Below are 57,671 nucleotides of genomic sequence, written 5' to 3' on the forward strand. Positions count from 1 at the left end.
ATAGGGTTTCATCATGAGACTCCTCAAAAGATTGGGGTAGTGCTATTATCCTCTATCCTTTACATAAAAGCACTACCATCGCCCAATTGTACGAATTTTGATATTTAGTTGCAGTTGACCGTACTCTTCTGCAAGATTTTGAGTGCATTCCCATTCGTTTTTCAAACGATTGCAAGCACATTCATGCTGTTCTTGAGCGCTTTTGCCCATTTTCTTTGCATCGTTCATGTCGGAAACACCTGCAATACCAGCTCCAATGCCAAGAGCGGAAGCAGCTATAGCAGCAGCACCCAAAATAATCGGGATTATAAAAATCATAAAATTTTCCTCAAAACTAATGATTCAGCAATGCTCAATGAGTCTAGTTATTAGCTACTTCAAGCTAGCTCTCTCGTCATTTTGACTCATTGCACGTAGATCGGGATATTCTACTTATAATAATCTAACTAACCATAGCTTTTATCTTACACTCATCAGTAATTGTGTTAGACTTATATCAGGAATTTTCACCCCACTCCGCTATGCCGCCAGCCGACGAGCAATTTATCGAAGCCGCAAACCACTGGGACTTAGAAAACCTCTACGCAGACCTGGCCTCAGCCAAGGGAAAACGCCTCACCCCAATGGAAAAGCTTCACCTGCGGGGGCTTCTGTGGTGTCATAGTCCCGGAGAAATAGCGGAAAAACGCCAAAAGAACCCCAAGGGAGTTGAAACTGACCTATGCGCTACCTTATATAAGTACGTCAAAAGTCTGGTGGGTAAAGGCGTTGAAAAAATAGAAAACTGGAGAAACATTGCTGAATGGCTTGAGGATGCTGGATATAAAACTAAGCCACCTGCTAAATTCCCTATTCAAGACGGTGTATCTGAAAATAGTAAAGTTAATGTAACTAATATAAGTTTTGAGAACAATCAAATACAAATTGGTGTATACCTACAAATAACTGTACCGCTACCTTCAGAATTATCAATACAAAATCTAGACATCAACGATAACAACGGTAACTAAAATTTTGCCACAAATCAACAGATTGGTAGCGTGAAGCGACTAAAATCAGGAAGCGCGATCGCCCTTACAGACTAAAGCAACAACCCCAGCGATAACATTAATATTATTTTGCCGAATCTTTATATTATTGGTGAACCCAACGGTTCAACAAGTAAAACTACAGTTTTTAGGAAATTATTACCCAATTTTTGAGAATGTTTTGAATATGTCAATGCAGATGCGATCGCGGCCGGAATGTCCTAATTCACTCCACAGTCAGTTGCATATTCTCGCAGGACGCTTAATGATACAAAAACTGCGAACTTTATCAGACTCTGGCACCGATTTCGCCTTCGAGACAACTTTAGCCGATCGTAACTTTGCTCAATTATTGAGAAACTGTAAAACTAAAGGCTAGACAATCAACCTGATTTAGTTCTGGCTGGAATCTCCAGAAATTCCAATTGAACGAGTGCCACGCAGGGTTGAAAGTGGCAGACATTCTTTTCCCGAAATCGACATAATTTCTCTCATATTGCTTTTCAGATAAATCGACCCGGGTTTTTTCAAATAAGCCCGTGAAGCGCACCTATCGCCTAGGGCATCGCCCAACCTCAAAGCGAAGTCATCAAGTAACCAATAACCACTAACAAATAACATAACTAATGTCAAGAGTGTTTTTTCGGAAATATTAAAGCTTCAATAAAAATTGCTACCAACATTTGCGAATTATAGCACTTTCTTCCAAGTATTTGACAATGCTAAGTTAATTAAAGATTTTATAAAAGTGACGCATAAGTCTTTACATTGGCGATCGCTATTTTGTTATTGTATTAGTAAGTTTCATTCGAGCGACTGAATTTTTGTATACCAGTCCTACCCCTAAACAGAACGGCAGTTTCCACAATGAGAATTTTAGTCACAGGCGGTGCGGGTTTCCTCGGTTCTCACCTAATCGATCGCTTAATGGCCCAAGGACATGAGGTAGTCTGCCTGGATAATTTTTACACCGGGACTAAACGCAATATCCTTAAATGGCTGGACAACCCCTATTTTGAGTTGATCCGCCACGACATCACGGAACCGATTCGGTTAGAGGTAGATCAGATTTACCATCTGGCCTGTCCTGCTTCCCCAATACACTATCAGTACAACCCTGTCAAGACTATTAAAACAAATGTCATCGGCACGATGAATATGTTGGGATTGGCAAAACGGGTAAAAGCAAGATTCTTCCTCGCTTCCACTTCCGAAGTGTACGGAGATCCTGATGTTCATCCGCAAACAGAAGATTATCGCGGCAACGTTAATTGTATAGGAATTCGCAGTTGTTATGACGAAGGCAAACGAGTAGCTGAAACCTTATCTTTTGATTACCACCGTCAAAATGGGGTAGACATTCGAGTTGTGCGAATCTTCAATACCTACGGTCCCCGGATGTTGGAAAATGACGGCAGAGTAGTGAGCAATTTTATTGCTCAAGCTTTGCGAAACCAACCGCTGACTGTATACGGCGACGGTTCCCAAACACGTAGTTTTTGCTACGTTTCTGATTTGGTGGAAGGATTTATTCGTTTGATGAATAGCGACCAAATAGGGCCGATGAATTTGGGAAATCCCGGCGAATACACTATTTTGGAACTGGCAGAAAAAATTCAAAATATGATTAATCCAGGGGCAGAGATTATCTTTAAACCGCTGCCGGAAGACGATCCAAAACAGCGACAACCGGATATTACTCGTGCTAAAAGTTGGTTGGGGTGGGAGCCAACTGTGCCGCTGGATAAAGGTTTAGAGTTGACTGTAAAGGATTTCCGCGATCGCATCGAGGGAAACCAAAAGTAGAGACTGAGAGAAGGGGAGAGTGGGGCAGGGAAAAAATCTTCCTTATTCCCAATTGCCAATTCCCAATTCTCGATTGCCATCAGATTTTTTTACTAACTTTGAGGACATTTGTATGCATGTTTGCGTCATCGGTACAGGATATGTTGGCTTAGTCACCGGCACTTGCTTGGCCCACATCGGCCACCACGTGATTTGCGTAGACAACAACGAAGAAAAAGTTAAATTAATGAAGTCAGGACAGTCGCCTATTTTTGAACCCGGACTGTCTGAATTAATGTCCTCTGCATCTGCGTCGGGCAATCTAGAATTTACTTCGGACTTAGCAGCAGGAGTGGCTCACGGAGACATTTTGTTTATTGCCGTGGGGACGCCTCCTTTGCCTACTGGGGAAAGCGATACTCGCTACGTGGAAGCGGTTGCTCGCGGCATTGGAGCTCACCTCGACGGCGATTATAAAGTAATTGTCAATAAATCTACGGTTCCCATCGGTTCCGGGGACTGGGTGCGGAGGATTGTCCTCGACGGTTTGGCGGAACGTCAAAAAGCTCAAACCAATGATGTGGCTACGGGTGAGGAAGTAGCGGCAAAAAAAGGTGTGGTATTTGATGTGGTTAGCAACCCGGAGTTTTTGCGGGAGGGCTGTGCTGTTTTCGATACTTTTAATCCCGATCGCATTGTTCTCGGCAGTAACTCTCGGCGGGCTATGGATATGATGCTACAGTTATATCGGCCGATTGTCGATCGCAAGTTTGCAGAAAATCCGTCTTTGCCCGAGGTTCCGGTGGTGATGACTGATATCAGTTCAGCGGAGATGATTAAGTACGCAGCTAATGCTTTTTTGGCTACGAAGATTAGCTTTATTAATGAAGTTGCTAATATTTGCGATCGCGTCGGTGCAGATGTTAGTCAAGTTGCCCGAGGTATCGGCTTAGATTCGCGGATTGGCAACAAGTTTCTGCAAGCGGGCATTGGTTGGGGCGGTTCTTGTTTCCCCAAAGATGTCTCGGCTTTAGTTCACACTGCTGACGATTACGGCTACGAGGCGCATTTGCTGAAAGCGGCGGTGGAAGTTAACGAACGCCAGCGGTTGATTGCTATTGAAAAGTTGCAACAAGTTTTGAAGATTCTCAAAGGTAAAACAGTCGGACTTTTGGGTTTAACTTTCAAGCCGGATACTGACGATTTGCGAGATGCTCCAGCGCTAAATTTAATCGAGAATTTGAATCGGTTGGGAGCGAAAGTTAAAGCTTACGATCCGATTGTTTCTCAAACTGGGATGCGTCACGGTTTGTCGGGAGTTTTGGTAGAAACCGATCCGGAAAGACTGGCCGACGGTTGCGATGCTTTGGTGTTGGTGACTGACTGGGAACAGTTTCGCAATTTAGATTACGATAAAATGGCGAAGTTGATGAATCATCCGGTGATGATTGATGGCCGCAATTTCCTAGACAAGAAGGCTTTAGAAACGGCTGGTTTCCAATATGTGGGGATTGGAAGGTAAAGAAGAGTTTTGAGTAGAATCTCTATTTCGTAGGGTGCGCCGAAGCGCACCTTACATTGATCTTGCTGGTGGCCAACAATCGCGGGTTTACTCGCCCCTACTGCTTTAAAAATTCTCCATCAATGTTTTTTCTTGAGCGTAAACATCTCGTAGCTGTTGCAGCGCTGAGGCAGAAATTACCGATTTAACTGTAGCAACTAATTTACCCCATTCAAGCAAGCTGTCAACTGAAACAGCCGTTTTGAAGTTGTACGTATAGAATTTAGTCCAAAAATCTGGTGCTTGTGTCCGTTTCCAGCGTTTGTACCAGGCGACAAAATCTTGAGCACAGGGCGGTTTTACTTCTAAGATTGGGGGGAAATCAGCGTAGCTGACAAATCGACTGAGGCCTTTAGCATGAACGTACACCACGTTGTGGCAGCAATCGATCCGGTATATCTGTTCGGGTGAGATGTTGAACAGGAGTGCCACTGTTTCTTCGGTGACAAATCTCGATCGCGGATTGACGATCGACGATTTGTGAATAATTTTTGATGCGCCGATCGCTGACGATCTTAGCTGATTTTCTGATATCATTGTAGTTGCATCTGGTGGTAGTAGGTAAATCTATCTCTGCTAAGTGCGATCGACAGAAATTATCTGTCGGGATTAATTTTAACTGGCGATCGTCTTTAGTTTGCAGACCGGGGGCGATCGCTTTTTGATATATTATACTAAATCCAAAATTTTGTAAATAGTAAATATGAGCAAAGGCTTAGTCAGATTGCGGGTTCGAGAGTTGGCTGCCGAGAAGGGATGGACGCTCAAAGAGGTTGCGGAGCGATCGGGCGTGGGCTACAGTACGATTAGCAATTATGCCCGTTCTCAGGGGATGGCAATGGTTGACTTTGCAGCAGTCCACAAGCTGGCTCGAACTTTTGATGTGATGATTGAGGATTTCGTGGTAATCCTCGAAAAATAGTTGAACTTTTTGTCTAAATTCAATGTTTTAGCGATCGAATTTTGATGTGACGATCGAAGTTTTGATGTGATGATTTCAGCATAGGTCGATCGCTCGCAACCAAAGTCGATCGCCTATCATTGAAATAACCCACTTGCAGCCTGAATTTAGGAGAACCGTCAAATGCTAGAAGCTGCGATATTGGGAAGTCTTCTGAAAGTCGCTTTCGATGGGATAGTGGGCACTCAAGCCAATGATGCACTCAAGCACCTCTGTTTGACGGGAATAAAAAAAAATCACGAAACGGAAAACTTGTCAATCACGATTTAGAAAAAGCGCTGAAAACTTCTTTCCTGAAAGCTCAGCAACAAATCGCATCAGAATGCAAACAGGAAATCGATCCAAAAAATGCGGCTAACCGAGAGAGTTTTTCCTATGCGCTGCAAGACAGGCGGTGGGATTTTGAGTGGTTGAAACGAAAGCTCGAAAAGCTCAAATTAGAGTTAGAACAGGTTGATAAAGAAACAGTCTCCTCTGGGATTCCCATTGCAGGTTTAGATGAGATAGAATGGCTGCTGACTGCCGCAGATGAGTTAAAACAGAATCAGGTTGAAGAAGTCAAGCCAAAATTGCTGGAAGTCGCCCTAGAAAATTGCGATGTCGCACCCTACAAGACTAAGTTAGAGCAAGAATTGTTTACCTTGGTATCTGTATACTTTGCTCGGGAAATCAAGGACAATGACAAAGCTTTTCAGATTTTTACGGGGCAGAGTTTAACCCGGATTGATGGCAGAACCCAAGAGATGTATGCTTGGCTTGAGGAGATAGTTGAAAAAAGCCGGATTGTTTACGTGCCGATTGATTGGCAAGCTATTTGCCAGCAGATATTAGAGGATAAAGAACAGCAGCGGCTTAGTAGCAATCAGCTAACTTTTGGCAACCATGAAATAGATGATGTTTATGTGCCGCTGGGATTGGTGGAACGGCAGAAAGTGACTCAGCGACGCGAGGAGGTTGCGGCTGAGGAAGGTTCGGATTTGTACCGGGAAAAAGAAGTTACCCAAAAATTTGAACACAGCGAGTTTCTTGAGCAAGTTATCCAGCAAGGAAGTAGCCCTAAAAGCAATGGGAAGCGGTTAGGAATTATTGGGGAACCGGGCGCGGGGAAAACAATGCTGTTGCGGCAGATTGCGAATTGGGTAGCGGCGGGCATTTCCGAGGCAATTGTAATTTGGGTATCCTTGGCGGATTTGCAGGGGAAGGAATTAGAGCCGTATTTATTTGATAATTGGCTGTTGGCGGCTATTAAGAGAATTGGGAAGGCTGACGCGACTGCAGAAATTAAGGATGATTTTTTAGGACAGTTTAATGCTGAGCGCCTGTGGTTGGTTTTGGATGGGGCGGATGAGATGGCTGTCGGAGATGGCAATCCTTTGGCGGAAATTCTGCAGCAAATTAGAACTGGCGGCTGTATTCAAAAGGCGCGAATTGTGCTAAGTTGTCGGCAGAATGTTTGGGATGCGATCGGCTCTGCGTTGGATACTTTTGATACTTATCGTACTCTGGAGTTTTCCTATCCCGAACAGGTGGAAATGTTTATCGATAAATGGTTTGGAACCCCCCCTAACCCCCCCTTGGTAAGGGGGGGGACAAGAGATGATGGGGAGCAGACAAGAGAAGATGAAACTCTTGCTCCCCCCTTAGCAAGGGGGGCTGGGGGGGTGCTTTCTCAACAGCTACGGGAAGCATTAGCAGCAACAGGAAAAGAGCGAATCCGAGATTTAGTGAAAAATCCCCTGAGATGTTCGTTATTGTGCGGCACTTGGCAGTCGTTGGATGGGGAGTTGCCGGATACTAAGGCTAAGCTTTATCGGCTATTTGTGACTACTTTGTATCAGTGCAAAAAACCGCGCCTGAATTTGATTCAGCAGCAGGAATTGAATGCGGCTTTGGGGAAATTGGCACTTTCAGGGATGTTAAATGAAACGGACCGGTTTCAGTTGCCCGAAAGTGTGGCATATCGGGTGATGGGTGAATTCCATTTTGAGTTAGCTTGTCGTTTGGGTTGGCTGAATTTAGTGGCGAGGGATGCGGAGACGGCGGAGGGGATTTATGCTTTTTACCATCCGACATTTCAGGAATATTTTGCGGCGTTGGCGGTTGAGGATTGGCACTTTTTCTTGAATCATATTCCTAAGAATCCGCAACATCCTGATGCTAGGTATCGCATTTTTGAGAAGCAGTGGCAAGAGGTGATTTTGCTGTGGTTGGGGCGGGAGGAAGTAGGGAAAGAGGAGAAGGAAGCGTTTATTAAGGCGTTGGTTAAGTTTAAGGTTAGGTGGGATAAATTTTATGGATATCGGGCGTATTTTCTAGCGGCTGCGGGGATTGCTGAGTTTAAAGATTGTAGTCTTGCTGATGAGATTGTGTCGCAGATTGTTATTTGGGGATTTGGTTATTTTAATAAGCAAAAACAGGATTGGCGGACATTTCTAGATCCAATTGTCGATAGAGCAAGGGAAGTTCTGAAAGAGACGGATCGGGAAAAGGCGGGTTCCGCTTTAGTCGAGTTAATCCGCAATTCAGGTGATGAATATACCCGGAGGCGAGCGACAAAAAGCTTAGGGGAAATAGGCAAATATCACCCAGAAACTATCTCCGCTTTAGTCGAGTTAATCGGTACTTCTCAAGATGAACATACCCGGTGTGTAGCGGCAGAGAGCTTAGGGAAAATAGAAAAAAATCACCCAGTTGCGATCGCCACTTTAGTCGAGTTACTCCGCAAGTCAGTTGAGAACAAGACCTGGAAGCGAGTGGCATATAGCTTGGGAAAAATAGGCAAAGATAGCCCAGAAGCGATTGCAGCTTTAGTAGAACTAATCCGCAATTCAGTTGATAACCATTTCTACCCGCATTTCTCTCGGCATAACGTACCTACCTGTATAATATTGGCATATAGCTTAGTGAAAATAGGGAAAAATAATCCAGTTGCGATCGCCGCTTTAGTCGAGTAAATCCGCACTTCAGATAATAAAGTTACTCAAGGGCGAGCAGCAGAAATTTTAGGTAGGATAGACAAAAATAACCCGGTAGCGATCGAAACTTTATTGGATTCAATCCGCAACTACCGTCCTAAAGATAATCGTTATCAAGCGGCAGCAAGATTAGCAAGAATCGGCAAAAATAACCCAGTTGCGATCGCTGCTTTAGTCGATTTAATCCGCACTTCCCGCAATCAAGTTACCCGGTGGCGAGCCGCAGAATGTTTGGGGAAAATAGATAAAGATAACCCAGTTGCAATCAGCGCTTTAGTCGAGTTAAGCCGCAATTCCAATGAAAGAACCCGGTGGTCAGCGGCAGATAGCTTAGGTAAAATAGGCAAAAATAACCCAGTTGCGATCGCCGCTTTAGTCGAGTTAATCCGCAATTCCGGTGCTGAAAGTACCCGGTGTCAAGCGATAAAAAGCTTAGGGGCAATAGGCAAAAATAACCCAGAGGCCATCTCCGCTTTAGTGGAGTTGCTCGGTACTTCTCAAAGTGAATATACCCGGCTTCAAGCGGCAGAAAGCTTAGGAAAAATAGACAACAATAACCCAGTTACACTCTCCGCTTTAGTCGAGTTGCTTGGCACTTCTCAGAATGCCTATCATCTGTGGGAATTGGGAAATAAATTAGAGAAAATCGGCAAAGATAACCCAGTGGCGATCGCCGCTTTCATCGAGTTAATCCGCACTTCAGGTGATGAACAGACCCGGCTTCAAGCGGCAGAATATTTGGGAGAAATAGACAAAAATCACCCAGTTGCGATCGCCACTTTAGTCGATTTAATCGGCAACTCAGCTAACCCAGATACCCGGTGTCGATCGGCATTTAGCTTAGGGAAAATAGAGAAATATTATCCAGTTGCGATCGCGACTTTAATAGAGTTGATTCCTAATTATCACCCTGAATATTCTATTTTTGATCCGGCAGATAGCTTACTGCAAATTATGAAAGGTAAACACTTCGCCACCGCAGTCTCAGGTTTGAAAAATCGCCTAACTTCGGAAATCTACAAAAATGATTTTGGTCGGAATGAAAGATGTCACGAAGTCATCTGGGAGTGTGCCGAAAATATGACTTACCCAGAATTTTATCAAGCATGGCACGCTTAACCCACCGCTGGAATTGCCGTTAACAGGTTTTCCGCCAAATCAAGAGGACTTGCCGAATGCGGTACAGAATTGGATGGGAGGGATGGGTTCGCAATCCAGGGGTCGGACAGGGCAATGCCGTTTCCCTACAGGTATTACAAGAACGCACGATCGACCAAAAGCAGATGCGAACAAATCCTTTAACCTACAATACTATTTCTAGAGATGCCATCACCGAGCCTCCCAAAGAGTCCCTCAAACCATGCCCAAGCCAAAAAAGACCCCCGCCAAAACCTACACTGAAATCAACCTCAGCGATCCTCAATATTACTTCAACCGAGAACAAAGCTGGCTAGAATTCAACAACCGGGTGCTCCACGAAGCCCTCGACCCCCGCACGCCCCTCCTAGAAAGACTTAAATTTCTCGCTATTTTTAGCTCCAACCTAGACGAATATTTTATGGTGCGCGTGGGCGCCCTCAAACAACAAGTACACGCAAAAGTCAGCAAATTGACCTCCGACGGCAGCACGCCCCAACAACAGCTAGATGCCATTAACAAGCGGCTTTTGCCAATGGTTACTCAGCAGCACTCCTATTTTGAGCAGACCCTGCGGCCGAAACTAGCAGCAAGCGAAATCTACATTCTCGACTACATTGACCTCAATCAAGAACAGCGCAATTACTTGCACCGCTACTTCAAAGAACAAGTATTTCCCGTACTCACTCCCCTAGCAGTTGACCCCAGCCACCCATTCCCCTACCTTTCCAATCTCAGCCTCAATCTAGCAGTAGTAGTCAGAGACCCCGACACGCGGGAAGAATTATTTGCCCGCGTCAAAGTACCGCAGGTTTTGCCGAGGTTTTTGCCACTACCGGGGGATTTGCAGTGGCAGCAGAGGGGTAAATCTCCTGTTTGGACTGGCGTGCCCCTCGAACAGGTGATTGCCCACAATTTAGAAGCTTTGTTTCCGGGGATGGACGTTGAGGAATATCACCCGTTTCGCATTACTCGCAATTCCGATTTGACGGTGGAGGAAGATGAGGCAGAGGATTTGCTGCTGGCAATAGAACAGGAGCTCCGCAAGCGCCGGTTTGGAGGTTCTGCGGTGCGGATGGAAATTCAAGCGATTATGCCGCCTGCGCTGCGAGATATGCTGATGGAGGAGCTGGATCTCGGTGAGCAAGATGTTTACGTCGTAGAGGGGCTGCTAGGCCTCAAGGATTTGATGTCTTTTGTGGGGTTGCCGGTGCCGGAACTGAAAGACCCGCCTTGGACTCCGGTTGTGCCGCCGCGCTTGCGGAACTCGGAATCGGCAAGGATTTTAGACAAATCGAGGTTGGATGCTGAAGAGGGCGAGGATATTTTCACCACCATCCGGCAGGGGGATTTGATGCTGCACCATCCCTATCACTCGTTTGCTGCGACGGTACAGCGGTTTATTACTGAGGCGGCGCACGATCGCTCCGTTTTAGCAATTAAGATGACTTTATATCGCACTTCTGGAGATTCGCCGATCGTCAGCGCCTTAATTCAAGCAGCGGAAAACGGCAAGCAGGTAGCCGTTTTAGTAGAGCTCAAAGCTAGGTTTGACGAAGAAAATAATATTAATTGGGCTCGCAAGTTAGAACAAGCTGGAGTCCACGTAGTTTACGGTTTGGTGGGACTCAAAACCCACACCAAAATTGTGATGGTAGTGCGTCGCGAGGACGGGTACATCCGCCGCTACGTCCACATCGGCACCGGCAATTACAATCCCAAAACAGCCGGACTGTATACCGATGTGGGTTTGTTGAGTTGTCGCGAGGATTTGGGCTCGGATTTGGCGGATTTGTTTAATTATTTGACTGGTTATTCCCGGCAGGTATCTTATCGCAAATTATTGGTGGCGCCTGTCAATATGCGCGATCGATTTTTAGCTTTAATCCGCCGCGAGGCAGAATTTTGCCGCTTGCAGACTGAAGGCGGCAGCGGTAGCTGTGGCCGCATTGTCGCTAAAATGAACGCTTTAGTTGACCCTCAAATCATTGTTGCTTTGTACGAAGCTTCGCAAGCGGGAGTTAAAATTGATTTGATTATTCGGGGGATTTGCTGTTTGCGTCCCGGCGTTGAAGGTGTTAGCGAAAATATCCGAGTTATCAGTATTATCGGCCGCTTTTTAGAGCATTCTCGGATGTTTTATTTTTTTAACGGTGGCGACGAAGAGGTGTATATTGGTTCTGCTGACTGGATGCAGCGCAATCTCACAAGACGGGTTGAAGCGATCGTTCAGGTGGAAGACCCGACAATTGCTAAGGAATTGCAAGAAATTTTGGGTGTAATGCTGGCTGACAACCGCCAAGCTTGGGATTTGCAGCCGGGAGGACACTACTCTCAGCGGCGGCCGCCTGCTAATTGCCCGGAAGTGAGTTCTCAGCAAATTTTGATGGATATGGTGATGAATTAGTTATTAGTCATTAGTCATTAGTTAGTAGTCAGTAGTTGTCAGTTGTCAAATTTGCAGTTAGCAGGGTTCGGTTTTTGTTAGCTATTAAGCTGTACTGCATTTAATTTTGACTTTTTGGGCGGTCAAGATGCCCACCCCACACGATTTTCACTAACATAACTATTCAAATTAAATGCGCGACAACTAATGACTAATGACTACTGACTACTGACGACTTAACTGTTAAAAGTACGCTTGAATTCTTCTAAGAGATCGTCAATTTCTTCGATCGCCTGACTCACATCTATTCTCAGGGCTCCCAAGTCCGATCGATCTAACAGCCGCACGAGAGATTCCCGCTTGCTCTCGATCTCTGCTACGCGCTCTTTGATTGTTTGTGCATCCATGGTTTTTTGCCTTTGCTACTATTAACAAAAATATTTGACACTCCCCCCTGCGAACAGACGGAGATTCTTAATTCACCGACATACCTTTTTGGGCAAATCCTTCACTGTTTTTATCTGGGAAGTGATGAACCTGCTCAGGGTTTTTTGGTCTGTGTTATAGTTTGATTGTACATCAAAACTTCAGCCAAACTCCAGCCACATTTTAGCGTAAAAAAGGCGGACGTTTGCTATCTGCGGGTTTATTTTTCATCATTCCAGCTAAAAATCGCTTCAGGGCCTTCTCCCGGTTTTTCATAAAAGCAGCCCAAAATCCCGGTTGATATTCATCCATCGTCTTGGCTAGGGCCCAGACATCGATCGCTAAGATATTATAAAGCCTTTCATCTTCGCGTTTGAGCGAGTTAATCTGCTCCAAAACCGCCTTGTTTGCTCCAGCAGTTTGTTTGTCTTCGTCTTTAATCATGTCCGAAAAATGGTTGAAAGGGCAAGAGTGTCGATCGCGATCGCCACTCTGTATACTTTGATGATACTGCCGATCTCGATTGCCTTCTGGAACCAACGCCGCGCAATTAACACGGATATTTACCGATGGCGTGCCCGGGCGAGTCCGGCAGGATAAGCTTCTGAACCTAGAGACAAGACTGTGGATGCACACCGCTCCCGCGCTCATAGATGCTAGCAGTTTTTGCAGGTCTTTTGGCAAAAAAACTAAATTTATTCAAGACTTTTTGACAGATAATAATTAAAGTATATTATTTCTGTCCGACTACTTACCTCACTAATATGTTACGCAAAATTTCTTTAGCAAACCTAGCCTTAGTTGTTGGCGGTATTATAGCAGCAGTCGGTTTCGGAGCCTACTTCACAGACAGACCTACCCTGAACCTAGCCGGTTTTTTTTATGGAATTCCGCTGTTGCTGGGAGGTTTGGCCTTGAAAGCGGCCGAACTCGAACCAGTGGATTTCACCGAACCTACCTCTGCTGAAGTTCTCCTGCTGCGAGAAAGTCAGGCCACAGATACTCAAAACCAAGTCCGCAAAGATGTCACTCGATTTCGCTACGGCCAACAAGCGCACTTAGATGATGCTTTGGAGCGCCTGGGCCTGGCCCCGACAGACGAGGAACGGCCGCTCCTGCAAGGGTTGCGGGAAGTTAATGTTGATGGTGCTTATGGGTTAATTCTAGAGTTTTATTCGCCGCTAATGCCGATCGAAGTCTGGGAAGAAAAGCAAGACAAAATAGCTACTTTTTTTGGACCAGGTTTGCGCGCCCAAGTCAGTCAAAAGGCTGGTGACAAAATTGAAGTGGCTCTAATTAAAAATACTCAAGCTTAAAGTAGTCTTAAGTTTTGAGCGCGTGAATTTTGAAGTCATCAATTAAACATTAATCCTGCATCAGCTTAGATACTGATTTTAGCGACAGCTTGAAACCTGTCGCTATCAACATAAACTAAATCCGCAATTGGGCGATCGCGCAAATTAGATTTTCCTTAATTACAATAATAGTTGAGAACCGATCGGCAATCTTAAATCAGGAGAAGCACAAATGGTTTCGACCCAAAGCAGGATAGGTATTATCGGCACAGGAACATCAGGAGCTTATCTAGCAATTCTGCTGATTCAACAAGGGTTTCAAGTTGACTTGTTTGAAAAAGCACCCCATCCGCGCACCGATGGCTGTGGTATCCTGATCGTACAAGCAGGTATGGAAGCGCTGCATAAAGGAAACCCTCAAATTAGCCAGAAAATTATTAACTCAGGCGATCCGGTTAAATTATTCGAGTTTCGCAACCTCCGCGGCGGTGTCATCAATTCTGAACCCGTCACTTATGAAGAAAATGAACTCCCAGGAATGCTGGTACACCGCAAAGCTATTCTAGAAGCACTCCTCGACGAGTTACCGCCTGAGTGTATTCATTTTAATGCAGAATTAGCATCGATCGCCCAAACCGAACACAGTGCGATCGCCCACTTTAAAGATGGCAGTAAATGGGAAGGCGATCTTTTAATTGGTGCCGATGGAATCGTCTCAAAAGTTCGTCAGTATATAGTTCCAGGCGTTGAACTATTCTATTTAGGCGATATCGTCTGGCGAGGAATTGTCGAAGATCGCAGCTTCTGTCCAGAAGGAAACTTTTTTGTTTATGTACGCGGTAGGGGAATTTATGCCAACTTCTTTCACATTGGTGGAGGTCGCACTCATTGGGGTTTCTTTATTGAAAAAGATCGGGCAGACTCCGAAGTAGGGAAACTACAACCTAATAATATTACCATTCCTCCCCAAGAACTAGCAAAACTCCCAGAGGATGCTCGAAAAGTGATTGAATCAACCCCTGTGGAAAATATTGTCTGTCGTTTTTCCTATGACATTGACCCCCTACCCAAAATCTATGATGGCCGTGTTATCTTAATTGGAGATGCGGCCCACGCGAAAAGCTCCACACGCGCTAGAGGTATGACTTCCGGTTGGGAAGATGGTTTGTGTTTAGCACAACATCTCAGAGATAGTGCTAATATTGCCGAAGCGCTAGAAAATTTTCAAGCTGAAAGATTACCTATTGTCCACGAATATCAACGCACTAGCCGCGAAATGAGTTTAAAAATAGGTCGCCGTTAGCCAAATTCCAATCATCCTGTAGGGCGGGTTCGCCAATAACTTTAAAGGGTACAGACAGGTTAAAAAAACGCCCTCACCCACAAAAAAGCGCTTTTAAGTTTGGACAATTTTTTTAGATAAACCGGAGACTAATTAATGAATAACGATTTGGGAATTCATGAAGATACCGTCAACCCTCTAAACTCTCCTGATTTAGAGAAAGTACCGGAAATTTTCACACGTCATATTGGTACTTGGAAAGGCGAATTTATTAAGACTGATACTCGCGGACATTTTTTTCGCAGCTTTTTGTGTACTATAAGCATAGGGATTGAGGGGAGTCACCACCGACAAGTTAACAACTATGAATACTCAGATGGTTCTCGCATTCAGCTCAATTTTCAAGGTGAATATGAAAATCGGATGATGAAATTATTTTCTAGCAGTAATGCTGATTTTTCGGGGGTCGTGTGGGATGCGGGTCAGGACATTATCTGCATGCGGTCAACAAAAACTGAGGGTAACGCACTGATTACTTTTGTGGAAACAATCACTTTAGTGGCAGACAATCACCGAGTTCGTAGCACTCAAATTTTTAAAGATGGCATTTTTGACAGCATTGCATTTATTGAGGAAATGCGTATATAAGTAAGTCCGCATAAAAAATACCCCGATTGCCGACTTCTTTAAAAAGTCGGCAATCTAACATATCTCGCGTTTTCAAGAACTAATTACTCAGCATTGACAAACAAACGGGAACGAGTAATAAAACGCTCTCCATCCGGCCCTTCCAGGGAAAAATCGCTGCCTCCGGGCCCGGATGCTACGTCTATAATTAACTGCGTGTGCTGCCAATTTTTGTATTGCTGCGCTGCAATATAAAAGGGGCAACCGCCTATTTCGCCGAGTAATACGTCACCATTACCGACGATCAATTCCCCGTTGGGGTAGCACATGGGGGAACTACCGTCGCAGCAGCCGCCGGATTGGTGAAACATCAATTCTCCGTGTTGACTTTTGAGATGGTTAATTAATTTTAAAGCGGCTTCTGTTGCGGTGACTTTTGCGATCGTTTCCATTGCAGTCTCTTTGTGTAGCACTTTTATTTCGTTTGTGAATAATTTTTTTTAATGAACCGCAGAGGGCGCACAGAAGGAGAGGAAAGAGAGAAAGAAGGAGTTCGCCAATCACTGAAGTTTGTCCTTCTTCCTGTTTCCTTCCCAATGACTAAAACCTTAGAAAAAGCCTAAAGCTTTGGGGCTGTAGCTGACTAACAAATTCTTAGTTTGCTGGTAGTGACCTAACATCATTTTGTGATTTTCGCGGCCGATTCCAGATGATTTGTAGCCGCCGAATGCTGCGTGGGCTGGATATAGGTGATAGCAATTGGTCCATACGCGACCGGCTTGAACGGCGCGGCCGATGCGGTAGGCGGTGTTGATGTCGCGAGTCCACACTCCTGCACCTAAACCGTAGAGGGTATCGTTGGCAATTTCTAATGCTTCGGCTTCGTCTTGGAAGGTGGTGACTGCTAATACTGGGCCGAAGATTTCTTCTTGGAAAATTCGCATTTTGTTGTTTCCTTTGAAGACTGTCGGCTGAAAATAATACCCGTCTTGCAAGTCGCCGGATAAGATGTTTCTTTCGCCACCAATTAGACATTCTGCGCCTTCGGCGTGACCGATTTTGACGTATTCGGCGATTTTTTCCATCTGGTTGATGGAGACTTGGGCACCGAGGGCGGTTGTCGGATCTAAGGGGTTGTCTTGTTTGATTTGACGGATGCGATCGATCGCCCTTTCCATGAATCGATCGTAGATTGACTCCTGAATTAAGGCGCGGGAGGGACAGGTGCACACTTCGCCTTGATTGAACGCGAACATCACAAATCCTTCGACAGCTTTGTCGAGGAATTCATCATCTTGGGCGCAGATATCTTCAAAGAAAATGTTGGGAGATTTGCCGCCTAGTTCTAGGGTGACGGGAATGACATTTTGGGAGGCGTATTGCATGATTAGCCTGCCGGTGGTGGTTTCGCCGGTGAAGGCGACTTTGGCAATCCGGGGACTGGTGGCGAGGGTTTTGCCGATTTCGGCGCCGGGCCCGTTAATGACGTTGATTGCGCCGTCTGGTACTAAGTCGGCGATGATTTCCATCAGTACCAAGATTGAGGCGGGGGTGGGGCCTGCTGGTTTGAGGACGACGCAGTTTCCGGCGGCGAGGGCTGGGGCGAGTTTCCAGGCGGCCATTAATATCGGGAAGTTCCAGGGGATGATTTGTCCGATGACGCCTAGGGGTTCGTGGAAGTGGTAGGCGACGGTGGTTCCGTCGAGTTCGCCGATCGATCCTTCTTGAGCTCGGATGCAGCTTGCGAAGTAGCGGAAATGGTCGATCGCCAGCGGTATGTCTGCGAGGCGGGTTTCGCGAATTGGTTTGCCGTTGTCCCAGGTTTCGGCGATGGCGAGGCGATCGAGGTTTTCTTCGATGCGATCGGCTATTTTGTGTAAAACCCGCGCCCTGTCTGCTGGGGAAGTCTTACCCCACTTGTCTTTCGCGGCGTGGGCGGCATCTAGTGCCAATTCTACATCCTCCGCGCTCGATCGGGGGACTTGACAAATTGATTTTCCTGTAATTGGAGACAGGTTTTCCGAGTATTTTCCTTTCACCGGTGGCACCCACTTGCCGCCGATAAAGTTCTCATAGCGAGTTTGAAAAATCGACTGACTGCCGGATTGAACAGGTGCTGCTACTACCATGTTATTACCTGATTAAAAATTGTTTTCGCGGAGGCTTGAAATCTCTTGAACATCAACTATCGTCTATTTTCTATAATTTCTGTTGTTTGCTATACAAAATTTTACATTTTTAAAATATTTGAAATCCCAATCTTTTCTCGGTTTCCGGGTCTGGCTGGTGGTTAATAATATTTTTTTACTAAACGCAGAGAACGCTATTGAGGTCAAGAGAAAAAAGCAGAAAAAGAGAAGCTCACACATTATTTAAATCTGCTATTATATAAATATAAAATTGACAGTTTCTCAAAGTGCCAATCAAATGCCTGCAATAAATGCCGTTGTTTTTGATTCTGATTGCGAGCCTGGGTCAAAGCCTTTGAATGCAGCCAAAGTCCGGTGGTTCCGCCGCCGGCTCAAAACTTGGGCCCAGCAGAATTTCCGGGATTTTCCTTGGCGGCGTACCTGCGACCCCTACGCGATTTTAGTGGCTGAGTTCCTGCTGCAAAAAACTACTGCTGCTACAGTGGCTCCGATTTATCAAGAATTTGTCGATCGATATCCGAATCTCTCCGATCTAGCGGCCGCGCCTGCGGAGGAAGTTGCTAGTTTGTTGCAGCCTTTGGGTCTTTTGTTTCGGGCGCAAAAGCTGCGAGAATCGGTACTGGTTATCTTAGAAAATTATCAGGGAAATGTTCCCCGCACCGAAGCTCAGTTGCTGGAACTTCCCGGAGTTGGCAAGTACATTGCGCGATCGGTTTGCGCTAATGCTTTCGGACAGCCAAAAGCGGTGCTCGATACGAATGTTGCTCGGATTTTGCAGCGTTTTTTTGGGATTGACGGCGGTAAAGTAAAATCGCGATCGCTCGAACTTTGGCAAGCCGCAGAACGAGTTGCTCCCAAACAGCAAGTCGGGCCGTGGAATTTAGGAATGCTGGACTTTGGGGCGGCAGTTTGCACTGCAAGAAACCCCCGCTGCGGCGAGTGTCCGCTGCAACAGCAGTGCGAGTACAAAATTAGCAGCGAAATCAATTCTCGGCTCATTGCCGAACTCAGTTGACAAATATTTGGCATTCACTGTAGGGGCGGCTTCACCAACAATCTCAGACTAAAACTAACAATTTCAAAAACCCGCTCCCACCCAACTGTAAATACTATTAATTAACTGTGATGCAGCCGAAGTTCTATCCGAAATGTCGTACCTTTATCAGGTAGCAAAAAACACTTGAACTATCCTTTGTGCTGCTCTACAATTATCCGATAGCTGAGAGTAATTATTGACGAGATGGCTGGTTCTGCCAACCAGGGAGCAGAAAGTGGCGCTGTGAGATATTTGCTAAGTGCCATGTCGTTATCAGCCACCTCTATATACATCCCCGGAGCATCGACCACCTCAGTGCCAATCAAAATCACCCGCTTAAATTTGATTGATTGCAACTCTTAAACCGACTTTTCTCAAACATCGAGCGCGTGAGTGAGGCTATTAACAAAAGCTTGATTTAGCGGAGCTTTCTACCGCTCAATCTGTGGTAAATTGCCGAATTGTTTCATCAGCTTGATGTCTAGCCGTCCGTCGCAAAGGGTCACCTTTTTTAAATTTGCACCCCGAAAGTCAAACCTTCGCAGCGTTTTATTGCTAAGATTGAAAAAAATAGTAAATAAGTGCATTCATCATTATCAATGTGACGATGTTGCATAATATTTATTAGCACCATAAGCAATAAGGGTTAAAACACTCAATGTCTGCTCAAGGGTTTTATCGTCGTTCACTCCCCGATTCTGCTATTGCCTTTTCCTCCGTAGAGGGAAAGCAAATATTTCGAGAAGCGTTGGCATTGGGAGGTATGGAAGGGTATTTTGCTCTAGCGGAACAGTTTCATACTCAAGCAGAACCCGCTTTTTGTGGATTGGGTAGTTTAGTTGTTGTTCTTAATGCCTTATCCATCGATCCGGGTCGCATTTGGAAAGGGGTGTGGAGATGGTATGGAGAAGAATTTTTAGACTGTTGCTTACCTCTTTCAGTCATTAAAGAAAACGGTATCACCTTTGATGAGTTTGTCTGTCTCGCACGTTGCAACGGTGCTGTTGTAAAACCTAATCGTTACCACCAAAGCAGCTTGGAAAACTTTCGGCAAGCAGTTGAGGAGGTGAGTGCGGCGTCAGGTGATATTCATCTAGTTGTTTCCTACAGCCGAAAGGTATTGGGACAAACGGGTGATGGTCACTTTTCACCAATTGGTGGCTATCATCCAAAGCGGGATCTAGTTCTTCTGCTGGATGTTGCCCGTTTCAAATATCCACCTCACTGGGTTTCTCTGCCTTTGTTATGGCAAGCGTTTGAAGCTCTCGATCCGGTCACTAATCAATGTCGAGGTTATATTTTATTGCAGAAGAGTGAAAGGTTGCCAGAAACCTTCTTTCATGTTGCTTGTGATTTACATCAGTGGCGTAGTGTTGCTCCTTACTTTACAGAAATACTCCCAGATATTCTGAGAAAAGAGCAACCTGATTCCATTGCTTCAGTTGTCAGTACCATCCTGCACCATTTGCCTGTTGAATTCACAACTATGGTGCATACCTCGTCAGAGACGGCAGAGACACTTGAGAAATTACGGGCAGCTATTGAGTTAAATTCACTGTTTGATATTGTTCACCAATGCTTGTCAAGCGATGAGGGGGATGCAATGTCTGTTGTAGGGAAGTGGCCGCAACAGCCATTCGTAGCAGAGATAATAACAGCAATATTACTCTCCTGTCCCGAAACGCTCTATGCGACTCTCAAACCCGAGTTACGACTGTGGTTTAGTGAGGTTCGCCACCTTGAGAAACTACTTCCTCCCTTGGATGTAGAGATATCTAGATTGAGAGAAAAAATGTCAGCACTTCAGGAGTTTTACACTTTATATTCAAAGGGACATCAGTGTAATATCCCTCAGAGTTAGCACCTACCGCCTTTTGACCTCCCCAAACCTCGCCTAACTACAAAAGTGAAAATTAAATAGCAAGATTTAATAATCCGATGCTGGTGCCGGTTGTGGATGAAGATTCGTCGCAGCGAAATATTAGGGTTGTGACTGATGCGAGTGAGAAATGGACAACGGAACAAGTGGAAGTGGTGGTAAAAAAATGTAGTGCGAACATCTTGCTGGTTGGCTGTTTTTGCGTAACTCCTATTTGATTGACTCTTTGTTAAGGTAATCAGCACACATCTGTTTATCCTCTGCTGTTACTTTCGGATTGGTTCTGAGATAATCGCTAATCCAATTGCAACCTAATGCCATTAGTTTATCCACATCCCAAATCCACAGTTTGATGGTGTTGTCAAAGCTTGCAGAAGCCAAGGTCTGGCCATCGGGACTAAAGGCGACGCTCCAAACCTCATTGCTATGCCCGGTGAGAGTAGCGATGGGTTTTTGGGTTTGCAGGTTCCACAATTTGATGGTGTTGTCACGGCTTGCAGAAGCCAAAGTCAAGCCATCGGGACTAAAGGCGACGCTCAAGACCGGATTGCTATGCCCGGTGAGGGTAGCAATGGGTTTTTGGGTTTGCAGGTGCCACAGTTTGATGGTGTTATCAAAGCTTGCAGAAGCCAAAGTCAAGCCATCGGGACTAAAGGCGACGCTTCTGACCAGATTGCTATGCCCGGTGAGGGTAGCAATGGGTTTTTGGGTTTGCAGTTGCCACAATTTGATGGTGTTGTCAAAGCTTGCAGATGCCAAAGTCAAGCCATCGGGACTAAAGGCGACGCTTCTGACCCAATTGCTATGCCCGGTGAGGGTAGCGATAAGTTCTTGGCTTTCGAGGTGCCACAGTTTGATGGTGTGGTCACCGCTTGCAGAAGCCAAAGTTTTGCCATCTGGAGTAAAGGCAACGCTCAAAACCGAATTGCTATGCCCGGTGAGGGTAGCGATAAGTTCTTGGCTTTCGAGGTGCCACAGTTTGATGATGTTGTCACTGCTTGCAGAAGCCAATGTCTTGCCATCGGGACTAAAGGCGACGCTCCAGACCCAATTGCTATGCCCGGTGAGGGTAGCGATAAGTTCTTGGGTTTGCAGATGCCACAGTTTGATGGTGTTGTCACTGCTAGCAGAAGCCAATGTCTTTCCATCGGGACTAAAGGCGACGCTATAGACCCAATTGCTATGCCCGGTGAGGGTAGCGATGGATTTTGGGCTTTCCAGGTGCCACAGTTTGATGGTGTTGTCACTGCTTGCAGAAGCCAAAGTTTTGCCATCAGGACTAAAGGTGACGCTCAAGGCCGAATTGATATGCCCGCTGAGGGTAGCGATGGGTTTTTGGCTTTCCAGGTGCCACAGTTTGATGGTGTTGTCACTACTTGCAGATGCCAAAGTCAAGCCATCAGAACTAAAGGCGACGCTAGAGACCTCATTGCTATGTCCGGTGAGGGTAGTGATGAGTTTTTGGCTTTCCAGGTGCCACAGTTTGATGGTGTTGTCACGGCTTGCAGAAGCCAATGTCTTGCTATCAGGACTAAAGGCGACGCTATAGACCCAATTTTTATGCCCGCTGAGGGTAGCGATGGGTTTTTGGCTTTCCAGGTGCCACAGTTTGATGGTGTTGTCACTGCTTGCAAAAGCCAAAGTTTTGCCATCAGGACTAAAGGCGACGCCAGAGACCTCATTGCTATGCTCGGTGAGGGTAGCGATGGGTTTTTTGCTTTGCAGGTGCCACAGTTTGATGGTCTTGTCAGCGCTAGCAGAAGCCAATATCTTGCCATCTGGACTAAAAGCGACGCTCATAACCTTATCGCTATGCCCTCTGAGGGTAGCAATGGCTTTTGCGGTTTGCAAGTTCCATAATTTGATGGTTTTGTCAGCGCTAGTGGAAGCCAATATCTTGCCATCTGGACTAAAGGCGACGCTTCTGACAGAACTGCTATGCCCGGTGAGGGTAGCGATGGGTTTTTGGGTTTCCAGGTGCCACAGTTTGATGGTGTTGTCAAAGCTTGCAGAAGCCAATCTCTTGCCATCTGGACTAAAGGCGACGCTATTTACAGAATTGCTATGCCCTTCCAAATGATTGCGCTCTTTTACTACGGACACTGCTTGTTGCAGCGCAGCTATCACTCGTCCTCTAATCTGTTTTGTCGTCTCGGCTGAAGAATCTAGTTGTTTGAATGCTTGCCCTGCCTTTAATGCTTCCAACAGTGCTTGGAATATCTGTCCTGAACGAAATGATTCATTAGAAAAAGCAGTTTCCTGGATGACATTTGCTAAATTCTGGGCTTGAGTGACTTTATAGGTGGCCAATTGCTCTGCTTTAATTAGCGTCTGATTTGCTTGAGTCAAAATTTTATTCGCTTGTTTTTGTGCTTCTAACTCTCGTTCAACTTCCCGTTGTTGGACTTCCCGACTGGCATTTAAAAACTGATAATCCAAATCGCTCAAACTTTTATCTGCGGTCCAAGTTTGAGCATCTTGGAAGGCTTGGCCCCGCAACAGTCGCGATTCATCTTGGCAATCAGACTCTATCCAAGCTTTAAAACTTTCGCTGTAAGGGCGGAGTTCCGCTAATTGTTTTTCCACCCAATCCAGGTTAAAAACCGATTGATAAATCCGGTTATAAACTTTAATTTTGCCAGACTGCTTAACCACCAAGCCAGTTAATCGTAATTCCATTTGTTCGGGACTATCATCAGTCCCTATCTCATTGTGCTGCAAAATTTGCTGATATAGTCCCAATAACCTACTGGCCCGTTGTTCGCTGCGTAAAAAGCGATCGCGAATCGTCTTTAAATGTTCTGGTTCATCCTGTCCTTCCCAATACTCAATCACCTTTTGTCGAACTAAATTTCCTACCCACTCAGCGGTATATTGCATGGATGCAGAGTTGGCATGACTGAGCAGCAATTTACAAACTTTTTGCGTTAAAAACGGCTGTCCTCCTGTCCAATATAACACCACTTCTAACAATGCTTGCGAATTTTCTGCTTGAGTCTCTAACCCAACTGCCAAAGGTTGCGCTTCTGCTAATTGAAACCCCGTCAACTCTATCCCTCGACCAATATTAAAAGGAGTGCGCCGCTTGTCTTGAATTAAATCTGAGGGAGTTGCCACCCCTAACATTGTAAATGTTAATCGACGATAGTCGGGTTTATCAGCTCGATTATTATAGCAATCACGAATTACAGCAAAGAAATCTTCTATTTTAAAATTTAAGCTAATTAAGCTGTCCGATTCATCGACAAAAATTACTATATTTGCTGAGATATTTTTGAGTAATACTTCTTCAATAAATTTACTAAATCGTTTAACATTAGATAGTAATTTATTCTGCTCCCACCATTCATCTAAATCAAAAAATTCATACAAATTTAATCGGCTGACGATACTATCGATCACACCTGCATACCACTCTTCTGGCGTAATATCGGAAGTGCCAATTTCTGTGATATCAATGCTACTACAGGCGATTCCCTCTGCTTGTAACCGCTGCATTGTCCGCACTCGCAGTGATGATTTTCCCATTTGTCGGGCATTGAGAACATAGCAAAATTCTCCGGCTTTTAAAGCTTGATAAAGTTCTTCATCCGCCTTTCGAGTGACATAAGTTGGGGCGTTTGCAGGCAGGCTCCCTCCCACTTGATATTGATAATCTTTCATAGGTCATTGTTAATTTATAGGTGAAAATCAGAGTATCAAAAAATTAATTTGTACAGCCGTACAGGTTCAGAAATTCCCTTTAACGGTTGCATTCCTAAGTCAATCACATTTAAAGATAAATGGGTTTTAACGACTTGATAAACTGTCTCAGAAATACAGATTCCACCTGAATCGGCTTTCCCTTCTAAACGAGCCGCTAAATTTACACCAGCCCCTCTGATATCATTATTAAAAGAGAATATTTCCCCCAAGTGAATACCAATGCGATGTTGGAGGACATGACTCGCAGGTAAGGTTGTAGCAGCTTGGGCGAGACTTCGTTGTATTTCTAGCGCACAGGCAACTGCTTTTACAGCACTTTCGGGAAAGCAAATTAATAAACCATCGCCCATTTCTTTAAGCACTTTGCCTTGATGTTTAGCGCAGATGCCTCGGATGATGTTGAAATCTCGATTCACTAATTCTAGTGTCAGCTTTTGGTTGGCAACTGATAAAGCGGTGGAATTAACTACATCCGAGAAAATAATAGCTGCTAAATTACTCTCTACGTGCAAGCTTGATGGGTTATTAGGTGGTTGCACAGCAGTCATATTAGCTCGGGGAGAGGCTAGGCGATGGCTAAAATATTGACGATATAAATCACACAATGGCATTACAGCATTTCCCTTAAATTTGATCAACCCCATGCTTCGCAATTTAAAAGCCTCTCCGGTGTGAATCTCTACAGGTTGTTCGCTGTTAATGACTTCTCTAATTGTTGCTGCTAGTTCTGCATCTTTTTCCAAGTTAACTAAATGCCGTCGTAAATGATCGTAGTAAGGGCCTTCTTCAGTAGGAGCGACTTTTAGCAAGCTATCTAAGGTAATTCTCCCCCTGGCAACTTGGTAGAGAGCAACTCGAACTAAATAAGGATGACCGCCCACCATTTCCATCAGCTCACAAATCTCTTGATTTGACCAATTTAATCGGTGTCGATTCACTAAATCTGTTACCTGTATCTGAGTGAGTTCAGGTAACTCTATGGGCAATCCCACGTTAAATGGCGACTGATTAATATTGAGAGGAATATAAACTTCTTGAGAGTGAGAAATGACTAACCTCAGCTTTTTCCAAACTTCCTCATTTTTTCCCCGCTCGTGCCAAGCTCGCAATAATCCAAAGAAGTCGGTGGCTATTTCGGAATGCGGAAAAATCCGATCGACTTCATCTAACCCTAAAACAAGAGGCCGATCGCTGTCAGATAGTAGATAGCGTTGGAAATACTTGGTGCTTTTATTTTTACTGCCGAGAACGCCTTTCCAATATTCTCCTAACCTGTCTTCTAAATTTAATTCATTGGTAATATCACCACAAAACCACTGCAACAACTCATCAAGATTAGTGAGAAAACAGCCATCAGCCCATTGAAAGTTTAAATAAGCCGTTTGATATCCCTGTTCCTTGGCGTGGTATAAAATTCGCTGCACTAAGGAAGTTTTTCCCATTTGCCGGGGCGCTTTGATTCGGATTAAAGCTCCGGGCTTAACAATAGTTTGGTAGGAGTCCGATTCAATGGGAGGCCGATCGATATATAGGGGTGAATCTAAACTAACAGAACCTTCGGGGTTATCTAAATTGAGAAGAGAAAGGGGAGGTGCGGCGATCGATCGCGCATTTTCCCCCACAGGCGACGGCTTCTCAACGATATCGCTAACAGAAGCATCCTGCGATCGATCTAATTCTTCCGAAAAATCCGACTTCTTCTTTAATACCGGAGTAAGTTCTTCTGCAATCCCTGCCATGCTGATGCTAACGCAACCCAACTTATAGGCAAATTCGATCGACTCCCCCGCCGCCAAGGTATCGTAAAAACCTACAGCAAATTCTCGTGCGGCCTTATCTCCCACCGCTTGGTTCATGCCGATCACGTAGGGAATGTGACGTGCGATCGCCTCAGCTTGCACTTCTGAATAGCAAGCGTTGAGTATTACGCACTCCACGTACTCCTTAAACGCCTCAAACAAAGCTGCCAAAGCTTTGGCATTTACCAGCTTAATCTGCCCCATGTCATCCTCTAGGGCTAAACCGCTTTCTCCTGCACCATGCCCTGAGAAATGCACAATCTCTGGTTTATAATCTAATACGGCTCGCTGCATTTCTCTTGGCGTTACTGCCCACTGTTGATCCAGTTGAAACTTGTCGCGCTTTTTAGAGCGTTGCAACCCCTCTGCAATTTCCTTCGCCTCTTCACCTAAGCGCAAGGGAGTTGAGTTTTTCGGGTTGGCGGCTAAAAACAGGATCGTTTTTTTCTTTCTTGGGGAACTACTCATCAATGGAACCTTCACGCTTAGGAGATACAGGAGCTTAACGACACTACCTCAGTCAGGGCGAGATATTTCTTGCCTTTATACGGTATTTAACCACAAACATCTTTATTTTTGTTGAGCAGTAAACTGGCAGAAACGATCGCCCTGAGTCAAGCATAACCAATCAAAAAGGCGATCGCTACTCTCAACTAATCTTTTTAGCTACGTATTTAACAAGCGCGATCGGCTTCCCGTTTGGCAGTCGTATTTTTATAAATATCGAGATTCTTTGCCCCTGTAAAATCAATTCCTCGTACTACATCTTTAGAAATCTTTTTAATAATTAATCAAGCAACAATCTTCCTTCTTCCTTCTTCTTTCTGCTCTTCCTCTAGGTCAAGAGCGGTTAATTAAAAAATTTAGTGATTTTGGATACAATTCCCGGCTCAACAGTCGATCGCACTCCTCAATTTTCGGTGGGGATCTAAAATTCACCTAAAGTTCGACGCCCTTTGGCAAAACCCTCCCTAAGATAGAAGTTAGGGGACGATCGGTCTAATAGCCGATTCAGGGGCAAGTGTCAAGCACCTGAAAATCCCAAACTCAGAGCCGCAAGACAGGGAGGTTATCAATATCATGGTACAAGCGCCGACAGGGGAAACCCGCCTGGGCCCGATCGATCAGGTGCAAGCCTTAGACCGCGATTGCACGACTCTATCCCGTCACGTACTCCAGCAACTCCACAGCTTTTCAGCAGATGCTCAGGATCTCAGCGCTCTGATGAATCGCATCGGACTAGCTGCCAAGCTGATCGCGCGGCGGCTCAGCAGAGCTGGGTTAATGGCAGATGCCTTGGGGTTTACAGGGGCTGTGAACGTGCAGGGAGAATCCGTCAAAAAGATGGATGTCTATGCCAACGAAGTGTTTATCTCGGTATTCCAGCAAAGCGGACTGGTATGCCGCTTAGCTTCCGAGGAAATGGAGAAACCCTACTACATTCCCGAAAATTGTCCGATCGGGCGTTACAGTCTGCTCTACGACCCCATAGACGGTTCTTCCAATCTTGACACCAATCTCAATGTAGGCTCTATATTCAGCATCCGCAAGCAAGAGGGGGACGATGAAGACGGTTCGGCTTCCGACTTGCTGCAACACGGACACAAACAAATTGCCGCTGGTTATGTGCTCTACGGCCCCAGTACCATGCTGGTTTATTCGATCGGTCAGGGTGTTCATTCCTTTACCCTCGACCCCAGTTTGGGCGAGTTTATTCTAGCTAACGAAAACATTAAGGTTCCCGATCGCGGCCCGATTTACAGCGTTAATGAAGGCAACTTCTGGCAGTGGGAGGAATCTTTGAGAGACTACATTCGCTACGTACACCGCAGCGAAGGCTACACCGCCCGGTACGGCGGGGCTTTGGTGGGAGATTTCCACCGGATTTTGTTCCAGGGAGGCGTGTTTTTGTACCCCGGAACGGTGAAAAAACCGGAAGGTAAATTGCGTTTGCTCTACGAATCGGCTCCTTTGGCGTTTTTGATGGAGCAAGCCGGCGGGCGCGCCAGTACGGGAGTTCAAGACATCTTAGACGTTGTGCCGACCAAACTGCACGAGCGATCGCCCTTGATTATCGGCAGTAAAGAAAATGTAGCGATGGTCGAGTCTTTTATTCAAGATCGATCACGCAATCCTAGAACAGCTCAAGAGTGAAGGCATAGGGAAGTTCGGCAACGAGCAATGTACGGGATGTAACGGATGTCAGGAAGACGGAAGAAGGAAGAGGGTTTTAACTTATAACTTTCGACTCCCAATTACCAATTCCCCATTGCCAATTTTCAATTACCAATTTTCAATTTTCCATTTCCAATTTCCAAGTCCAAATTAACAGCTATCAACTTGTAGGAGTTACAGTAATGACAGCAACGTCAACGAATCACCTGTTAGAAATTAAAGAAATTGGCCAAAGTATCTGGATGGACAATTTGACTCGCGATCTGATCGAGTCCGGCGAACTCAAAAAGATGATTGAAAGTAGGGGACTGCGCGGGATTACATCTAATCCGGCTATTTTTGAGAAAGCGATCGCGGGTAATGTGATTTACGACGCAGATATCGAAGCCGGCATCCGGGCGGGTAAATCTGTAATGGAGATTTACGAATCTCTGGTATTTGAAGATATCCGCAACGCTTGCGACATCTTCGCCCCAGTTTACGCAGAGTCGAAGGGTTTGGACGGGTACATTAGCATTGAAGTGCCACCGACGATCGCCAACGATACAGAAAGCACGATTAGCGAAGCCATGCGCTATTACCAAGCCCTCGGCAAAGAAAACGTGATGATTAAGATTCCGGGAACCGCTGAAGGTTTGCCCGCAGTCGAGCGAGTCATCAGCGAAGGCATTAACGTTAACGTGACTTTGCTGTTCTCAGTTGACAGCTACGTCGAAACCTTCTGGGCTTACATTCGCGGTTTGGAAGCGCGGGTGGCTAAAGGTTGGGATGTGAGCAATATTGCTTCTGTTGCCAGTTTCTTCTTGAGCCGGATCGACATCAATATCGATGGCAAGATTGACGAGAAACTCAAAAATGTCACAGATATTTCCACAAAAGCTAAACTGGAAGCAGTGAAGGGGAAAATTGCGATCGCCAATGCGAAGATAGCTTACCAGAAGTATAAAGAGATCGTAGCGAGCGATCGCTGGCAAGCATTAGCGGCTAAAGGAGCGAAAGTGCAGCGCTTATTGTGGGCTTCCACCAGCACCAAAAACCCCAACTATAGCGATGTGATGTACGTCGATGAATTAATCGGCCCCGACACCGTTAACACTTTGCCACCGAACACCGTTGAAGCTTGTTTCGATCACTGCGATGTCGCACCCCGGATTGAAAACAATGTTGCAGAAGCTTACACCCTGATCGAAAGTCTCAAAGATCCGGACATCGACATCAACTTGGACAAAGTGATGGAAGACTTGCTCATCGACGGGATTGAGAAATTCGTCAATCCGTTCCAATCGCTGATGGATTCCTTGCAAGAGAAAGTCCAGAAGTTGTCACCCGTCGCTTAGGCAGATATCTGTATCCTGAAAGGCAGAAGCATTTAGGAATGGGAGTAGATAATTATTTGGGTTCTTAAAGGCTGAGTTTTAAATCCTCTCTAGGAATTTTGAGATAAATGGGTGTCAGAGTTCCTAGAGAGCAAAATCATCTGCCTCCTCTAGCAGTATTAAGAATCGATTAACTCTCTCACCCAGCAACTAGCAGAAATGACCGCAAACTATCATGGTGTCTTGGCAGGGTTAACACCACTAGAACAAGGAAAATAAATAATGGTAACGCTACTTGAAAATCCACTGCGGGTCGGTTTGCGAAAAGAACGGGTGCCAGAACCACAAATTCTGGTAATCTTCGGAGCTTCTGGGGATCTCACCCAGCGCAAACTGGTACCTGCCATTTATCAGATGAAGCGCGATCGACGCTTGCCACCGGAAACTACCGTCGTGGGAGTAGCCCGCCGTCCTTGGAGTCACGATTACTTCCGTGAGCAAATGCGCGAAGGCATTGAAGAATTTGGCGGCGGCATTGGCAATGAAGAATTTTGGCAAGATTTCGCTAAAGGTTTGTACTACTGTCCGGGCGACATTGATAACCCCGAAAGCTATCAAAAACTCAAAGATTTCTTAGCGGAACTTGACGAAGAAAGGAGAACTCGCGGCAATCACATATTTTATCTCTCGGTTTCCCCGAACTTTTTCCCAGAAGCAATTAGGCAACTGGGCGAGGCTCAAATGCTGGTCGATCCAGCAAAACACCGCTTGGTAATTGAAAAACCCTTCGGCCGCGACTTGAGTTCAGCAAAAGCTCTTAACCGAGTCGTGCAGAAGGTTTGCCAAGAACAGCAAGTTTACCGGATTGACCACTATTTGGGTAAAGAAACTGTTCAGAATTTAATGGTGTTCCGGTTTGCGAACGCGATTTTTGAACCGCTGTGGAATCGACAATTTGTCGATCACGTACAAATTACAGTTGCAGAAACAGTAGGCGTAGAAGACCGGGCGGGTTACTACGAATCCTCTGGGGCGTTGCGGGATATGCTGCAAAACCACTTGATGCAGATTTTCTGTCTGACGGCGATGGAACCGCCGAACTCGCTCGACGCTGACAGCATCCGCACCGAAAAGATGAAAGTTCTGCAAGCAACTCGCTTGGCAGATTTGCATAATTTGGAGTTCTCAGCGATTCGGGGTCAATATTCCGCAGGTTGGATGAAGGGCAAACCCGTGCCGGGATATCACGAAGAACCGGGGGTTGCTCCCAACTCGACAACGCCGACTTTTGTGGCGATGAAGTTTATGATTGACAACTGGCGCTGGCAGGGAGTGCCTTTTTACCTGCGAACCGGCAAACGGTTGCCGAAAAAAGTTAGCGAAATTGCGATTCAGTTCCGCGAAGTTCCGCTGCTAATCTTTCAGTCCGCGGCCCAACAAACTACTCCTAACGTTTTGACTATGCGCGTGCATCCGAACGAGGGGATTTCGCTGAGGTTTGAGGCGAAAATGCCGGGGCCGGATTTGCGGACGCGGACGGTGGATATGGATTTCAGTTACGGTTCTTCCTTTGGGGTGACATCTTCGGATGCTTACGATCGACTGTTAATTGACTGTATGCTGGGCGACCAAACTTTGTTTACCCGTTCTGATGAAGTGGAAGAAGCTTGGCGGGTGGTAACGCCGGCCCTGATGGAGTGGGAATCGTCCAACGACCAAGATTTGGTTCCTAAATACGAAGCGGGTACTTGGGAACCGGCGGAAGCAGAACTGCTAATTAACAGAGACGGCCGCAAGTGGCGCAGACTTTAAGAGTGATTAGTCAGCATTTATTAGTCATTAGTTATTGGTCAGCCTTAGTATTAGTGATTAGCTAATAACTACTAACTAATAACTAATAACTACTAACTAATGACCCAGGACTAATAACCAATGAGTAATGACTGATAACAAGGGAGAGAAGATTTATGACGATGACACCTATGAAAGCTCCGCCTCTGGTTTCGCTGCAAAATCCTAAAGATGTGTCGATCGACCAAATAGAGGCCGAATTGAGTCAAATTTGGGAAAGTTACAGAGAATCGGGGTCGAAAGGGGATGTTCCGATCGCTAGTAGGGCAACAACTTTTACTTTTGTAGTCTACGAACCCGAAGAAACTCAGCGGTTATTGGCGGATCTGGGATTTTACGACGGGCCGGTGGACGGTATTACCGGGCCGATGACGGCATCTAGCATCAGGGCGGCTCAAAAAGCTTACGGGCTGCCGAGAACTGGCAAACCTAACGCTGAATTGCTGGCAACTTTGCGGGAAGAAGTGGCTCGCAAAAATTCAAAAGGCGAGGAGATGGGATCGAGTGGTTTGGGTTCCGGGGGATCGGGCGTGGCTGATGCGATTGTGGCTGCCAATCCCTGCCGGATTATTGCTCTGTGCCCGACGGCGGGAGAAGATACGGGCGTGCAGGCTCAAGTGGCTGCTTATTGTCCGGTTCACAAGCGCACCACGGGCAATCTGATCTGCTGCGAGTATATAACGCTCCGGGGTACGGAAGCTGCTTTGGAACGGGTGAGCGGCATCGTGACGGCGTTGACTATCGCTGATTTGCCGACGCTGCTGTGGTGGAAGGCGAATCCTGATGCCGATCGAGGTTTGTTCCAGCGGCTGGCGGCAATTAGCAGTTCTGTGATTGTTGACTCTAGCAGCTTTGCCGAGTGTGAAGCGGAATTGCTGTTGATGCACAGTCTCATCGAAGAGGGAATTCCGATCGCGGATCTGAATTGGCGCCGGCTGGCTGCGTGGCAGGAGTTGGCTGCTGAGGCTTTTGACGCCCCGGAACGCCGCGCTGCGATTCGGGAAATCGATCGGGTGACGATCGATTACGAACAGGACAATTCTACGCAAGCGCTGATGTATTTGGGTTGGCTGGCGAGCCGGCTTCAGTGGCGTCCGGTTGCTTTCAAACAAGAAGAGGGCGATTACCAAATCAAGCGAATTAAATTCGCGGGGCCGGACGAACGGGTTGTAGAAGCGGAGTTGGCTGCTATTCCTACTGCTGATACGGGCGATGTCCCGGGCGATTTGATTGCTCTGCGTTTGAATTCTACGAACGAGAAGGCTGACTGCGGTACGGTTCTGTGTTCGGAAGTGGGCGGCTGTATGCGGATGGAAACGAAGGGCGGCGCTCAAACCGATCGGTTTAACCAGGTGAGTCCTCTGTTCGATCAGGTGACGGAACAGTTGCTGGGCCAACACTTGCAGAGTTGGGGCCGAGATGTGCTTTACGAAGAAAGTTTGGCAGTGACGGCTCAAATGCTGAAGTTAGCTAAGCGGTAAAAAGAGGTTCGGCAACGGATTGTGTAGCGGATGTAACCGATGTAACGGATGGATGGAATCACGAGAAAGGAGAAAAAAATAAGCAAGACGGATTGAGTTAATATTCAGTGGGGCAGGCAATGTCTGCCCTACTTTTATTCTTCTCTTTTCTTCCTTCGCGCTCTAGCGCTTACGCGCGGCTTCGCTTAACGCGTCTTCGCGGTTCATTAAATAGTTATTATTTGAGCGGTGCGAGAGCAATACTCATAACTTTATCAAGTGTCTATTTTTATGAGGAAAGATTGCATAAATCTTTTATTGATACAGAAACCGCAGATGCAAGCCAGATTAACACAGATAAACGCAGATAATTTCGTGATTGGAAAGCAACTTTGACAATCTTATATATTATTTATTTTAACTAACTATAACTATGACTTTAGTAATTGCTGGCGAACGCAGCGGTGCGGGAAAGACTACTGTAACGATCGCCCTTTTAGCTTATTTAATCCGCCGCGGCTTGAATGTTCAATCTTTTAAGGTTGGCCCGGATTACATTGACCCGATGTTTCATGCTTTTGTTACTGGTCGCCCCTGTCGCAATTTAGACCCGGTATTAACGTCTGAATCTTATGTAAAAAAGTGTTTTTCTCGTCATATTCAAGATGTCGATTATGCCTTAGTTGAAGGGGTCATGGGGCTATTTGATGGGGTTTCTCGGAAGAAAGAAGAAGAAAGTTCGGCAACGGATTTCGTAACGGATGTAACGGATAAAATTTCGGCAACGATTGTACGAGATGTAAAGGATTTAACGGATTTAAGGAAGCCAGAAGGAAAACAACACTATTCTATTTCCTTTGCTTCTACGGCTCATGTTGCTTATTTGCTGAATTTGCCGGTATTGTTTGTGATAGATTGCAGCAGGCTCTCTGGTTCTGTGGCTGCGATCGCCCACGGTTTTCGTTCTTTTAACCCTGACCTTAAATTCGCTGGTTTGGTGCTCAATCGGGTGGCGAGCGATCGACATTTGGAACTGCTTCAAGATGCTCTCAAACCGCTCAATTTACCGATTTTGGGCGTTTTGCGTAGAGATGAGGCTGTTACTATTCCAGATCGACATTTGGGGCTGATTCCGGCTGAGGAGTTGCCGAATCTTCATGCTGCGATCGATAAACTGGCTGATTTGGCTGCTGTTAGTTTTGACTGGGAGCAACTTTTGCCTTTGTTGGCTGCAACTCGAAATGGGGGAGGTGAGGGGCCTGAGCAACTTTTTGGTAGACACAATTTCCCTTCGGGAATTGTAGTTAAAAAAGATGATGTTGTCAACAGTTTGGGAAAACAATTTGGAGTGAGGATTGCAGTTGCGCGCGATCGGGCTTTTAATTTTTACTATCAGGACAATCTTGATTTGTTGGAAGAGTTGGGTGCGGAGTTAGTATTTTGGAGCCCGCTTGATGACTCGGTTTTTCCTGACAATGTGCAGGGGTTGTATTTTGGCGGCGGTTTTCCCGAAGTGTTTGCTCAAAAATTGAGCGGTAATGTTTTAATTCGGGATGCGGTAAGAAGTGCGATTTTTTCGGGAATGCCGACTTATGCGGAGTGCGGCGGTTTGATGTATTTGTGCGATTCTATTGTAGACTTCGATGGCAATTCTTGGGAAGGGGTGGGTGTGTTGAAAACTGCTGCTGCGATGGGAAAGCGTTTGACGCTGGGATACCGAGAAGCTGTGGCGGTGAGGGATAGTTTGGTGTTAACTGCTCTTGATGAGGTTTGGGGACATGAGTTTCATCGATCGCATTTAACTGTCGAACCAAGTAATCCAGTTTATCACAGTTGGAGGTATGGGAAGCGGGGGGAGGTTGAGGCGGTTGCTGAAGGTTGGGGAGTTTGTCAGGTACACGCTTCTTATTTGCATTTGCATTGGGGTGCTCGGCCTGATATTCCGGCTCGTTTTTTGCAGCAGTGTGCTGATTTTGATTGTAAGGGTGTTTTGGGCGATCGAGAAAGCGAACTAGATTTTTTTATTTAATTAACCGCAGAGGACACAGAGGGCACAGAGAAGAGAATAGAGAGGAGTTACTGTATTAGAATGTTGATGACGGATCGAGCTAGGGATGTTGGGATTTATGAGCGAAGCAATTTCTACTAAGCAGTTATCCGCACAATGGGTGACACCGGAGAATTTTCGGAGTTACGGTCAAGTTATCTTTGCGGCTGTTGAGGGCAAGTCTTTCGATGCTGAGGATGCTCAGTTAAATTTGCAAAATGGTATTCCTAGATTTTACATTATGCGGCTGCACCATAAAGGTCGCAAGTTTGGCAAAATTACACGACACATTAAATGTACTCAGTGTTTGGGTTCTTTGGAGGGGAAGGATTGGTTGATGGCGGTTGCGCCTCCTGGGGATAGCTATAAACCGAGTTTAGAGGATATGGCTGCTTTTCGGATTCCGGGCAATTGTTTTATTAAGTTAGATGTGGGGACTTGGCACGCTGGGCCGTATTTTGATGCGGATTTTGTTGATTTTTACAATCTGGAATTGAGCGATACTAATGTGGTTGACCATTTTACCTTTGATTTGGTAAAAAATCACAATCTGGAGTTTGAGATTGTCTGATATTGGCGATTTGTAGTTGCGCTTTCTTGGGGTTGATTATGGTTATAGGTGGGTTTTTTGAGTAAGATTTTTTAACCGCAGAGGGCGCAGAGGACGCAGAGGAGGAAAAGGAGGGGGTTCGCAAGTGATTGGGGAATTCTTTTGGCATTACTAGGCTGAATCGCCACTAGGAAGATAGAGCTTACAAGTGTTAAAACAAGTGGATTTGTCATTTCTGAGCAAAAGTATAGCAGGGTTCTGCGCGATGTCGTTGTTGATTGTGTTGGACGCTGAGGATTGTTATGATGCAATTAGGAGGCGCGCTGCGGTTTGGTATGTGATTTCGCGGGGTAAGTTGCTGGCGGAAACTGCACCTGCTAAAATGAGTTTTTATGGTATTTGACAAACAATATTTGAAGCTGTTAAATTGTGAATCAAGGTGCTATTCCCGATGAGAGTCCCATAAATTTGCAGGAGCAACTGCTACTGCAAGATGCTAAGGCTGGTAATTGCAAAGTAATTCGTCGCGGTACAGATAGATTGTTGGGGGATGCGCCGAGACTTATTGCTGTTTATGGCGGGAATTATGAAGATTGGGATAAAATGACAAGTATTGAGGCTTTTGAAATTAATGGAGCTTCCGTACAAGTTCATTGGTTTCGGAACAGTCAGACTCTTCAAGATGTGGAGTTTAAGTTCAAGCGACAGTATCCCAAAATTGCTCCTAAAAATTTGTAGGTCATCAAGTTATGAAAATTCGTTGTATTGCTAATACGGGTGAATCTCTCCCTGATAAATATATAGATCCGCCACGTGGTTACACTAAAAAAATTAAGTTGGCATTAACAATAGGCAAAGAATATGTTGTTTATGCTATCCGAGAATGGCAAGGTACTATTTGGTACTACATCTGCGACGATATTTTTAGCTATTATCCGATGGAGAATCCGGCACCAATGTTTGAAGTAATTGACAGTAGAGTTTCTAAGTATTGGCGGTTTGAACTTTCGCCCAATGGCTTGTTAATGATAGCGTTTGAGCAGTGGTTTACTGACCCTTATTTTTATGATAAGCTGACGGATCAGGAAGAGGCGGAGGTTGAGATTTTTGAGAAGGTTAAGGAATTGATGGATGCTGAGGATTTTACTTTGCCTCCGCTGGATGTTGCCGTTGAGAAATTGCGGGAAACTGTCAGTGTTTGAGTTGGGAAAGTGCGATCGCAAATTGTTTCTTTACCACCTTGACTCAGAGATATTGAAATGGTATCAAAGAGGAATAACCCGAATTTTGAAAAAAAATGAACGATAAAATTGAATCCAATAAAAACTATGAGGCAGTAGGCGATGATGATGTTTTGTTATTCGGTCAAACAACTTTTCTGGTACGAAAGTTTAAAGAGCTATCGGGTAGCAAGTTGAGTGAGATCCTGGGGATTCCCGCAAATGGACAATACATAAGGGATTGGATGAGAGAGCTAAAGATTAACCCAGAAACAATAATTAGTGTAGGCGAGATTAACTGGAAATCGCATGAAGAAGGAATCGATTGTCAAATTATCAAAATTGGTTCCAAGGGTTGGCAAAAAGGAAAGGTTAAAATCGAAGTTAATAAAAACATAAAGTCTGGGGAAACGCAGACATCTATAAAGTTTTGTCCTGATGAACCACTAGAGCCAAAATCTCCTTTAGATGATATCAGACAATCTGAGGAATACAAAAAACTGAGCAATAACAACTGACAGCCCGATCGCGATTACAATACAATAATCGATCGCACCTATATCTGAACCTTAGATTTTCAACCGCAGATGAGGGCAGATGTACGCGGATGAACGCTGATGTTGTTTGGGATGGACTAATGACAAATATAGAAGAATATGTCGATCGCACCGCTGAACTGATAAACTTACCCTTAGACCCGGAACACCGCGCCGGTGCTGTGGTAAACTTCGAGAGGATATTTGCGATCGCCCGACTCGTTACTGAATTCCCTTTACCCCCAGAAGTAGAAGTCGCGCCGGTGTTTGAACCTTAGATTTTTAACCGCAGACGAGGGCAGATGAACGCAGATGAACGCAGATGTTTTTTAGATAAGGCTGATGCGGTTGCTACGGCAGCGGCGGTTAAATGTGGTAAGGTTACGGCTACAGAGGCGGTAAGTGCTGCTTTGGAACGGATTGCTGTTAAGGATAAAGCTGTTAATTGCTTTACTGCAATCACTGCATCAAGCGCCCTCGCAGCAGCCGAAAATATAGATAATTTGATCGCAAATAACCAAAACCCAGGCCCTTTAGCAGGCGTTCCCTTCGCAGTCAAAAACCTGTTCGACATCGGCGGAATTACTACTCTAGCTGGGTCAAAAATCAACGCTGGCAATCCTCCGGCTACCCAGGACGCGGCGGTGGTCGCCCGACTAAAACAAGCCGGGGCTGTGCTCGTAGGTACTCTCAACATGGATGAGTACGCCTACGGTTTCGTCACCGAAAACAGCCACTACGGGCCGACTCGCAATCCCCACGATACTACCCGCATCGCTGGCGGTTCCAGCGGCGGTTCCGCAGCAGCAGTCTCCGCCGGTTTTGTACCCGTCACCCTCGGTTCTGATACTAACGGTTCCATCCGCGTACCGGCTGCTTTGTGCGGTGTCTTTGGGTTTAAGCCTACTTACGGCCGTTTGTCCAGGGCTGGCGCTTATTTATTTTCGGGTAGTTTGGATTGTGTGGGGCCGTTTGGGCGATCGATCCGAGACATCGCGCTGCTGTACGATATCCTGCAAGGCCCTGATTCTCGCGACCCAGTTTGCACTCAACGCCCGCCAGAACTTTGTTCGCCGCAGTTAAATCAAGGCATCGAAGGATTGCGAATTGCTGTTGCTGACGGGTATTTCGCCACAGGGGCCGAACCGGAAGCATTGGATGCTGTAGAAATAGTTGCTAAAGCCTTGACAAATGTCTTGGATTGTGGTACAGCTACAGAAAAAACAACAAACCCCCCAAAAATAGGGGGGCTTGCAACTGTCAGCATACCGGAATCCGATCGCGCCAGGGCTGCGGCATTTATCATTACCGCCTGCGAGGGGGGAAACTTGCATTTAGACAATTTACGATCGCGCCCTCAAGACTTCGATCCTGCCACGCGCGATCGCTTTTTAGCGGGAACCCTGATCCCTGCGACTTGGTACTTGCAAGCGCAGAGATTCAGACAGTGGTACCGCGATCGAATTCGCGAAATATTCCAACAAACAGACATCATCCTCGCACCCGCCACCCCGATAGCAGCCCCTGAAATTGGCGTCGAGAAAATGGTAATAGCCGGACAAGAAATCTTAGTGCGTCCCAATCTCGGACTGTTCACCCAACCCCTATCATTTATTGGCTTGCCCGTTCTTTGCGTGCCCGTACAGCGGCCCGGCGCTTTGCCCTTGGGGGTACAAATTATTGGTGCTCCCTACAGCGAAGCGGTGATTCTCCGAGTCGCTGCGGTACTAGAATCGCAAGGCATTATATCTGCCGAATCAATTTAGTGCTAATAATTCTAGGGTTTGTTGTTGCGGTGAAAGCGTCTCTTAGTCCTTCTGGCAATAGCTTTGCGCTTCTGCTTTTCCAACGGGGTTTCAAAGTGGCGGTGCTTTCTCATGTCGGGGAAAATACCCGCTTTGGAAACTTGTCGCTTAAACCGTCGCAGGGCTGACTCAATCCCTTCATTTTCGCCTATTACAACTTGGGTCATTATTTCTCCTTTTGTTCGTTAGATCAAGTTTTATCATATCAAGGTTTTTGGCCGCACGACCTGTTGAAGGTCGGGCGATCGACCAAAACCCCAAAATTATACCAAATCCGCTGCCATCACGGCTCTTAATTCTTTAGTCTGCACAGGCAGACTTTGTATGTCAAGGAGCGAATTAGATTCCCGCGGTTGCATCGGTTTGGGCTATCAACTGATTTTCCTGCCGCAGGTAAGCTTGAATAAACTGGTCTAATTCGCCGTTCATCACATCTGCGATGGCGGTTGTTTCCACCCCTGTACGCAAATCCTTGACCATTTGGTATGGGTGAAAAACATAATTGCGAATTTGGTTGCCCCAAGCCGCCTCCACCATGTCGCCGCGAATCTCGGCAATTTCCGAAGCCCGCTGTTCCTTAGCAACCACCAACAGTCTAGCCTTGAGTAATGCCAAAGCTTTTTCCTTATTTTGCAACTGACTGCGTTCTTCAGTGCAGCGGACGGCCAAACCAGTAGGAATGTGAACGATGCGGACTGCGGTTTCTACCTTGTTAACGTTTTGCCCGCCCTTGCCGCCAGCGCGGGAAGTCGTGATTTCCAAATCTTTTTCTGGAATGTCCAACTTGACGGATCGATCGAGAATTGGCATTACTTCGACGCCTGCAAAACTGGTTTGACGCTTGTCGTTAGCGTTAAAAGGCGAAATTCTGACTAAGCGGTGAGTGCCTTTTTCCGATCGCATATAACCGTAAGCGTAGCGGCCGACTATTTCCAAAGAAGCAGATTTAATACCTGCTTCCTCTCCCTCGGAAATTTCCATTAAATGTACTTTGTAACCTTGACTTTCCCCCCAGCGGGTGTACATCCGCAGCAGCATTTCGGCCCAGTCTTGAGCATCTGTGCCGCCGGCCCCGGCGTTAATCGTCAAAACAGCGCCGCCTTCGTCGTAGGGCCCAGATAGTAATTGTTGCAGTTCCCACTGGTCGAGTTCGCGGGTTAACTGAGAAAGACTCGATGAGGCTTCTTGGAACAGGGACTCGTCGGCCTCTAACTCCAGCAGTTCTAAAATAGCTTTAGCATCTTCCAAGCTCGTTTGCCAGCCGCGATATTGTTCTAAATGAGATTTGAAGTCATTAAGTTCTTGGAGGGTTTCTTGAGCTCGATCTTGGTCATCCCAAAATGCTGGTTGGGCGCAGATTTGCTCTAAGTCTTGAATTTTGGCTGTGAGTGCGGGGATGTCAAAGATAGTCCTGGGTTGCACCCAGTCGATCGGACAATGTTTCGATATTGTGTTTGATGTCTAGAACTTCCACTATTAGTCCTCTTGGTTTTGGGTGGTAATATCGATTTTAGCTGAAATTTCGACATTTCAGCAATTAATCCATGTATCCGTGTCGTGCCTTCCTTCTTATATATACTGCGAACCTGTTGAATTGAAAGTTTTACCGCATTCGTGAGCGCATACGTCCAACCTTTTAGAACAGGAAAAACTTTTGGTGAGGTCTTCGCGAAACCAATCTCTGGCGATCGCCTCTTTCACCGATTGAGTTCTGAGAGAATTAAAGCCATTTCCGTACTTTTCAATTAAAGCCAGCATTTGCGGTCTGTAAGTGTGGTTATAAACAGCGTATTTAGTATGGCTTACCCAACAGCAAGGCCAGAGTTCCGCTTCAAAACTGATGAAAATCTCTTTGCTGGCTTGAGTTTGGCAGCTAATTTCTACATTTCGGTAGTAATTGTTTAGGCTGCCAAATTTTTCTACAGCTTGGATAAATTGGTCTCCCTGGGGATTTTTATATTGTTCCAACGATGGGGGTTGGAGTTCTTCGCTGGCTGCCTTTGATGGGATAGAACGACTTGGTTCTGGTGCCTGAGAGGTTTCGATAGCTATAGCTTGATACCAAGCATAATTTGCTTTTTCTGGTTGCCCCAACTGCGTCAACACTTGAGCTAAATTGCGATAAGCTCCGGCAAAATTGGGTTTAAGCTCGATCGCCTTTTGGTAATAAGCACTCGCTGGCTGCCACTGTTGCTGTTGAGCGTAAAGACTGCCGACATTAGCATAAACTTCTGGAAAATTAGGCTGAATTTTGAGGGCTTTAGCGTAACAATCTGCTGCTGCTTGCATCTTCCCCAAACCTTGAACAGCATTGCCTAAAGTTTTCCAGGCTGCTGCAAAATTAGGTTGAATTTTGAGGGCTTGTTGGCTGGCTGCGATCGCCTCTGATAGCTTTCCTTGTTTCAAGCATTCCTCAGCTTGTTTGTGCAACCCAACAGCGGTCTGTGTTTGATTTTGAGGGGCTGACGCATTATTTGTTGCTGGTTGGTTGGGGGGATCGCTCTTAGCCTCTACCTGAGAGTTTTCTGGCTTCTGAGGCTGTTGATTTGCGGACTCTTTGTCATAAATCTCTTTTGCCACAAAACGAGAGGTTGCTTTCGGTACAAACTCGACAAATCCTAGTTGTTGGGCTAAATCGCGTGCTGCTTCTACTTGGTGCTGGTTGTGTTCAAATATCAAGTAGTGCCATACAGCTTTTCCGCCAGCTTGGATGAAGGCATTAACCGACTGCATTATCCTGTCCCAGTTGGTATTTTGGCGGTAGATGCTGTTAGTATCGGCCAACCCGTCGATACTAAAAATTACGCGATCGTGTTCTCCTGTCATCGCCTTTGCGAGGGTTTGCCACCAGTCGGGATTGCGTCCGCTACCGTTGGTGTACAGGGAGATATGAGGAACTCCCATGCGGTGCAAATACTCGATCGCGGGAATTGTGGTATTGCTAGTCATAGCATCGCCGTAGTTGCCGCACATATACACCAAATCCAACTGAGAGCAAAACTCTTGTGGGAAAATTCTCTCAATATCCTCCATCTTTAATTCCGCCCCCGGCAAAATCGGGTTGCCGGTGCGGGGACACTGCGGACAAGCTGCATTGCACCTGGAGGTAATTTCTACGCTGACTCTCCTAATATCTTCATATTTTAAGTACATGAGTTTTCCCCGATTAATTTGTGATTAATATTGAAATCGCGATCGACACAATTAGATAGCAAGAGGTTTGGTAGAGTGATTAAAAAGTAAAATTATACCTTATCCTTGCCGCCTGTGAACATGATATAAGTTTTTTGTATGTAGGACAAAGGAGGCGAGGACGACTATCTTGATTCCAAATCTTAATAAAAAAAACCGCGGCCGGATGTCGATCGGGCCGCGGTTTTTTTTATTAAGCTAAAGTTTCAATTAATCGCGGCTGTTGATAGCAATCAGCAGGCGCAGAATGAAAATGAACAAGTTGATGTAGGTCAAGTACATCGACAGAGCGGCGGGCAAATACTGGTCGTCGCGGTAACTGCGGGGTAATATGTAAAAATCGACGATCGCAGCGCCGGCAAATATAAACACGCCGATGCCAGAAATGCCAATTTCCAACCAGGTTGGGGTGTAGACGCCAAAGAGAGAGAGCAGAAACTGACCGCCAACGACGACTAACAAAGCAATCACACCTAAACTGATAGTTTTGGTGAGGGCCATGCCATCTTGTTCAGAAAGGTTGGAGCCAATTTGGCGGGCGGCGATAAAGGTAATGCCGCATCCGAGGGCTGCAAAAGCGATGCCGGAGATGCCGACGCCTTGGGTTCTGAGGGCTGTAAATACCAATCCGCTGAGGGTGTAGCCGGAAAGCAGGCTGTAGGTTGCCAGCAGGGGCAAAGCGGTGTTTTTGTTGCCTTGTTCGGCGGCGCCGCGGGCAATGAAGAAGAGAATTAATTCTACGACGATCGCGGCAATGAATGTGGGAAAGAAGATGCTGGGATAGTTACGAATCACTCCGAGCCCGCCGTAGGTGCCGACAGCAGTTAAGACAAGTCCGCCTCCCACGAAGGGGAGAGCGTTGGAGATGACGTTGGGGCCTACCAGCGCGTGGTTTTTGGCCTCGCGCACGGCTTCGCGGAAATTGCTAGTGTTACTCACGAGGATTTACCTAATTTTGGCTGAGAATTGCTATCTATCATTTTGACAGCTTTACACTTTGTTTGCAAAACCTGAAAGAGTTTAAAGATTTGATAAAGAACGGGGGTGAAATCACTCCAAACCAGGGATCGATTGTTTATAATAGACTGCGTACAAGTCGGTGCTGTTTCGCTGTCTCGCTGCAAAGCTATAATTTAGTTTAAAGTATCGGCGCTATCTGGGGCCAAGGGCTAGCTTAAAGTCGCGCAAATCACAGATAGCTGAAGTCAATCAATTTGGGAGGGGAGATTTACGATTGGGGATTATACAGTATATGCTAGAGGCAGTAGCCCAAGTTGATTTTAGGTTTTTGATTCGCGACTTAGTTGAAACTAGGGACAAGAAACTTCAATAATCTAAAATATAAAATATAAATAAAATCTAAAATCTAAAATCTAAAATCGGTTCCGTTAATTGCTAAGGTAGCTCAGACAGTAGCTCAGACACAGGATACCGAGAAAATAAATGAAAAGATCGAGTTGTATCGACAAACTGCTAAATAGGTAATGTCCAATGCCCACCTTTTTTGAGCGCAAATTATTGCCCCCTACAGCGGGGATTTTATTGGCTGCAGCCGCCATTATTTGCAGCGGTCAAGCTGCACTTGCAGCTAATGTCCGAGCCGTTTATACGGCTACTTCAGGCCAGGGTTCAGAAAATTTGCTGCTGGCTCAGACAGGTCAACTCCCCCAAAGTACAACTTCTTCAACCCCGAGCCGGGGGACGGCAAACCGCGTACCTCTGCCCGTAAGAATTCCTGAGCCTTCGACGGTGGTAGGGTTGGGTTTAGTTGCCGGTTCGCTGGCGGTGAGTCGCCGGAGAGCAAGAGTAAAAAATTAGACTTTTGGCCAAAAGTCTAATTTTTTGGTTTTTAACTGCAGATAAACGGAGATAAATCCGGGTGTCAGGATTTTAGCCGATCGCGTCGCGCAGAGCATTTTTAGTCATAGCTGCGATCGACTGTTCGGTAGCTTTGGGCAAGTGATAGTATTTCCCTCCAGAAGTCTTGGCCAATTCCTTCGCAAAGCCAGTCGAAATAAACTTGCTTTCGGTATCAATTACCAGCAACTGCATTCCCAACCCGCGAATTTTGGCAGCAATTTCTAACAATTCCTGCTTAATATCAGGCTTTTTTCCCTCTACAATCGGTTCGCCCAAAGAACGAGCCAAAGGAATATTACCGCGTCCGTCTGTAATGGCGACAATCGCAACTTGACCGATATCTCCAGACTGCCGCGCGTTGACTCCCACCCGCACTGCTTGAGTCAAACCGTGGGCCAAGGGGGAACCGCCTCCGCAGGGCAACCGTTCCAAACGCTTGCGGGCCAAGGCTATCGAGCGAGTCGGCGGTAGCAGCACTTCTGCTTGTTCTCCGCGAAAGGGAATCAGAGCAACTTGGTCGCGGCTTTGATAAGCTTCTGTGAGTAGCTGCATGACTGCACCTTTGGCCGACTGCATCCGGTTGAGGGCCATCGAACCCGAAGCATCGACGACAAATACGACTAAAGCTCCAGCTTTTCTGGCCAAGCGCTTCGCCCGAATGTCTCCCTGTTCCACAAATACACGGCGCTCAACTCCCCCTTGTACCCCCGAAGCTTGGGGGGGGTTAGAATGCCTGTCGCGGCGGGCTTTTTGGTAGGGTGCGGCGGCTCTGAGGGTGGCGTCAACGGCGATGCGGCGGACGGGGCCTTTGGGTAATACTGGCTTGACGTAACGGCCTCTATCTTCCGAGAAAATGGTGCTGCGGCTGCCGGATTTGCCTTGGCGGCTGGCGGCTTGGGCGAAGAAAAGCACGCTGGGGTCGAGAATTACGCCTTCGGGGTCGAAAAGAAATTCTTCGGGAATGGTATCTTTTTCTGGTTCTTGTTCAGGTTCCGGGTTGTCTTCATCCTCTTGGTCTTCTTCGTCTTCTTGCTCGTTTTCTGGTTCGTCTTGTTCTTGTTCTGACTGCTTTTGGGGAGGCGGTGGGGGCGGAGGAGGAGGAGAGTTTTCGTCTGGGGGAGTTTGGATGATGGTGGCGCGGGGTACGATGACTAATTCTACGGCGCGGCGCAGGTCTTCGGCGTTAACTTCTGTGCGTCCCTCCATGGCGGCGGCGGCTTTGGCGACGCGGACTGCGAATATTTCGGCGCGGTGTCCTTGAACGCCACCCCGGATGGCTTCTTCTACTAGGTAGGCAATTTGTTCGCGTTTAATGCTGACATCTTTGAGCCATTCTCTGGCTAGGATGATTTGGGTTTTGAGGTTGTCGGTGTCTTCGCTGTATTGATTGAGAAAGTCTTGGGGGGAGCTGGAGTAGGATAAAGCTTGTTCTACTGCATAGACTCTTTCTTGTAGTTCGAGTGCTGCGTCGGCTGAAAGTACGATCGCGATGCGATCGAGCAAATGTTCTCTCAGCGGCCCTTCTTCGGGGTTGTAGGTGGCGATAAATAGAGGTTTGCAGGGGTGTTGAAAGCTGATGCCTTCGCGCTCTATTTGGTTGCGCCCTTCGGTTAATACTGTTAGCAATTGGTTGGAAATGTTGTCATCGAGGAGGTTAATTTCGTCTACATATAGTACGCCTCGATTTGCTTGGGCTAGGAGTCCGGGTTGAAATACGGTTTGACCGAATTTTACTGATTGTTCGACATCGACTGAACCTAAGAGTCTGTCTTCGGTGACACCCAAAGGAATTTGAATGAACGGTGTGGGAATTATTTCAGTAGTTAAGGAATTAGTATCGGTGGTGTGGGCATCTTGCCCGCCATTTTCTGCTAACAAGCCTGATGCCTGTTCGGCAATAATTTCATTAGGTTCGGCGTTGCAAAAAGAATCTTTAACAATTTCAATGGGTGGTAGTAATGAGTGCAAGGCGCGGGCCATTACTGATTTTGCTGTACCGCGGCGGCCTGCGATCGCCACTCCTCCCAATCCGGGATCGACTGCTGCTAACAGCAGGGCTAATTTGATTGCTTCTTGCCCGACTACGGCGGTGAGGGGAAAGGCTGTGGTGGAAGGGCTAAGGTTGGCTGCGGGCATAGGATTTTCGGATGTAAAAATTTGAACTTAATGTTTAGCTTACTTCTTGGAGTATTTTAACTTCTTGGGGTAGAATCACGGTAAAAGTTGAGCCTACTCCTATTTCTGATACTAACTCGATTTTGCCTTGGAGCAGCGTGACGAGCCGCGATACTATTGCTAATCCCAGGCCAGTGCTTTCGGTGGGAAAGAGCTGTTTGCCTGCTTCTCCTGCTTGAAAGAAGGGGTCAAAGATGCGCTTTGTATCTTCCGGGGCGATGCCAATGCCGGTATCTGTAATTGCGATCGCCCACTTTCCTTCTCCAGCAGAGTGGCAACTTAATTCGATGCTACCAGATTCTGTATAGCGAATGGCATTGCTCAGCAGGTTGATCAGAATTTGTTGCAGCCGCTGTGCGTCGGCGATTACTTGTCTTGGGGCGCAGTCGCTGGTAACAGCGAGCTTTAGTCCTTTAGCATCAGCAATTGGCTGCATCATTTCTACTACGGTGTTAATTACTGATTGTACATTAGTTCGCTGCAGGTTAAGTTTAATTTTGCCGGCATCAGCGCGAGAAAGTTCTAGTGTGTCATTAATCATGCGAAGCAAGTGTCTGCCGTTACGCAATACTCGCTCGATGTGTTCGATGCCGGGGAGGGTATCTTTGACTTCTGATTGCCATTTTTCTTTTCGCAGGAATAGTTCGGAATAACCAATAATTGAGTTGAGAGGAGTTTTGAGTTCGTGAGCCAAATGGTAGACGTTTTCTTGATGGACGCTGACGAGGCGAGAGAGTTCTTGATTGGTGAGTTGTAACTGAGTTTGGATTTGTTGAAGTTCCTGCAGCCTCTGAGCTACGTAGCTGTTGAAACACTGGGCAATTGCTTCGTCTAGTACGGCATCTATCAGCCGAAAAGCTCTGAATACGTCGGCGGTGCTTCCTGCTAGCAATTCGGATTCTAATTGCGAGAATATTACTTGACGCAATAAGTGGTATTCCTGGGCTACTTCTGCTGCGTCGTAGCCTTGTTCGGCTCTGAGAAATCCGTGATCTAAACTGGCTTCAATTATTAGTTTTATTTCGCTGTTTTGATATTGGGAAAGCACTGTGGTCATCGCCTGCAGCAGGTGAGGTATGTGATTTTCGATTGCTGAGTGCGGTAAGGCGTCAGCGGTTTCAATTTTCCGATCCTGACGAACTGCTTCAATCCAGTTTTGGACGATAGTATCGGTTTTGTCGGCGAGCACTTGGCTGTAGTCCATGATTTCTGCGTGGGGGTTGAGTTTGGCAGAGATTGCCCATGCTTCATTGTAGTTGAGCGATCGCCCGATCGCCATATCAAACTTCGGGCGATCGCGACCCTCCCAAAAGAAGTAGTTTTGAGGTGATTTTTTCCCTGTACCGGAAAGCTCTTGATGAGTTGCTCCCAGCTTGTGGCTGCCAAAATCAGCACTTAAATTTATTGACAGAAGAGCCAGAAAGTAGTATATTCACTCGAACCGAAAGTTTTTAATTTTTAAGTTTTATTTTTTTCAGGGGACTAAATGGAAAACCTGCAAGCTGTGATTGCTGCAACAACATTTATATGTGTAATTTTCTTAATAATTACAGAATGGATACACCTCACAGTTGCGGCATTTCTTGGAGCGGTAATTCTGGTTTTTACCCACGTGATGACGTTAAACAACGCGATCGAATATATCGGTCGGAGTCACGCCACCCTGGGCTTATTTTTCGGAGTCATGGTAATGGTGAGAGCCTTTGAGCCTACCAAAGTATTCGAGTATTTGGCAACTCAAATTGTGCTTCTGGCTAAAGGCAAAGGTAAAAATCTCTTGCTGGGTATTGTCGCAATTACTACGCCAATTTGTGCAGTTTTGCCCAATGCTACGACAGTCATGCTGCTAGCACCATTAATTCCGCCTATGGCAGAAGAAGTCGGTGTAGATTTTGTGCCGTTACTGATTTTAATGGTATTTGTAGCTAACAGTTCGGGACTGCTAACAATAGTAGGCGACCCGGCGACATTCATTGTCGGCGATGCTATTAACATGAGCTTTGCAGATTACCTGATAAAGTTAAGTTTGGGCGGGGCAATTGCCGTAGGAGTGATAGTAGTTATGTTGCCTTGGCTGTTCAGCGAAATTTGGCACAAAAACTTAGAGGATTTGGAACATTTGCCGAGCCCAAAAATTAATCACCCCCGAGTCTTAGCAGTGGGCGGCTTAATTATAACTTTCGTGCTGACATTTTTTGTCATAGGAGAGTCTCTGCCCGTGCCTATTTCACCTGCAGCGGTTGCTTTGTTGGGGGCTGCTTTGGCAATGCTTTTAGCTCACCATTCCAAAATTGATTCTGTTAATAATATTTTGCGGGATTTAGATTGGAGCACGCTCCTATTTTTTATGTCTATCTTTGTGCTGATTGGCGGTTTGGAAAAAACCGGAGTTATCGGCAATATATCTGGAATATTAGCAGTAATTTTAGGGAAGAATATTTTTCTGGGTTCTTTAGTTTTGTTATTTTTTGTGGGTTTGTTGTCGAGTGTGGTGCCAAATATTCCGCTGGTAGTGGCGATGGTGCCGCTGCTAAAACAGTATGTTGTTAATATCGGGCTCGCACCGGCAGAGGTGCTGGCTCCCGATTTTGCAGGGCAGTTTCCACCTGCTGTGCTGCCGCTGTTTTATGCGATGATGTACGGAGCAACTTTAGGCGGAAACGGCACTTTGGTAGGAGCTTCTTCTAATATAGTGGCGGCGGGAATTTCTGAACTGCACGGGCGCCGCATTTCTTTTCAAACTTTTCTGCGTTATGGGCTGCCTGTGATGGCGGTGCAATTGGTGGCTGCGGCTGTTTATGTAACTCTTCGGTTTCTGATTTGAAGTCAGAAGCAAGAGGGAAGAAGTCAGAAGTCAGAGGGCAGAGGGAATAAAAATTAGTTGGTAATACTAAAGCATCTAAAATTCAGCCAATTCTAAGGGAAAAATTACAGTGAAGGAAGAGCCAACTCCTACTTGAGAAACTAATTCGATTTTACCTTGCAAGAGCTTGACTAATCGAGCGACAATTGCTAACCCTAAGCCGGTACTGTCAGGAATGCCAGAGCTTAGGGAGTTGTCTGCTCGAAAATAGGGTTGAAAAATCCGCTCGCAGTCTTCGGGAGCAATGCCAATTCCTGTATCTGAGACAGTTACTGTCCAATATTTATCTGGCAAAAGTTCGCTTTTTATTGTAACAGTACCGGCTGTGGTGTAGCGAATGGCGTTGCTGGTTAAGTTTGTGATAATTTGCTGCAAGCGCAAGCAATCTGTCACCACTCGCTCGTCTGAGAGATGGCACTCTACAGCTATCTCTAAACCTTTTGCTTTCGCTAAAGGCTCAATTATTTCGACAACAGTGGCGAGTACATCTGGCAGGCTGATTGCAGTTAGCTGTAACTTTATTTGTCCGGCTTCGTACCGCGAAATTTCCAGAGTATCGTTGATCAATCTCAGTAACAGTCTGCCGCTGTTGAGGACTCTATCAATATGTCCTATATTGGGAACAAAACCTTTAATTTCGGAATAGTTTTGTTGCTGGCGCAAAAACAAATCTGAGTAGCCGATAATAGAGGTGAGGGGAGTTTTTAATTCGTGAGCTAAGTGAGATAAGTTCTCTTGATTGGCGCGAACTAAGCGAGTCAGTTCTTGATTTGTAAGTTGCAATTGGTTTTGCAAATCCTTTAGTTCTTGGAATCTTTCCTGGGTAAAAGTTTGGAAACATTTAGCAATTACTTCGTCGAGGGCCGTGTCAATTAAGCGGTAAGCTCTGCTGACTTCGGCGGCAGAGGCTTTTACCAATTCTGGCTCTAAAGCCTCGAAAATTACCCAGCGCAGCAAGCGGTATTCCCGCGCAATTTCTTCGGCGTCGTAGCCTTGTTTTGCCCTGAGAGTTCCGTGTTCTAAACTTTTTTCTACGAGTGTGCGAATGTCGCTCTCTTGGGATTGGGAAAGCATAGTTACGATCGCTTGTAGTACCATTGGAACGCTGTCGCGCACGCCATTGTAGGTGAGTTCTTTAGCGGTCTCGAGTTGGTCGTCGGAGCGTACAGCTTCGATCCAGTTTTGTATAATTATGTCAATTCGATCTTGCAGCGCGAGGCTAAAGTCTCTCATGGCTCAAGTAGAGAAAGAAGTGGCCGATCGCATTTTATCTCTCTAGGTGAGTTTAATTAATTAACTTTTGGAATTTTCTCTCAACTTTGGAGCTTTGCCGATCGCCAATGGCTACTCCTAAAGACATATTGACAAAAGCAAATGCTCGTGCTAGCTTAAGTTAAATTGGCTTAAAAAGTCAAGCCTAATCCAGCACTGCGCGATCGAACCAAGCGTGTGGCTGGAGCGGAGGAACCAATTTTAGGGGCTAATTTCTACAGAATTAAAAAGCAAAGTTAAAAATTGCCAAATTTGAGTGTAATTTTTGATTTTGAAATCTAAGGAGAAGGACATCTCTCAGTCCTAGCCCGTCAGCTAACTTCGCAGGCATTGAGAAGAGACTGAAAAGCCAAATTTCTGAAAAAGATTGTTTGGCTTCGTCAGTGTCTCAGGTTGGTATTGTTCAAGATTCTTGTACCTGCCCTGACTCTGAAGGAGATTGAAATGTTCATACAGCTTAATTTATCTGCGATCGTACTTGCAGGAGTTGCAACGTGGAAGCGGGTCAAACCCGTTGTCATCCGAGATGCTGTTTTGTTGCCTGCGGCTGGTTTTTTGGGAATTCTTGGTGTGTGGTGGATTGTTGCCAGCTTCAACAGCGATTTGATTCCCACTCCCTATCAGGCGTTAATCGCTAATTTAGATTACATATTCCATCCATTTTATCAGCGCGGGCCTGGAGATTTAGGCATTGGCTGGCTGCTGCTAGCGAGTTTGCGGCGGGTGTTGGTGGGATTTTTCCTGGGTGCAGCAGTTGCGATTCCCGTGGGATTTCTGATCGGGATGTCGAAACCGGCAATGATGGCGCTCAATCCGCTGATTCAAATCTTCAAACCAGTGTCGCCGCTAGCTTGGCTGCCGATAGCTTTATCGATTTTTAATTTAGCAGAGCCGTCGGCAATTTTTGTCATATTTATCACGTCTTTGTGGCCGACAATTATCAACACAGCTTTGGGAGTTTCTAGCGTTTCCCAGGATTATCTGGATGTGGCGCGAGTTTTGGAAATCCCGCAATGGAGGCGGATTACCAAAATAATTTGGCCGGCGAGTTTGCCATACATTTTTACAGGTTTGCGGATTAGTTTAGGGATTGCTTGGCTGGTGATTGTGGCGGTGGAAATGCTGACAGGCGGTGTGGGAATTGGCTTTTTTGTCTGGGATGAGTGGAGCCGTTTGAATCTAAGTTCGGTATTTTTAGCGGTGTTGGTAATTGGCTTAACTGGATTGTTGCTCGACGCTGCAGTTGACAAAGTTCAGGAATGGGTAACGCATCGATCGGTCATTAATCATTAGTGATTAGTCATTAGCTCACGGTTATTGATGACAGACATTTAGTTATTAGCGATCGAGAATTAAATATGAGTGACAAGTTTTCCAATGAATGGAACCGCCGAGAGTTTTTTCAAGGAATGGGAGCGGCGGCGGCGGGAATGGTTTTATCTGGTTGTGGAATTAGCGCGGATCGATCGGCAAAAGGACTCACAGAAGAAGCCTTAGCCGTAAAGCCGGTAGTCGATTCCCGAACCTTAGAAAAACCCAATTTAACCGTAGGATACGTGCCCGTTAACGATTGTGCACCATTTGCGATCGCCTGGAAAAAAGGCTTTTTCCGCAAATACGGTTTAAACGTCAAACTCAACCGCGAAGCAAGCTGGGCAACCTCCCGCGACGGCGTAATCTTCGGCCGCCTCGACGCCTCCCCAGTCGTATCCGGCGCCGTCACAAACGCCCGAATTGGCGCCGAAGGAGCGCGCCACGCACCCCTGTGCGCGGCAATGACAATTCACCGCCACGGCAATGCCATGACGATGAACAAAGCTATGTGGGATTCCGGTTTACGCCCTTGGCACGAATACAACGGCAATTTGGAAGAATTTGGCAAACAATTTCGAGCTTTTTTTGACAGTCAGCCGTCGGAAAACAGAGTTTGGGCAGTGGTTCTGAGTTCTGCGATTTACGAATACTTTATCCGCTACATATCGGCGGCTGCGGGTGTCGATCCGTTCAAAGAATTTCGGGTAATTATTGTGCCGCCGCCGCAGATGGTAACGAACATCAAGATTGGCGCCATGCAGGCTTACATGGTGGCAGAACCTTGGAATACGCGGGCAATTCAAGGCAATTTGGGAGTGGGTTTTACCTTCGTGCAAGGCAAGGAAGTTTGGCTGGGACATCCCGATCGCCTTTTGGGAGTAATGGAATCATTCATTGAGGAAAACCCGAAGACTTATTACTCGTTGGTTAAGGCAATGGTGGAAGCTTGTCAGTATTGCAGCAAACCGGAAAATCGCAGTGAAATATCGGCGCTGCTGACTGAGCGATCGTTCACGGGGGCGAGACCGAAAAAAGGGGCGATCGACAAATTTACGCGACCGGCAATAGTTGGCGACTACAACTATGGAGGGTTTGACGGAAAAGACCGCACCCTACAATCGGAAGATGCAACTATTTTCTATGACATTCCTAAGAATTTGCCTCAAATACCGGGAAATCATTCAACATTTCTGTGGCAGTCTCAGAGTATTTGGTTGATGACTCAAGCCGCTCGCTGGGGACAGATTAAAGAAGTTCCAAAAAATGCTGAGGAATTAGCTAAAAAAGCTTGGAGAACCGACGTTTACCGCAAGATTGTTGCCGAAATGGGGATCGATTGTCCCCAGGAGGATTACCAAGTGGAACCTGCGGAACTTTTTATTGATAAAAAGGCATTCGATCCAAGCGATCCGGTGGGTTATTTGAATAGTTTTGAAATTCGAGCCAACCGTCCTCAGTCTTTTTTTCAGTCTTAATTTCTACATTCCTGAACGCAGAACCTCTGCGAGGGGGCGAACCTTACCGGCGCTTACCCAACCGGAAGGAAATCAAATTAACACTTTACTACTTTTTAGGAGAATACCGTGACTCAATACTTTTCTACTTCTATCGAAGCCAGCAGCCAAGTCAAGAAGCAGCCTGAATTTTTGGAAATCAACAACTTGTTCAAGTCGTATAAAAATCCTGACGGTAGCGAATTTAGCGTTTTGGACAATATCAATTTAAGTATTGGAGAAAACGAATATATTTCGGTAATAGGTCACTCGGGCTGTGGCAAATCAACGCTGCTAAAAATAGTGGCTGGTTTGGAAAAACAGAGCAGGGGTATGGTGACACTGGAAGGAAAAGAAATTCGCAAACCTGGAGCCGATCGCATGATGGTATTCCAGCACTACGGATTGCTGCCTTGGCTGACAGTGCGCGAAAATATTCGGCTTGCAGTTGATGAAGTTTTGCAAAGTCTTAGCCGTCCCGATAAGATTAGTCTTGTCAACGAACACCTAGCAATGGTAAACTTAACGGCAGCAGCCGATAAATATCCAGACGAAATTTCAGGAGGCATGAAACAGCGGGTTGGGATTGCGCGAGCTTTGGCGATTCGACCGAAAATGTTATTAATGGACGAACCGTTTGGAGCGCTGGATGCTCTAACTCGTGGCAAGTTGCAGAAACAGGTGCTGGATATCTGGGAAAATCACAGACAAGCTGCAATGATGATTACTCACGATGTGGATGAAGCTATCTATATGTCCGATCGCATTGTGCTGATGACAAACGGTCCGGCGGCGACAATAGGGGAGATTTTGTCAGTGCCCTTTTCGCATCCGCGCGATCGCCAAGAGTTGCGGGAATCGAAGGATTATTACGAACTCCGCAACTATGCTTTGAATTTTCTCGATCGCTACTTTACTCAAGACGAATAACACCCGACCGATCGACATAATAATTAACTTAAGAGAGGTTAAGCCTGTGAATCTCAAAACAATGTTAGCGCGTTTTGAAAGTGCATTGGGATACCAAAATTTAGCAGAAGAAATGGTATTGCTGCCAGAGCAAACATTACCAGTTTCTAAGAAATCAAAATCCCCAAAACAGGCAAAAACTATCAATTTTATTGTCGGTTACAACAGTTCTCCCCAAAGTCAAATAGCTCTGGATATTACCCTTTGGATGGCGCATCAAACTCGTTTAGTAACAACTAAAGAAGTCACGGTTCAAGTCGTCTACGTGATCGACGAATCGCCAAAAAGTTACGGTGAAGATAATTGCAAATTTGCTGTAGCAAATGCCTTGGTCGCACAGCAGAAAGTGTCTAATTTAGAGGAAGCATTCGCCCTTAATTGTGCAGCGCCTGCGCTGGCTTTACAAACCGAAATCTCATCGCTATCCCAGCAAAAAAGTTGGCTCGATCCGCATTATTTTCGAGAAATTTTTGGTCAAAAAAATGAGTACGAGGTAGCAGATAAGTTGCTGTGGCAAGCGCGCTGTTTGGCTGAGGAGTGGCGCGGTTTATTCAAAGCTCATTTACGCATCGGGCGGGTTGCTACAGAACTGAGAAATGTGGTTGAATTAGAATCAGCCAACTTACTTTTCTTGGGCTGCGATTCGGGAAACCACTCGCTGGTTAGGGAACTAGGCAATAATTTTCCGTGCTGCGTACTGGGGATTCCTTCGGCACTCAGCTATCAGATGGAGGTTCAGCCTGAAGAAAGTTTGAGTAAGTTACAGTTGGCTACAACTATACCTGCACATTAAACTGGTTCAGCACTTACGCAAAACTATATGTAAGGTTCGCAGTGCAAACCCTACCGCTATAAATTCGCGCGCTAAACATTTTTTTGCGTAAGTTCTATGTCGATAAAAGATTAACAATAGTTTTCTCGCTCGAAGTTCCAACTAACAGACAAGTGGGACTTTTTTTGATTATTGAGATGTTTAAAGTTCCTCTTAAGGAAAAATGTCGTCACTTACCTGAGCATAGACAATTCGTTAACTAATTTTATCCTTCCCCGGCACACAGAGCGCAGCAGTCGATCGATCGAGCGTTTGTCTTCCTCAGTCAAATTTTCGTCAAAAATAGCAGCCATCAAACCATACCTATCGGCTAGAGTAATGTAGCCATTTTGATTCACTTCGGCAAACAGCTCGGCCAAAGCAGATGGAATCAGGTGGACAGGAGTTTGCATAGCGATTGAGTCTAAATTCGACGATCGCGCGATCGGGCGTTTCTGCAACAACAAAAGGCGATCGCACTATAAAAATTTATAGCTCTATTGCCTTTAAAGGTGTGACAATAAACAGCAAAATTTGTGAAGTAAATCACATTTGAAATTGGCGAATTATGATAAAGTGGGCAGGTGCGTTTTAGGGAAGACCGAGCAACTGCAAACTTAATGTTTTCTAAAGATTGAAAATCACCACTTCCTCCACAGGTTCAGCTAACTCAAACTTAAACACCCGGGAATAGAAATAGAATTCGCCGTCAAGAGTTCTTTTGATATTTTCAGCGCGGCGAAAACCGTGCTGTTCCCCTTCATAAGCAACATAAGCAACCGGCAAACCTTTAGCTTTCAATATCTCTACCATCATTTCCGCTTGATTGGGCGGAACCACTTTATCTTCTAATCCTTGAAAAAAGATAACGGGACAAGATAAACGTTCGGCGGAATGAATCGGCGAACGAGCTACATACAAATCTTTTCTTTCAGGATAAAGCCCGATTAATCCATCCAGATAGCGCGCTTCAAATTTGTGAGTATCCGTTGCCAAAGCTTCCAAATCGCTAACTCCATAATAGCTCGCACCGGCCTTAAACACATCGCGGAAAGTAAGAGCGCACAGAGTAGTGTACCCCCCTGCACTGCCTCCGGCGATCGCCATTTTTTCGCCATCAACTAAACCTTTTTCAGCTAAATATTTAGCACCGTTAGCGCAGTCGTCAACATCGACAATTCCCCAACTATCTTGCAGTCTTTTTCTGTATTCTCGGCCGTAACCAGTGCTGCCGCCGTAATTAACATCGAGCACGGCAAAACCGCGACTCGTCCAATATTGAATTTTCAAATTCATGCTACTAGAAGTAGCGGCAGTTGGGCCGCCGTGACTTTTGACGACAAGCGGCGGTTTTTCACCCGCAGGCCCTGCCAAATCTTGATTTTTCGGGGGATAGAAGAAACCGAAAGCAGTCAAATTGTTTTCCGTGGGAAACTCGATAGGTTCCGGTACAGAAAGATAACCCGGATTGATGCTTAAATTGCTCGATTGGCGCCAGATTGACAGTTGACTTGTTGCTAAATTTAATTGTACAATAGCAGTAGATTCAGTTGGCGAACTTGCAAGAAAAACCACAGTTTCTCCCCGCGCTTTGACGGAGGAAATATCAGTGTAACGCGTTTCAATTGTTGTCAACTGCTTTGTCGTTAAATCAAGACTTGCTAAATGCCACTGGCCTTGCTGAGTGTAGGTGCAAATAATTTTGCTTTCCGAGACAACGGCATAAGTAGACATTCCAAAAACCCACTGGGGAAGTCCGAATTCAGCCGCCATTTCGCACAGAGGTTCAACCTGTTGTTGTTCCCTCGGCAAGCGGGGATTGACGGTTCTATAGAAATTCCACCAGTTCGACTTGTCAGAAACAAAATACAAAACTCCATCGGGCGACCATTCCGGTTGAAAAATCGACTCCTCAACCCCGCCAGCAACTAAGTATTTTTCACCTAAAGAACCATCAGCCTTAATTTCTGCTACCCACAATTCTGTGCCATCCCACGGCATATTTGGATGGTTCCAACAAATCCAGGAAAGTAGAGAACCGTCTGGACTTAAACGAGGGGAAGCATAAAAATCATTGCCCTGAGTTAAGATTTGAATATCTTCGCCGTTATCTAAATTAATGCTAACAATAGTATTGACAGGTTCACCCTCACCTGCATGGTCTTCGCGCACGCCAATCAGGCGATTTCTCTGCTTGTCAATTATCGCATCTGCATACCGAGAATTAGCAGCAGGAGTCAGAGGTTCGGGTTGAGAATTTAATGTTTGAACATAAATACGTTGGTCGGCAAAATGAGAGAAATAGACAACACCGCCAGCAACTGCAAAAGCAGCGCCGCCGTATTCGTTAACGCGAGTGCGAACATTAAAAGGATGCGGTGTCACGTCGCTGATTGTACCGTCAGGAGTGCGCCGCACGAGGACGCTTCTCCCCGCTTCCGAAGGCCTTCCCTCAACCCAGTAATTATCATCGCCGTCAATAGCAATTTGTCCCAGTCCGACAGTTCCAGAAACAATTAAATCGGAAGAAATAGGTGATTTCCAAGAGCCGTAAGGTGATACTGTATTCATATAGTTAAGGCTGTTGTGTTTGATGCACAAATAAATTTATATTTGTACTTTACACTAATTCAGTCACCGGGAAAGCAAAATGTCCAAAAAACTCGTACTAATGGATCACGACGGTGCAGTTGACGACTATCTCTCTGTCGTATTGCTGATGACAATGGA

Annotated in this window: 51 protein-coding genes and 1 riboswitch (1 of these 52 running past the window's edge); of the genes, 33 read left to right on the forward strand and 18 right to left on the reverse strand. The window is 46.0% G+C overall.

Translation table 11 applies throughout. The annotated features are described in order from the left end of the window. Window positions 1-72: 72 nt before the first annotated feature. Window positions 73-318, reverse strand: a complete 246-nt coding sequence (locus QUA53_RS02000; protein ID WP_333095021.1) for a hypothetical protein — start codon at window positions 316-318, stop codon at window positions 73-75. Window positions 319-482: 164 nt separating this feature from the next. Between QUA53_RS02000 and QUA53_RS02005 the strand changes: the two genes are divergently transcribed. The 4 genes from QUA53_RS02005 to QUA53_RS02020 all read left to right on the forward strand — a co-directional run bounded on the left by QUA53_RS02005 (window position 483) and on the right by QUA53_RS02020 (window position 4,335). Beyond that, window positions 483-1,010 carry a helix-turn-helix domain-containing protein gene (locus QUA53_RS02005; protein ID WP_333095020.1) on the forward strand — a complete coding sequence of 176 codons (528 nt, stop codon included), beginning with the start codon at window positions 483-485 and terminating at the stop codon, window positions 1,008-1,010. A 130-nt stretch (window positions 1,011-1,140) separates the two neighbouring features. Next, complete coding sequence (locus tag QUA53_RS02010; protein ID WP_333095019.1) at window positions 1,141-1,407, forward strand: hypothetical protein; 267 nt, start codon at window positions 1,141-1,143, stop codon at window positions 1,405-1,407. Between the two features lie 488 nt (window positions 1,408-1,895). Next, window positions 1,896-2,834 (forward strand): UDP-glucuronic acid decarboxylase family protein, encoded by a 939-nt coding sequence (locus tag QUA53_RS02015; RefSeq protein ID WP_333074146.1) that lies wholly within the window; start codon window positions 1,896-1,898, stop codon window positions 2,832-2,834. Between the two features lie 112 nt (window positions 2,835-2,946). Further along, complete coding sequence (locus QUA53_RS02020) at window positions 2,947-4,335, forward strand: UDP-glucose/GDP-mannose dehydrogenase family protein (protein WP_333095018.1); 1,389 nt, start codon at window positions 2,947-2,949, stop codon at window positions 4,333-4,335. A gap of 105 nt (window positions 4,336-4,440) precedes the next feature. Here the strand turns inward: QUA53_RS02020 and QUA53_RS02025 are convergent, their stop codons facing one another. After that, window positions 4,441-4,911, reverse strand: coding sequence for a hypothetical protein (locus tag QUA53_RS02025; protein WP_333038668.1), 471 nt, complete (start codon window positions 4,909-4,911; stop codon window positions 4,441-4,443). A 166-nt stretch (window positions 4,912-5,077) separates the two neighbouring features. Here QUA53_RS02025 and QUA53_RS02030 point away from each other — a divergent pair, with 166 nt between their 5' ends. The 5 genes from QUA53_RS02030 to ppk1 all read left to right on the forward strand — a co-directional run bounded on the left by QUA53_RS02030 (window position 5,078) and on the right by ppk1 (window position 11,854). Next, a complete protein-coding gene (locus tag QUA53_RS02030; protein WP_006632503.1) occupies window positions 5,078-5,296 on the forward strand; it encodes a helix-turn-helix domain-containing protein in 219 nt (72 codons plus the stop codon). Between the two features lie 162 nt (window positions 5,297-5,458). Beyond that, entirely contained in the window at window positions 5,459-5,605 is a 147-nt protein-coding gene (locus QUA53_RS02035; RefSeq protein ID WP_333095016.1) for a hypothetical protein, read from the forward strand. 140 nt (window positions 5,606-5,745) lie between these two features. After that, on the forward strand, window positions 5,746-8,289 hold the full coding sequence (locus tag QUA53_RS02040; RefSeq protein WP_333095015.1) for a HEAT repeat domain-containing protein: 2,544 nt from the start codon (window positions 5,746-5,748) through the stop codon (window positions 8,287-8,289). Then, entirely contained in the window at window positions 8,290-9,429 is a 1,140-nt protein-coding gene (locus QUA53_RS02045) for a HEAT repeat domain-containing protein (RefSeq protein ID WP_333095025.1), read from the forward strand. It abuts the gene before it with no gap. Window positions 9,430-9,670: 241 nt separating this feature from the next. Next, window positions 9,671-11,854, forward strand: a complete 2,184-nt coding sequence (gene ppk1, locus QUA53_RS02050) for a polyphosphate kinase 1 (protein WP_333095014.1) — start codon at window positions 9,671-9,673, stop codon at window positions 11,852-11,854. A 215-nt stretch (window positions 11,855-12,069) separates the two neighbouring features. Here ppk1 and QUA53_RS02055 read toward each other — a convergent pair whose 3' ends face one another. Both QUA53_RS02055 and QUA53_RS02060 read right to left on the reverse strand, forming a co-directional pair. Continuing rightward, window positions 12,070-12,240 carry a hypothetical protein gene (locus tag QUA53_RS02055; RefSeq protein ID WP_015176488.1) on the reverse strand — a complete coding sequence of 57 codons (171 nt, stop codon included), beginning with the start codon at window positions 12,238-12,240 and terminating at the stop codon, window positions 12,070-12,072. A gap of 202 nt (window positions 12,241-12,442) precedes the next feature. Continuing rightward, window positions 12,443-12,943 (reverse strand): hypothetical protein, encoded by a 501-nt coding sequence (locus QUA53_RS02060; RefSeq protein ID WP_333095011.1) that lies wholly within the window; start codon window positions 12,941-12,943, stop codon window positions 12,443-12,445. 80 nt (window positions 12,944-13,023) lie between these two features. On the opposite strand from QUA53_RS02060, the gene QUA53_RS02065 reads away from it, so the two are divergent. The 3 genes from QUA53_RS02065 (at window position 13,024) to QUA53_RS02075 (ending at window position 15,484) form a co-directional block, all read left to right on the forward strand. Then, the gene (locus tag QUA53_RS02065; protein ID WP_333095010.1) at window positions 13,024-13,575 is read left to right on the forward strand and encodes a DUF2854 domain-containing protein; all 552 of its coding nucleotides are present in this window, start codon (window positions 13,024-13,026) and stop codon (window positions 13,573-13,575) included. A 211-nt stretch (window positions 13,576-13,786) separates the two neighbouring features. After that, on the forward strand, window positions 13,787-14,857 hold the full coding sequence (locus QUA53_RS02070; RefSeq protein ID WP_333095009.1) for an FAD-dependent monooxygenase: 1,071 nt from the start codon (window positions 13,787-13,789) through the stop codon (window positions 14,855-14,857). Window positions 14,858-14,992: 135 nt separating this feature from the next. Beyond that, complete coding sequence (locus QUA53_RS02075) at window positions 14,993-15,484, forward strand: DUF3598 family protein (protein ID WP_333095007.1); 492 nt, start codon at window positions 14,993-14,995, stop codon at window positions 15,482-15,484. Between the two features lie 83 nt (window positions 15,485-15,567). Here the strand turns inward: QUA53_RS02075 and QUA53_RS02080 are convergent, their stop codons facing one another. Together QUA53_RS02080 and exaC are read right to left on the reverse strand one after the other, a co-directional pair. Then, window positions 15,568-15,936 carry a DUF779 domain-containing protein gene (locus tag QUA53_RS02080; protein WP_333248650.1) on the reverse strand — a complete coding sequence of 123 codons (369 nt, stop codon included), beginning with the start codon at window positions 15,934-15,936 and terminating at the stop codon, window positions 15,568-15,570. 135 nt (window positions 15,937-16,071) lie between these two features. Next, complete coding sequence (exaC, locus tag QUA53_RS02085; RefSeq protein ID WP_333095004.1) at window positions 16,072-17,592, reverse strand: acetaldehyde dehydrogenase ExaC; 1,521 nt, start codon at window positions 17,590-17,592, stop codon at window positions 16,072-16,074. Between the two features lie 298 nt (window positions 17,593-17,890). Here exaC and QUA53_RS02090 point away from each other — a divergent pair, with 298 nt between their 5' ends. Then, the gene (locus QUA53_RS02090; protein WP_333095002.1) at window positions 17,891-18,628 is read left to right on the forward strand and encodes an A/G-specific adenine glycosylase; all 738 of its coding nucleotides are present in this window, start codon (window positions 17,891-17,893) and stop codon (window positions 18,626-18,628) included. 170 nt (window positions 18,629-18,798) lie between these two features. Here the strand turns inward: QUA53_RS02090 and QUA53_RS02095 are convergent, their stop codons facing one another. Then, a complete protein-coding gene (locus tag QUA53_RS02095) occupies window positions 18,799-19,005 on the reverse strand; it encodes a hypothetical protein (RefSeq protein ID WP_333095001.1) in 207 nt (68 codons plus the stop codon). Between the two features lie 302 nt (window positions 19,006-19,307). On the opposite strand from QUA53_RS02095, the gene QUA53_RS02100 reads away from it, so the two are divergent. Continuing rightward, entirely contained in the window at window positions 19,308-20,510 is a 1,203-nt protein-coding gene (locus QUA53_RS02100; RefSeq protein ID WP_333094999.1) for a phytochelatin synthase family protein, read from the forward strand. 228 nt (window positions 20,511-20,738) lie between these two features. Here QUA53_RS02100 and QUA53_RS02105 read toward each other — a convergent pair whose 3' ends face one another. Further along, window positions 20,739-24,191, reverse strand: coding sequence for a WD40 domain-containing protein (locus QUA53_RS02105; protein WP_333094997.1), 3,453 nt, complete (start codon window positions 24,189-24,191; stop codon window positions 20,739-20,741). Between the two features lie 35 nt (window positions 24,192-24,226). Beyond that, window positions 24,227-26,500 (reverse strand): AAA-like domain-containing protein, encoded by a 2,274-nt coding sequence (locus QUA53_RS02110; RefSeq protein WP_333094995.1) that lies wholly within the window; start codon window positions 26,498-26,500, stop codon window positions 24,227-24,229. Window positions 26,501-27,112: 612 nt separating this feature from the next. Here QUA53_RS02110 and fbp point away from each other — a divergent pair. The 12 genes from fbp to QUA53_RS02170 all read left to right on the forward strand — a co-directional run bounded on the left by fbp (window position 27,113) and on the right by QUA53_RS02170 (window position 38,953). Further along, window positions 27,113-28,186 (forward strand): class 1 fructose-bisphosphatase, encoded by a 1,074-nt coding sequence (fbp, locus tag QUA53_RS02115; RefSeq protein WP_333094994.1) that lies wholly within the window; start codon window positions 27,113-27,115, stop codon window positions 28,184-28,186. 203 nt (window positions 28,187-28,389) lie between these two features. After that, the gene (gene tal / locus QUA53_RS02120) at window positions 28,390-29,544 is read left to right on the forward strand and encodes a transaldolase (protein ID WP_333094993.1); all 1,155 of its coding nucleotides are present in this window, start codon (window positions 28,390-28,392) and stop codon (window positions 29,542-29,544) included. A 261-nt stretch (window positions 29,545-29,805) separates the two neighbouring features. Beyond that, the gene (zwf, locus tag QUA53_RS02125) at window positions 29,806-31,335 is read left to right on the forward strand and encodes a glucose-6-phosphate dehydrogenase (protein ID WP_333094991.1); all 1,530 of its coding nucleotides are present in this window, start codon (window positions 29,806-29,808) and stop codon (window positions 31,333-31,335) included. Window positions 31,336-31,490: 155 nt separating this feature from the next. Next, window positions 31,491-32,855 carry a glucose-6-phosphate dehydrogenase assembly protein OpcA gene (opcA, locus tag QUA53_RS02130; RefSeq protein WP_333094988.1) on the forward strand — a complete coding sequence of 455 codons (1,365 nt, stop codon included), beginning with the start codon at window positions 31,491-31,493 and terminating at the stop codon, window positions 32,853-32,855. Window positions 32,856-33,267: 412 nt separating this feature from the next. Beyond that, window positions 33,268-34,863, forward strand: a complete 1,596-nt coding sequence (locus QUA53_RS02135) for a cobyrinate a,c-diamide synthase (RefSeq protein ID WP_333094986.1) — start codon at window positions 33,268-33,270, stop codon at window positions 34,861-34,863. Between the two features lie 97 nt (window positions 34,864-34,960). Next, window positions 34,961-35,452: an ureidoglycolate lyase gene (locus tag QUA53_RS02140; RefSeq protein ID WP_333094984.1), complete on the forward strand. Its 492-nt coding sequence runs from the start codon at window positions 34,961-34,963 to the stop codon at window positions 35,450-35,452. A gap of 244 nt (window positions 35,453-35,696) precedes the next feature. Then, window positions 35,697-35,834, forward strand: a complete 138-nt coding sequence (locus QUA53_RS02145) for a hypothetical protein (protein WP_333094981.1) — start codon at window positions 35,697-35,699, stop codon at window positions 35,832-35,834. A 26-nt stretch (window positions 35,835-35,860) separates the two neighbouring features. Further along, window positions 35,861-36,169, forward strand: coding sequence for a hypothetical protein (locus QUA53_RS02150; RefSeq protein WP_333094979.1), 309 nt, complete (start codon window positions 35,861-35,863; stop codon window positions 36,167-36,169). 11 nt (window positions 36,170-36,180) lie between these two features. Beyond that, on the forward strand, window positions 36,181-36,633 hold the full coding sequence (locus tag QUA53_RS02155; protein ID WP_333094978.1) for a hypothetical protein: 453 nt from the start codon (window positions 36,181-36,183) through the stop codon (window positions 36,631-36,633). 95 nt (window positions 36,634-36,728) lie between these two features. Beyond that, a complete protein-coding gene (locus QUA53_RS02160; RefSeq protein WP_333094975.1) occupies window positions 36,729-37,169 on the forward strand; it encodes a KGK domain-containing protein in 441 nt (146 codons plus the stop codon). Between the two features lie 119 nt (window positions 37,170-37,288). Next, entirely contained in the window at window positions 37,289-37,465 is a 177-nt protein-coding gene (locus tag QUA53_RS02165) for a DUF4089 domain-containing protein (protein ID WP_333095024.1), read from the forward strand. A 24-nt stretch (window positions 37,466-37,489) separates the two neighbouring features. Further along, entirely contained in the window at window positions 37,490-38,953 is a 1,464-nt protein-coding gene (locus QUA53_RS02170; protein WP_333094972.1) for an AtzE family amidohydrolase, read from the forward strand. An 11-nt stretch (window positions 38,954-38,964) separates the two neighbouring features. Here QUA53_RS02170 and rpsU read toward each other — a convergent pair whose 3' ends face one another. The 4 genes from rpsU to QUA53_RS02190 form a co-directional block, all read right to left on the reverse strand. Next, window positions 38,965-39,159 (reverse strand): 30S ribosomal protein S21, encoded by a 195-nt coding sequence (gene rpsU, locus QUA53_RS02175; RefSeq protein ID WP_006632476.1) that lies wholly within the window; start codon window positions 39,157-39,159, stop codon window positions 38,965-38,967. A gap of 172 nt (window positions 39,160-39,331) precedes the next feature. Further along, window positions 39,332-40,466 (reverse strand): peptide chain release factor 2 gene (gene prfB / locus QUA53_RS02180; protein WP_333094970.1). Its coding sequence is split into 2 segments (ribosomal slippage): window positions 39,332-40,393 and window positions 40,395-40,466, totalling 1,134 coding nucleotides; the frame shifts between segments, so codons are not numbered across the junction. A gap of 95 nt (window positions 40,467-40,561) precedes the next feature. After that, window positions 40,562-42,145 (reverse strand): tetratricopeptide repeat protein, encoded by a 1,584-nt coding sequence (locus tag QUA53_RS02185; protein WP_333094968.1) that lies wholly within the window; start codon window positions 42,143-42,145, stop codon window positions 40,562-40,564. Window positions 42,146-42,394: 249 nt separating this feature from the next. Next, a complete protein-coding gene (locus QUA53_RS02190; protein WP_333074202.1) occupies window positions 42,395-43,123 on the reverse strand; it encodes a Bax inhibitor-1 family protein in 729 nt (242 codons plus the stop codon). Between the two features lie 552 nt (window positions 43,124-43,675). Between QUA53_RS02190 and QUA53_RS02195 the strand changes: the two genes are divergently transcribed. After that, window positions 43,676-44,002 carry a PEP-CTERM sorting domain-containing protein gene (locus QUA53_RS02195; RefSeq protein ID WP_333094967.1) on the forward strand — a complete coding sequence of 109 codons (327 nt, stop codon included), beginning with the start codon at window positions 43,676-43,678 and terminating at the stop codon, window positions 44,000-44,002. Window positions 44,003-44,074: 72 nt separating this feature from the next. On the opposite strand, the gene bchD is transcribed toward QUA53_RS02195, so the two are convergent. Both bchD and QUA53_RS02205 read right to left on the reverse strand, forming a co-directional pair. Further along, window positions 44,075-46,180 (reverse strand): magnesium chelatase ATPase subunit D, encoded by a 2,106-nt coding sequence (gene bchD / locus QUA53_RS02200; RefSeq protein ID WP_333094965.1) that lies wholly within the window; start codon window positions 46,178-46,180, stop codon window positions 44,075-44,077. 34 nt (window positions 46,181-46,214) lie between these two features. Continuing rightward, window positions 46,215-47,498, reverse strand: a complete 1,284-nt coding sequence (locus tag QUA53_RS02205; protein WP_333094964.1) for a HAMP domain-containing sensor histidine kinase — start codon at window positions 47,496-47,498, stop codon at window positions 46,215-46,217. A 207-nt stretch (window positions 47,499-47,705) separates the two neighbouring features. Here QUA53_RS02205 and QUA53_RS02210 point away from each other — a divergent pair, with 207 nt between their 5' ends. Then, window positions 47,706-49,043 carry an ArsB/NhaD family transporter gene (locus tag QUA53_RS02210; protein WP_333094963.1) on the forward strand — a complete coding sequence of 446 codons (1,338 nt, stop codon included), beginning with the start codon at window positions 47,706-47,708 and terminating at the stop codon, window positions 49,041-49,043. Between the two features lie 75 nt (window positions 49,044-49,118). On the opposite strand, the gene QUA53_RS02215 is transcribed toward QUA53_RS02210, so the two are convergent. After that, window positions 49,119-50,315, reverse strand: a complete 1,197-nt coding sequence (locus QUA53_RS02215) for a sensor histidine kinase (protein WP_333094960.1) — start codon at window positions 50,313-50,315, stop codon at window positions 49,119-49,121. 171 nt (window positions 50,316-50,486) lie between these two features. Then, a riboswitch (cyclic di-AMP (ydaO/yuaA leader) is annotated at window positions 50,487-50,699 on the forward strand. Between the two features lie 99 nt (window positions 50,700-50,798). On the opposite strand from QUA53_RS02215, the gene ntrB reads away from it, so the two are divergent. The 4 genes from ntrB to QUA53_RS02235 all read left to right on the forward strand — a co-directional run bounded on the left by ntrB (window position 50,799) and on the right by QUA53_RS02235 (window position 54,923). Continuing rightward, window positions 50,799-51,647: a nitrate ABC transporter permease gene (gene ntrB, locus QUA53_RS02220; protein WP_333094957.1), complete on the forward strand. Its 849-nt coding sequence runs from the start codon at window positions 50,799-50,801 to the stop codon at window positions 51,645-51,647. Window positions 51,648-51,712: 65 nt separating this feature from the next. Continuing rightward, window positions 51,713-53,143 (forward strand): ABC transporter substrate-binding protein, encoded by a 1,431-nt coding sequence (locus QUA53_RS02225; protein WP_333094955.1) that lies wholly within the window; start codon window positions 51,713-51,715, stop codon window positions 53,141-53,143. 108 nt (window positions 53,144-53,251) lie between these two features. After that, window positions 53,252-54,091, forward strand: a complete 840-nt coding sequence (locus QUA53_RS02230; protein WP_333094952.1) for a nitrate ABC transporter ATP-binding protein — start codon at window positions 53,252-53,254, stop codon at window positions 54,089-54,091. Window positions 54,092-54,137: 46 nt separating this feature from the next. Beyond that, on the forward strand, window positions 54,138-54,923 hold the full coding sequence (locus tag QUA53_RS02235; RefSeq protein WP_333094950.1) for a universal stress protein: 786 nt from the start codon (window positions 54,138-54,140) through the stop codon (window positions 54,921-54,923). 212 nt (window positions 54,924-55,135) lie between these two features. Here the strand turns inward: QUA53_RS02235 and QUA53_RS02240 are convergent, their stop codons facing one another. Together QUA53_RS02240 and QUA53_RS02245 are read right to left on the reverse strand one after the other, a co-directional pair. Further along, window positions 55,136-55,354: a hypothetical protein gene (locus QUA53_RS02240; protein WP_333066921.1), complete on the reverse strand. Its 219-nt coding sequence runs from the start codon at window positions 55,352-55,354 to the stop codon at window positions 55,136-55,138. A gap of 214 nt (window positions 55,355-55,568) precedes the next feature. After that, window positions 55,569-57,512: a S9 family peptidase gene (locus QUA53_RS02245; RefSeq protein WP_333094949.1), complete on the reverse strand. Its 1,944-nt coding sequence runs from the start codon at window positions 57,510-57,512 to the stop codon at window positions 55,569-55,571. A 79-nt stretch (window positions 57,513-57,591) separates the two neighbouring features. On the opposite strand from QUA53_RS02245, the gene QUA53_RS02250 reads away from it, so the two are divergent. Beyond that, window positions 57,592-57,671, forward strand: the 5' end (the start) of a protein-coding gene (locus QUA53_RS02250; RefSeq protein ID WP_333094948.1) for a nucleoside hydrolase. Its footprint extends 844 nt past the window's final position; 80 of the gene's 924 nt are visible here — the first part of the coding sequence; it begins with the start codon at window positions 57,592-57,594; its stop codon lies off the right edge, out of view.

Origin of the sequence: Microcoleus sp. Pol12B3, from assembly GCF_036701355.1 — a bacterium.
GTDB lineage: Bacteria > Cyanobacteriota > Cyanobacteriia > Cyanobacteriales > Microcoleaceae > Microcoleus.

Bases quoted from the DNA above. Each gene is read 5' to 3' on its own strand.
- QUA53_RS02000 (WP_333095021.1), bottom strand. From the start codon at position 318: ATGATTTTTATAATCCCGATTATTTTGGGTGCTGCTGCTATAGCTGCT.
- QUA53_RS02015 (WP_333074146.1), top strand. From the start codon at position 1,896: ATGAGAATTTTAGTCACAGGCGGTGCGGGTTTCCTCGGTTCTCACCTA.
- QUA53_RS02020 (WP_333095018.1), top strand. From the start codon at position 2,947: ATGCATGTTTGCGTCATCGGTACAGGATATGTTGGCTTAGTCACCGGC.
- QUA53_RS02025 (WP_333038668.1), bottom strand. From the start codon at position 4,911: ATGATATCAGAAAATCAGCTAAGATCGTCAGCGATCGGCGCATCAAAA.
- QUA53_RS02030 (WP_006632503.1), top strand. From the start codon at position 5,078: ATGAGCAAAGGCTTAGTCAGATTGCGGGTTCGAGAGTTGGCTGCCGAG.
- QUA53_RS02035 (WP_333095016.1), top strand. From the start codon at position 5,459: ATGCTAGAAGCTGCGATATTGGGAAGTCTTCTGAAAGTCGCTTTCGAT.
- ppk1 (WP_333095014.1), top strand. From the start codon at position 9,671: ATGCCCAAGCCAAAAAAGACCCCCGCCAAAACCTACACTGAAATCAAC.
- QUA53_RS02055 (WP_015176488.1), bottom strand. From the start codon at position 12,240: ATGGATGCACAAACAATCAAAGAGCGCGTAGCAGAGATCGAGAGCAAG.
- QUA53_RS02065 (WP_333095010.1), top strand. From the start codon at position 13,024: ATGTTACGCAAAATTTCTTTAGCAAACCTAGCCTTAGTTGTTGGCGGT.
- QUA53_RS02070 (WP_333095009.1), top strand. From the start codon at position 13,787: ATGGTTTCGACCCAAAGCAGGATAGGTATTATCGGCACAGGAACATCA.
- QUA53_RS02075 (WP_333095007.1), top strand. From the start codon at position 14,993: ATGAATAACGATTTGGGAATTCATGAAGATACCGTCAACCCTCTAAAC.
- exaC (WP_333095004.1), bottom strand. From the start codon at position 17,592: ATGGTAGTAGCAGCACCTGTTCAATCCGGCAGTCAGTCGATTTTTCAA.
- QUA53_RS02090 (WP_333095002.1), top strand. From the start codon at position 17,891: ATGCCTGCAATAAATGCCGTTGTTTTTGATTCTGATTGCGAGCCTGGG.
- QUA53_RS02100 (WP_333094999.1), top strand. From the start codon at position 19,308: ATGTCTGCTCAAGGGTTTTATCGTCGTTCACTCCCCGATTCTGCTATT.
- QUA53_RS02105 (WP_333094997.1), bottom strand. From the start codon at position 24,191: ATGAAAGATTATCAATATCAAGTGGGAGGGAGCCTGCCTGCAAACGCC.
- QUA53_RS02110 (WP_333094995.1), bottom strand. From the start codon at position 26,500: ATGAGTAGTTCCCCAAGAAAGAAAAAAACGATCCTGTTTTTAGCCGCC.
- fbp (WP_333094994.1), top strand. From the start codon at position 27,113: ATGGTACAAGCGCCGACAGGGGAAACCCGCCTGGGCCCGATCGATCAG.
- tal (WP_333094993.1), top strand. From the start codon at position 28,390: ATGACAGCAACGTCAACGAATCACCTGTTAGAAATTAAAGAAATTGGC.
- zwf (WP_333094991.1), top strand. From the start codon at position 29,806: ATGGTAACGCTACTTGAAAATCCACTGCGGGTCGGTTTGCGAAAAGAA.
- opcA (WP_333094988.1), top strand. From the start codon at position 31,491: ATGACGATGACACCTATGAAAGCTCCGCCTCTGGTTTCGCTGCAAAAT.
- QUA53_RS02135 (WP_333094986.1), top strand. From the start codon at position 33,268: ATGACTTTAGTAATTGCTGGCGAACGCAGCGGTGCGGGAAAGACTACT.
- QUA53_RS02140 (WP_333094984.1), top strand. From the start codon at position 34,961: ATGAGCGAAGCAATTTCTACTAAGCAGTTATCCGCACAATGGGTGACA.
- QUA53_RS02145 (WP_333094981.1), top strand. From the start codon at position 35,697: ATGTCGTTGTTGATTGTGTTGGACGCTGAGGATTGTTATGATGCAATT.
- QUA53_RS02155 (WP_333094978.1), top strand. From the start codon at position 36,181: ATGAAAATTCGTTGTATTGCTAATACGGGTGAATCTCTCCCTGATAAA.
- QUA53_RS02160 (WP_333094975.1), top strand. From the start codon at position 36,729: ATGAACGATAAAATTGAATCCAATAAAAACTATGAGGCAGTAGGCGAT.
- QUA53_RS02165 (WP_333095024.1), top strand. From the start codon at position 37,289: ATGACAAATATAGAAGAATATGTCGATCGCACCGCTGAACTGATAAAC.
- QUA53_RS02170 (WP_333094972.1), top strand. From the start codon at position 37,490: ATGAACGCAGATGAACGCAGATGTTTTTTAGATAAGGCTGATGCGGTT.
- rpsU (WP_006632476.1), bottom strand. From the start codon at position 39,159: ATGACCCAAGTTGTAATAGGCGAAAATGAAGGGATTGAGTCAGCCCTG.
- QUA53_RS02185 (WP_333094968.1), bottom strand. From the start codon at position 42,145: ATGTACTTAAAATATGAAGATATTAGGAGAGTCAGCGTAGAAATTACC.
- QUA53_RS02195 (WP_333094967.1), top strand. From the start codon at position 43,676: ATGCCCACCTTTTTTGAGCGCAAATTATTGCCCCCTACAGCGGGGATT.
- bchD (WP_333094965.1), bottom strand. From the start codon at position 46,180: ATGCCCGCAGCCAACCTTAGCCCTTCCACCACAGCCTTTCCCCTCACC.
- QUA53_RS02205 (WP_333094964.1), bottom strand. From the start codon at position 47,498: ATGGCGATCGGGCGATCGCTCAACTACAATGAAGCATGGGCAATCTCT.
- QUA53_RS02210 (WP_333094963.1), top strand. From the start codon at position 47,706: ATGGAAAACCTGCAAGCTGTGATTGCTGCAACAACATTTATATGTGTA.
- QUA53_RS02215 (WP_333094960.1), bottom strand. From the start codon at position 50,315: ATGAGAGACTTTAGCCTCGCGCTGCAAGATCGAATTGACATAATTATA.
- ntrB (WP_333094957.1), top strand. From the start codon at position 50,799: ATGTTCATACAGCTTAATTTATCTGCGATCGTACTTGCAGGAGTTGCA.
- QUA53_RS02225 (WP_333094955.1), top strand. From the start codon at position 51,713: ATGAGTGACAAGTTTTCCAATGAATGGAACCGCCGAGAGTTTTTTCAA.
- QUA53_RS02240 (WP_333066921.1), bottom strand. From the start codon at position 55,354: ATGCAAACTCCTGTCCACCTGATTCCATCTGCTTTGGCCGAGCTGTTT.
- QUA53_RS02245 (WP_333094949.1), bottom strand. From the start codon at position 57,512: ATGAATACAGTATCACCTTACGGCTCTTGGAAATCACCTATTTCTTCC.